Raw genomic sequence first — 57,671 nt, forward strand, 5'->3', positions numbered from 1 at the left:
GAGGGTCCGGTTCGGGTTGACGGTGATCTCGAGCTCGTAGAGCCCGGCCGCCACGCCGGTCACGTCGAGGGCGTTGCAGGCGACGGTGCCGGGCTGCTCGACGCGGTCCCCGGGGCCGAGGCCCTGCGCATGGCAGCTGTACCGGCCGCCCCGCATCGCGACGCAGCGCGCGTCGAACTCGCCCTCGGCGACCGCCGCCTCACCCTGCTTGAGGCGCGCGCGGAAGAAGCGCGGGACGACGTAGCTGTCCTCGCAGAAATTCGGCTCGAACACGGCGCTCTCCGAGGGCACGCCGAGGTCGAGCGGCACGTCGCCGGCGTTCCTGAGCGAGACGTTGAAGCGCATGAGCGCCCGCCGGCCGCTCGCGCCGACGCAGCCGTGCATCAGCTCGCACGCGTCCTCGCCCACGCTGATCGAGGCGAAGGTGACGGGCTCTCCGCGCTGCGTGGGCTCGAGCACGAGGTCTGCCGCCGCGCAGGCGCCGTCCACGCACGCGGCGCCGGGGCTGCAGCACCCCGTGTCACCGCAGGCGCGCGCCTCCTCGCACCCGGCAGCGCAGCCCGACGGCTTGCCCTCCGTGTCGATCTGGCACCGCGACCCTTCGGGGCACACGACGTCCGAGCCAGCGCACCGGACGCCCCCGGCTCCGCCGCTCCCGCCGCCGGCGCCGCTGGCTCCTGCTCCGCTCCCGCCCTCTCCCGTGCTGCCGCCTCCTCCCGTGCCCGAGGGCGGCTCGGTCCGCCCGTCGTCGCAGGCGGCGGTCGCCAGAAGCCATGATCCCATCAACAGCGCTTTGACGAACTTCTTCATGTACACCCGGGTCGGGAGGGCCGATGAGCGGCGCGAGCCGGGCGGCGTACGCTGCTGCGGCTGGCCGCCAAGCAAGCTGCGTATCGTAGGGGTGCGCGCGGCCTGGGGCAGCAAGTTTCACCTCGCCATCCGCGGGGCGTATACTCTCGCCGACATGGCCCTTGTCGTCGTCATCACCGGTGCATCCAGCGGAATCGGTCGGTCGCTCGCGTTCTCCTGGGCGAAGCGCGGGGCGAGCGTGGTGCTGAGCGCGCGCGGGCACGAGGCGCTCGAGCGGGTCGCCGCCGAGGTGCGCGCGGCGGGCGGCGACGCCCTCGCCGTGGCCGGCGACGTGACCGTCGAGGAGGACCGCAGGGCGCTCTGCGAGCGGACGCTCGGCGCGTACGGCCGGCTGGACGTGCTGGTGAACAACGCCGGGCGCGGCTACTACGCGCCCTCGCTGGAGATCGACCCCGCCGAGCTCGAGGCGATCTACCGGCTCAACGTCGTCGCGCCCGTGCGCCTCGCGCAACTCGCGATCGAGCCCCTCTCGGCCGCGAAGGGCACGATCGTCATGGTCTCGTCGATCGCGGGGATCGTCGCCGCGCCGCGGATGGGCGCGTACGCCTCGTCGAAGTTCGCGCTGGAGGCGCTCGCGATGTCGCTCCGCGCGGAGCTCGCGTCGCGCGGCGTGCGGGTGCTCGTTGTGCGTCCGGGCCCTGTCGCGACCCCGTTCCACGCGAACGCCGTGGTGACCGACGACAACGTCGGTTACCGCCCGCCGGGCCACAAGCCGCAGAGCCCCGAGGCGGTCGCCGAGGGGATCGTGCGCGCCGTCGAGGCGGGCCGGGACGTCCTGGAGACGAGCCTCTTCGTGAAGACGGCGAGCCTCGCTGCCCGCGTGGCGCCCGGCCCCGTGCGCTGGTTCACGAAGCGGATGGCGCGCCGCTCGGGGCTCTGAGCGAGGCGCGCCCCGTCCGCACCCGGAGCGCCGTGGAGACCGTGATTCGCCGCGCTACCGCAGGATCTCCTCGAGCAGCGCGTTCGGCTCGCCGCGGCGATCCTCGCCGAACGACGAGATGCCCAGGCCGTAGTACTGGTTCATGATGGTGAACCACAGATCGCGGAGCTGGCGATCGTTGCCGAGGGCGTCGTAGGCGACGTGCGCGTCGTTCAAGAAGACGCCGTCGCCGCCGAGGAGCACGATGGGCAGGTCGTACCCGTCGTGATCGTGCGAGCGCATCTCGCTCATGTGCACCATGACGCTGTGATCGAGCACCGTGCCGTCGCCCTCGGGGATCGCGTCGAGCCGCTGCGCGAGCTGCGCGGTCTTCTGGGCGAGCCAGCAGTTGATCGCCGCGTAGTCGAGGTTGCTCTGCTGGACGATCTTGTACTGGCCGTTCTGGGTCGCGCGGTCCATGTTGCCGGCGGCGTGCTGGGAGGAGTGGAAGTGCAGGCTGCTCTCTCTCCTGTACGCGAGTCCCACCTTGGCGCGGACGTCCTCCGGGATGCACCGATACTCGAACTCGGAGCGCATGTCGTCGAGCATGTGGGTGATCACGCGCGTCACGTCGCATTGAATGGCCATGACGATGAGGTCGATCATGACGTTCGCGTGATCGTCGTGCTTGTACGGGCCGGCTCCCGTGTTGTCGTTCTCGTTGAGCCCCTCCGCCTGGCCCGGCGGCTCGGGGACCGCGCCGGGCTTGTCGATCAGGCTGCAGCTCAGGCCCGCCGGGGGGGTCATCGTCGACTGCACGCGGGTCACGTTCTTCTCGATCTCGCGCAGCGAGTCCAGGTATTGCTGGACGATCTTGCGATCCTCGGAGCCGACCCGGTTGATGAGCGAGTTCGCGTCGGCGAGCACGCCGTCGATGACGCTCTTCTCGGTCGCCGCGCGGCGCTCCGCCTCGATCCTGGTCTGCTCGTCGCTCTGCCCTGGCACGGACCCCCCTTGCGCCGCGCCCGCGCCGACGAGCGCGTCGAACACCGCCTTCGGGTTGACCGAGCGCTTCAGCGGCTCGCGCGGGCTCTTCCAGGAGAGCACCTGATTGTAGGCGTAGCTGCGCTGGTCGAAGAAGCCGGGCTTGACCCCGAGCCCCGTCTGCAGCGACGGGATGCGGGTCGCCTGCTCCGGGCCTGCCTTCTGGACGATGAGCTGGTCGACCGAGACGCCGTTGCCCACCCACTCGCCGAGGTCCTGGCGCGCCGCCCTCCCCAGCTGATCGGCGTCCACGCAGGTCGAGAGCGCCGCGCCGAGGCGCGAGTGGGAAGGCTCGATGTAGGGGTGCTGCTCCGTGCTCCACGTGTAGTTGCCGAGGCGGCTTATCATGAGCATCTTCGACTTCACCGGCGCGAAGTGCTCGAGCACCCTCGGCAGCTTGAAATCGGCGCCCTTCAGCGTCTTTCCGAACGCCGGGGCCGTCTCCCACCAGTGATGGGGCGCCCCGTTCGGGAAGGTGCAGAGCAGGAAGCGCTTCGGGGTGCCGGGCTCCCCAGCGCTCGCCCGGCGCGGCGCGAGGCTCTCGAGCCACGGCAGCGCCAGGCAGACGCCCGCGCCGCGCAACAAGTTTCTGCGTGTCATCAAGCGTTTCATGTGCGCATCGCTCCTTCGTGCCTCGTCTTGTGCAGAATCAACCCGCGCGGCCTCACGGCGCCTTGTCCTTCGCTCGAAGGCGGAACGCCTCGCTGGTCACCACCTGCTTCACCAGATCCGCGACCGTCCCGCCGCCCCAGCGCTCGGCGATCTCCGTGAGCCTGGTCCTGTCCCCGCCGTTCGGGCGCCGGCGCAGGGCGTAGCTGAAGACCTGCTCGGTGGGGCACCTCCCCGACTGGGCGGACTCCACGAGCACCGGCACGAGGCCGGAGATGTCCTCGAACACCACGCCCTCGTACACCCCCGTCGCGTCGACCGGGTCGCCGTTCGGGTACGCGGTCCGGTAGGCGCCGATCGGGTCGAAGTGCTCCAGGCTCAGCCCGATCGGATCGAGCACGTTGTGGCAGCTCGCGCAGTCGGGCGACGCGCGGTGCTTCTCGAGCGCCTGGCGCACGTTTTCGATAGGGCCCTCGCCCCCGCCCGCGTCGCCGAGCTCCGGGATGTCCACGTTGGCGGGCAGCGCCATGGGCACGCAGAAGAACTGCTCCAGGATCGTCTTCGCGCGGGACGTGGGAGAGGTCCGGTCCGCGCGGGACGACAGCGTCAGGAACGCTGGGAGCGTGAGGAACCCCTCGCGCGCGCCCTCGGGGTCGTTCGCGTAGAGCGGCTCGAGCAGCCGGCTCTCCGGGTGGGGCGCCGTGAGGAACTCGGACCAGGGCCGCCCGCCGGTCGTGAAGCTCACGAAGTAGGCGTTGACCTGGTCGAGCATCGCGCCCTTCACCTCGTCGTTCCAGATCGGGAACCGGGTCGCGTCGGCGTTGTGGCTGGGGAGCGTGCGCGTGCCGAGCCACTGCCCGAAGAAGTTCTGGAAGAAGGCGGCGCTCTTCGGGTCGGCCAGCATGCGGTCCACCTGCTGCCTGAGCTCGTCCTCGGTGGCCAGCTGATCGCCCTCCGCCGCGTCGAAGAGCGCCTCGTCCGGCAGCGAGCTCCAGAGCAGGTACGAGAGGCGCGACGCGATCGCGTGGCCGTTGAGGGCGCCCGGCGATCTCTCGGAGTCGGGTCCCTCCTCGATCCTCAGAAGGAAATTCGGCGACGTCAGCAGGGTCCGGACGACGAGCTGCACCGCCTCGACGGGAGACATCTCGAGGGTGGTCTGCGCGTCGGCGTACTGCGCCGCGTACCGGTCGACCTCCGCCGCCTCGAGCGGGCGGCGGAAGGCGCGCAGCCCGAAGCGCTCGATGATCTCGCGCGCGCACCCGTCGCCCGCGCTCTCCGCCGGGTCGCACACGAGGATCGCGGCGCGCTGCGCCTCGTCCGAGAAGGCGTCCGCGGCGAGCTCCTTGGCGGCGTCGTAATACCCCTGGACCAGGACCTGCGAGAGGTTCGAGAGCGCGTTGACGTTCGCGTCGAAGCCCTTCGCGCCGAAGGCGGGGAAGCCATCCGCGGGCCTCAGGCGCGTTCCCAGGAGGTGGGCGACGGTGTTGTTGTACTCCGACGCTGTCATGTGGTGCACGGGCATCCCGTCTGGCGCGACGGAGACGTCTTGCTCCGGATCGTCCTGGCTTCCATCGTCCTGGCTTCCGAGGCTGCCAGTGCACGAGATGCCGAGGAGACATCCCCCGGCGGCGAGCCACGGACTCGCGAACACTCGGTCAAGTCTGAACGTCATCGTCGTCTCCCGCGTGTGGATTCGGCATTTGTCCCCTCGTGACCGGAGCGTGCCGATTTCGTGATCAAATCGACCACGGGGCCGCGTTAAAATCAGGCCGTGCCCTGCGCGCAGAAAACTCCGGTGATGGTGTTGCTCCTCGGGCTGTCCGGGTGCGGGGCGGACGAGGAGATCGCGGTGGGCCGTATGAATCCGGCGTCAGCGGCGAGCGTCAGCGGTGGTCAGACGGGCAGCGGCGGTGGGGTGGGCAGCGGCGGTGAGGCGGGCAGCGGTGGTGGAGGGGGTGATGGCACGATCTCCTGTGATGTATTGCCGTCGCCGACACATCGGTACACGTTCGACGGTGTGGGGGATGTCGTCGCCGATCTCATCGGAGGTGCTGACGGCGCGATCCTCGGCGGCGCGAGCCTCGACGGCGGAGGGGGGCTCACCCTCGACGGCGAGGACGACTACGTCGATCTGCCGGCGGGGCTCCTGGCGGGATTGCGCGATGTCACCGTCATGGTCTGGGTCGCCCGCGACCGCGGAGGCGCCTACCTGCGCATCGTCGATTTCGGCCTCGCCAGCGGAGGCGAAGATCCCGTCGAAGGCGAGGGGGGTGTGGGAACGTCCTACCTGGTGATCACCCCCTCGACGGGCTTCGAGGTGCGGGGTGTCTCCGCGCTCGCGAGCGACAGCGGCGTGAGGGGCGAGGTGGCGATCCACGCCGAGCCGACGCTCGAGGACGGCGAGGTCCATCAGGTCGCCGTCGTCTTCGACGGCGCGGCGGCGACCCTGGCCCTCTACCTGGATGGCGCGCTCCTCGGCAGCGACACTGTCGACTTTCCGCTCTCGGGGATCCAGGACGTGAACAACTGGCTCGGGCGGTCCCAGTTCGATGCGGACCCGTACTTCGGTGGGCGCTACGACGAGCTGCGCATCTACGGCGAGGCGCTGGCCGGCTGCGCGGTCGAGGCCGCGTGGAATGCCGGCCCGGATCGGCCCTGAGGCTCAGAAGGCCAGCGCGAGGCCGAGGCGGGCGCTGAGACCTGCGGCCGGAGGGCGATAGACGGCCCCCTCGAGGTTCTCGACGATGAAGCGGGGCCGCCGCAGCGGGACGACGGCGTGCAGCGCCCCCTCGACCTTCAGGGGCCCGGCGATGCGCCACTCGAGCAGCGTCCCGAGCCCGGCCGCGAAGATCGGCGCCGTGTGGCTGAAGGCCTCGTCGACCTCGCGCCCCCTGGCGAGGAGCCAGTGCTGGCGGCCGAGCGCGCAGACGTACACGCCGATGGGGCGCGCGAGGGCGCGCGCGCACGCGTCGACCTCGAGGAACCAGAGCTGGAACTCGGCGCCGGCAGCCATCCCGGCGATGCGGCTCGAGCTCGACGGCACCACGCCGGCCGCCCCGTCGGCGCGGAACCAGCCGCTGCGGATCCCGCCGCCCGCGGCGAGCCCGACGCCGATCGCCGGCACGAGCGCCTGCTCGACCTGCGCGCTCAGCCAGAGCGCCCCCTCCAGGTCGCGCTCGGCAGCCGCCGGAGGCCGGGCCGCCGCGGGAGGCGCGCGGCGCGGCGCGCCGGCGACGGGGGCGGCGACCGCCGAGGGCGGCGCGGGCTGGGCGGCGGGTTGCGCGGTGGCGTTCCGCGCGACCGCGTCGGGATCGATCGACATCGCGACGATCAGCGCCGCCGCCCGCGACATGGACGCGCAGTCGTCGCCGCGGATCACGCGCTCGCCGGGCGACGGCGCGCGGATGAGCAGATCGAGCCGGAGGCGCGCGCCGCCTCCGCGGGCGACGGCGATCTCGACCTCGATCGGCTGGCGCTGCTCCGACGCTCCCAGGAGCCGGGCGATCTCGCTCCGGACCTCGTCGATCGGCGGGCACCCGTCCGGCGCTTCCCAGCGGAGATCGATGGCGCGGGGCTCTGCGGGCGCCGCGAGCGCGCGCGCGGGCAGGAGCCCCGCCGCGACGAACAGCGCCTGCAGGGCCGACGGGGCCCTGGCCCACCTTGAGACGTGCACCCGCGCACTCTACTCCTCCTGGCCGCACGCGGCGCGCACGCGCGTCGCGAGCGGCGAGCCCGGGCTCTTCGCGAGCAGCCTCGCCGCGATCGCCCTGCCGGACGCCGTGCGGCCGGAGCGGCAGAGCGCGATCGCGCGCGACGCCTCGCGCTCGGTCGAGAGCACGCCCCTCGGGTACCGGCTGGCGTGCTCGTTCAGCTTCGAGAGCGCTTGCGCGAACTGGCCCGCCTGCAGCGCCTGCTGCGCGTCGCGCAGCAGTGCGATCTCCGCATCGAGCCCGTCGGAGCCCGGCCTCGCGGCAGCGGCCGGTGGGGGCGGGCGCGGGCGCGGGGCTGGCGCGCGTGGCGCGCTGGCCTCGGCGGAGGCGCTGGCCTCGGCGGAGGCGCTGGCCCTGGCGGGGGCGCCGGCCTCGGCGGGGGCGCCGGTCTCGGCGGGGTCGCCGGCCTCGGCGAGGGCGCTGGCCTCGGCCGGAGGAGGCGCCCCGTCGCTCGACGGGCCGGAGGGGGCGGCGGCGTGCGGCGTTCGGGGCATCGGGTCCGCGATCCTCGCCGCTTCCTGCGCGCGCGGCGCATCGGGCGCCCCGCCAGACGCCGGGAGGTAGAGCGCTGCGCCCGTCGCGAGGCTCACGACCAGCGTCGCGAGCCCGATCTTCAGCGGGGCGCCGAGCAGCGTGAAGGCCGCCCCTTTCGCGACCGCCGTGCTCGCGTTCACGGCCATGCTCGCGGCGGCGGAGCCGACCGTGTGCGCCGCAGCCGCGGCGCTCGCGGAGCCGGCGGCCCCGGCCTCCGCGGCGCTCAGGGCCACGGCGGTGGCCGCCGTCCCGGCCAGGCCGAGCCTCGCCCACACGGCCGCGCGCATCCGCCGCCGGTCGTCGTCGGTCGGCTCGTCCGCATTATGAAGGGCGTCCAGGAACGCCCGTTCGCCAGTCCCCAGCTCATCCATTGCGGCCTCCTCGGATCCTGGCGTGGTGGCGTTGCACCGCGTCGGAAAATGCCTGTCGAGCGGCCCTCAGCCGCGCATACACGGTGTTGATGTTCACCCCGATACCCTGCGCGATCTCCGTCACCGACATCTCTTCCAGCTCGGCGAGGAGGAGCACCACGCGCTTCTCCTCGTCGAGCGACGCCAGGAGGTCGTGCGCCACGCGCGCGGCCTCCGCCCTTGTCATGGCCTCGTAGGGGCTGAGGTTGCTCGGCCCTGCGAGCAGCTCCGGATCCACGGTCTCTCCCGTCCCGCGGTGGGCCGGGCTCTTGCGGCGCAGCGACCTCCGGTACGCCTGCACGACGTTGACCACGATCCCGAAGATCCACGTCTTCAGCGACGAGCGGCCCTGGAACTCCGGCAGCCGCCGGTGCACGACGACGAACACCTCCTGGCACACATCCTCGTGCGCGGAGGCGTCCACGCCGAGGCGGCGCACGGTTCGCCAGACGAAGGGAAAGATCTCCTCGTACACCTCGGCGAAGTCGCGCGGCGCGGCCTGGAGGCCGGTCGCGGGGAGGGCGGCGACCGCGCCGGCGGGTGGGGGCGTCGCCGGAGCGACCGCCGCGCGGGCGGTCATGGGCTGCACCTCTCCGCGTGGGGCAGCGAGACGTAGAGCTCGCCGAGCGCGGTGAGCTCTCCGCTCGCGCCGAGCAGGTCCACGTTGGGGATCGCCTCGGTGCGCCCGGAGAACCAGGCGTAGCGGAAGACGTCGGGGTCCGATTCGAGGAGGGGCACCGCTTCTCGCATGTAGGCTGCCTGCGCTTCGGGCGATCGATCCGCGCCGTCTCCGCACGAGAACTCGGTCAGCCAGATCGGGCGCCGGTAGCGTCTGAGCTCGCCGAGGTACCACTCGAGCGCCGGCCTGTCGCAAGCATACCAATGCGCCGCGATGAAATCGACGCGGCAGCCTTCGCAGGCGGCGAAGAAGGCGTCGAGGTAGGCGAATGGATCTGTCTCGTGGCAGCCGTCGCCGCAGAAGTTCACGGCCGGCGAGACGAGCTGGAGCCCCTTCTCGTCGGCGATCTCCTCGAGCTGCGGCCACAGCGCGGCGGCCTCCGCGGCGGAGAGGTTGGCTTGAGCGAAGAAGTTCGGCTCGTTGAACGCGAGCAGGTACTTCGCCCCGCTCGGGATGGCCGCCTTGACCTTGTCGGCGTCGAAGCGGCCGCCCCAGACCATCGGTACGAACTCGACGCCCAGCTCGACGTAGTCGCCTCCCCGGAGCTCCTCGTCGGGGACGTTCGCCCAGTTGTACCACCAGCCGACGCTGGCCGAGAGGGCCGAGAGGTCGGCGACCGAGTGGTGGCCGTACGCGACGCCGCGCTTGCACGGGCGCCCCGCGGCTGCGCTGCCGCTGCCGCCGTCGCCGCCGTCGCTGCCGCCGTCGCCGTCGCTGCCGCCGTCGCCGTCGCTGCCGCCGTTGCCGTCGCTGCCGTCGCTGCCGTCGCCGCCGCTGCCGCCGTCTGCCGTGCCGGCGCCATGCCCTGCCTCGCCGCCGGTGCCGCCTGGGGCCATGAGGCCCGTGCCCCCATCGCCCGCGCTGGTCGTCCCATGGACATTTCCACCACCGCCGTCCGCGATCGCATCTTGGTGGAAGCCTTCCCCCACGCAGGCGACGGACAGGAAGATCCCGAGCAGGGGGCTGATGCCGCAGAGAAGGGCTTCGGGGTCTCGACGCATGGCTCGAGGGGTCTGGTGACCGGAGCCACCTCGTTCCGTGAAAGAAAGTGGAGGGATGGGCTGCGGGGCTCCTCGGGGGTCACCGGTGGGCTGGCGTTCCGCGGCTTGCGGGCGGATCGTCTGCTGCTGCGCACCACGGCCGACACCTCGCACTTTCGCGCGCTTGACGGCCGCGAGGAGCGCGTTGAGAAAAAACGGATGACACCCCTTCGCTGGCTTGCCGCGCTTGCGGCGTTCACCGTTCCGTTTGCGATCTCGGCGACGGCCCTGACCCAGGACGGCTCTCCTCTCCCGCCGCCTGCTCCGGAGCCGATCCCCTCTGCCTCCGTGCAGCCAGCGCCGCCGCCGGCGCCGACGTCGCCGCCGTCCCCGGCGCCGGCGCCGCCCGCGCCCGCGCCGCCGCCTGCACCCGCGCCGACGCCGCTCCCGCCGCCGGTGCCGCCCGCGCCGCCGCCGCCGCCTGTCGCGCCCGCGCCGCCGCCGCCGCCTGTCGCGCCCGCGCCGCCGCCGCCCGTTGCGCCTGCGCTGCCGCCGCCCGTTGCGCCTGCGCCGCCGCCGCCCGTTGCGCCTGCGCCGCCGCCGCCTGTCGCGCCCGCACTGCCGCCGCCGCCTGTCGCGCCCGCGCCGCCGTATGCGCCCGCGCCGCCGTATGCGCCCGCGCCGCCGTATGCGCCCGCGCCGCCGTATGCGCCCGCGCCGCCGTATGCGCCCGCGCCGTCGCCTCCGGTGGCGCCTGCGCCGCCTCCTCCCGTCGCGCCTGCGCCGCCGCGTCCACCGCGGAGCCAGCCGCCGGCGCGGCCGAGCGCTGCGCCGCCCCCGGTTGCGGCCCCGGTGGCCGTGGAGCCGGCGCCTTCACCGGCCGAGTCCGAGGAGAAGGACAAGGAGCCCGAGGACGAGGAGCCCGAGGACGAGGAGCGGGACGGCGTCCGGCTCCGGTATGGCAGCACCCTGGGCGGCGGGATCATCAAGGCGCCGACGGGCACCGGCGGCGTCTTCGCGTGGACGGGCCGGGTCGGCATCCAGATCAACCACCAGTTCGGGATCTACTACCAGAACACGCCCATGCTGACGCTCACCCCCGAGAGCACCGAGAACAGCGCGGGGTTCGACGCGGGGTTCATCGATTACAACTCGCTCCTTGCGAGCTTCACCGTGTTTCATGTCCTCGACTTCGGCGCAGGACCGTCCATGGACTACGTGGCCGTCGCGAGCTGCGGCGCGACGCTCGCGGGCCTCGAGTCGGGCGCCGGCTGCGCCAGCACCTCGGACTGGTACTTCGGCGCGCACGCGCGGGGCGCCCTCCTCCTCGGCGGCCTGTCCGGCGATGGACCGCGGCGCAGCGGGTTCGCCCTCGCCGCCGAGCTCCACCCGGTGTTCATGCCGGAGGGCACGACCTTCACCTTCACGCTGGGGCTCGGCGGAGAGTGGTACTGACGAGCCCGAGCCTCGCGCGCTAGCGCCCGTCTCTCAGGTTCGTCCCTGGTCCCATGATGGGAGAGAAAGTGAACCACAAGGCACAGAGGACAGCGCGTCGTTGGCTCTCTCCTCTGTGGTTCCTTTGCCGCGGAGTGAATCCCATGAAGGCGTGAGGGCTGGAAGAACATTGATCTTTTCTTCCCGCCTTCCCGCCTTCATGTTCAAATCCGGCCACCACCCGAAGGGGAGACCTCATGCCACCGACCCGACCCACCCTGGTTGACTCCACCCCGCGCTTCAGACGCTCAGCCTCGTCCAGGAGCGCCGCCGCAGGCCCGCAGCGGGGCCGGCTCATGCCCCGGACGACAGAGCCTCTCGCGACGGTGATGGCCGCGGTGTTCGCCCTCGTGTGCGGGAGCGCGGCATGCAACGCGATCTCGGGGGTCGACCAGCTCGACTTCTCGGGCGCCGCCGGCACGACGGGCGGTGACGCGGCCGGCAGCGGCGCTGGTATTGCCGGCGGCGACGCGGCCAGCGGCGGCGCTGGCGGCGCTGGCGGCGCTGGCGGCGCTGGCGGCACGGGCGGCACGGGCGGCGCCGGCGGCACGGGCGGCGCCGGCGGCACGGGCGGCGCCGGCGGCACGGGCGGCGCCGGCGGCACGGGCGGCACGCCCGTCGACATCTCTTACGATATCCCCTGTGGGAGCGGTAATGTGGCTGTCGGCATCCACGGCCGGAGCGGCGGCTCGATTGACCGTATTGGCCTGATGTGCGCGCCGCTCGCCGGCGACGGCACCCTGGGCACCGCCTTCCAGACCGTGAGCGCCGGTGGCGACGGCGGCTCGCCGGGCACCGTGATCTGCCCTGCGAGCCAGGTCCTGGTCGGGATCAACATCTGGGTCGACTCCCTGGTTTACCGGATCGAGCTGCTGTGCCAGACGATCGACGCGTGGAAGCAGAGCGACAGCAACACCAATGTCGTCCCTGGCATCGGCAACGTCCATAGCACAGCCTACGTGGTCAAATGCGCGGCGGGGTGGGCCATCGCTCAGATCCACGGCGACGCCGACCAGCTCGTGCGCTCCGTGAATCCAAAGTGTCGCATGCTGTGATGGGAGCAGGTACGAGAGCCGCGTCGCCGTCTCGTCGCCCGTCAGCCGGCGGAGCCCGGGGCGCGCGGGGTCGGGCGTGCCCCACTCGACGCGGTAGAGGAAATCCGGCGACTGGAGCAGCGCCTCGATCACCGTCGCGGCGCCGACGCCGAACGTCGCGCCCGCTCGTGCGGCGCTGTACAGCGCGAGCAGCGCGTCGGCTTCGCCGGCGGCGAGGGGCCGGCGGTAAGCGCGCGGGGCGAGGTGCTCGACGATCTCGCGCGCGCACGCGTCCTCGTTCGCCGCCGTCACGTCGCTCGCGCAGGGGTCGAGCTTCGCCAGCGCCTCCGGGGTCGCCGTCGCGCGCCGCGCGACGCCCTCCGCGACGGTGCCCCTCAACAACAGCCTTTACGAAATGACCAAGGGGATTGTCGCGCGGGGATCACCGGACAACGAAGTGTTCACCACGAGCGCGTATGCCACGGAGATAAAACTTTCTCATGCGCGCCTCTCCGGAGCAGCTCCGGCCACCAGCGTGCCTGGCGAGGATACAGGGGTCGGGGCCGCCCCGCCGCTCGAGCCGGCGCGTCGCACACGCCATCACCTTGCGCCCCCGCGCCTGGCTCCTCGGTGGTATCCACGACCGCGCACCGCTCGGGTCCCGAGGCCGCCGCCGGCCTTCGGCGAAACCTTTGCGGATCGCCCGTGTCCAAGGAGACGTGATGCGCTCGATCCCCCGCTCGATCTTCACCGCCCTCGCCGCCGCGATGGGGCTCTCCCTCGCGGCCTGCGCCGCGGCTCCTCCGCCCGCGGCGCACGCGCCCGTCCCGCCGGGCGACGCCCGCGCGGCGACCCCGCCGCCGCCTCCGCTCCCCGAGAGCGAGGCCTTCGCCGTCCACGGCACGCTCAAGGACGAGTGGCTGCCGCTCCTCAAGCCGACGCCGTTCGACCTGAAGGCCGCGCTGGTCCCCCCGGCGCCGGCCGGGGTGCCCGCCCCGCCGCGCGTCTGCGAGGCGTTCGCGCGGCGCGCCCCCGTCGCGCCGGCGCAGCCCTGCGGTGATGCCCGGGGCGCCCTCGACGCGCTCGACGCCGCGATCGCCGAGGAGGACGCCGCGAAGCGCGACGCGCGGCTCGCGGGGGTCGAGGCGTGCGCGGGCCTCGAGGCGGGCCTCGCGCGCGCGCTCCGGGCCGAGCTTGCGCCCGTCGCGTGCGGCGACTCCATCGCCGTGCCGTACCTCGAGGCGCCGCCCGCCGCGCTCAAGGGCGACCTTTACCAGGTGCTGCTCGGGCTCACGCTCTCCGCCCGGCTCGCGCGCACCGCGACCGAGCCGCCCGCGCTGCGGCCGCCCTACGATGTCCAGCGCGTGCTCGCGTTCACCAAGGGGCCGCTCTTCACGTGGGTGACGGACCAGGCCCGGGCGATCGAGGATCTCGGGCGCCGCGGGGTCGAGCTGCCGTTCTACGCGAAGGGCATCGTCGCCGTGGAGTCCGGGCGGGCCGACATGCGGCTCGTCGAGGCGGTCCGGTCGGCGCCGCTGCCCGACGCCATGCGGAAGGACGCGGAGCTCAGCAACGTCTACTACGCCGAGCTCGATCAGCTGCTGGAGCCCTGGAAGAGCCGTGGCCGCGACGCCGCGCTCGTCGGCCTGCGCGAGCTCTCGTCGGTCGGCGTGCTCCGCGACGCCCGCGTCGAGGGCGCGCGCGCGATGCTCTCGCGCCTCTACGGCGGCCGGCCCGTCGACGCGCTCGACGCGCTGGAGCTGCCGCCGCCCCCGGAGGTCGCGCCCGCGTCGGGCGTCGAGCGGCTCGCGGCCGGGCTGCCGACGTACTACGCGGGCCGCCTGATCCCGTCCGAGATGGCGGCGCGGCCGGAGCTCCTCGGCATCTTCCTTGGCCGGGGCGTCCCGCTGCAGCACCGCGCGGCGCTGCGCTCGGCCGAGCTCTCGCCCGACGCGCGGCTGCTCTATGCGCGGGCGCGGATCGAGCTCGGCCGGCTGTACTGGCGCGCCGTGGACTTCGACCAGGCGACGGCGCTGCTCGCGGCGTGGCCCGAGGGCACCCCGCGCCCGCCCGAGGCGACGACGCTGCTCGCGGTCGCCCTCGGCCTGCGCAACGGCCCCGAGGACGCGGCGCTCATGATGCGGCGGGCGCCGCTCACCGGGCTCGGCCTGGGCGATCTCGCGGCGCTCGACTGGGTGGCCCGCGCGAAGCCGGCCTCGCCGTACGCGGGCATCGCGGCGTACGACGCGGCGCTGATCAAGCAGCTCGCCGCCCCGCAGGGCGCGGATCCGAGCTACTGGGCCGACGTGGCCGCGCGCTTCCGCGAGGCGCAGGCGCTCCTGACGGGGCCGCTCGCGAAGGCGGCGGAGGAGCGGGCGCGGGCGGCGGAGGAGATCGGGCGGACGGCGCGCTGAGGCGCGGGCGCTGAGAGCGCGGAGGCGCGGGCGCTGAGCGCGCTGAGGCGCGGGCGCTGCGCCGCGGGGTGGAGGACCCGGGAGGCTGGGTCGAGTACGGGCCCCCTCCCGGACCCTGCGAACCCTGGCGAAATTTCTGACGCGCGGAGCTAGACGACAGGCGGCGCGCCGTTGGGCGCAGCGCCGGGCGCCACCGTGCCCGGCGCTGCAGCGCCGGGCGCCGCCGTGTCCGCCGGAACCACCGGAGGCGCGGCGCCGGGCGATGCCGGCGCCGTCGGGCCAGCCGGGGCGGCGTCCTGCGGCGCCGCGGCGGTGTCGCTCGACGACGCCGTGCGACCGCCGCGGCCCTTGTACAGCGACGGCGCGATCGTGTCGGCATCCCCCTCGTTCCATCGGAGGTAGGTGACGGCGCGGCGGGTCTGATCGTAGGCGTGCACGAGCAGCGCGAACGCACGCGCCCTCTTGTCGGCGGCCTCGGTCGGTCCGGGCCCCTTGCCGTGCTCCCTCACGCCGAGGGCGGCGAGGAGCAGCGGCCCGATCTCCCCGGCGCGGTTCACCTCCTTCTCGGTCGCCGCCGTCTTGCCGGTGATCTCCGACCAGCTTCCGCTGAACAGCGCCGAGAGCGCGACGAGGTCGTTTGCCGTGTCGATGTGCCCTTGTCCTGCGCGGATCTCGGCGACCGCCTCCGCGTCGAGCAGGCCACGGCGGGCGAGCGCCTCGGCGTCGCTCAGCAGGTTCTCGCGGAGCGGCACCGCCTCTTCGACGAGCGGCTTCAGCGCGTTCTCGGCGCCTCCGCTGGACAGCCACACGAGGTGCGCGTACCACGCGGCGAGCGCGTATGTCTCGAGCCGATCGAGCAGGGCGACATCGTGCTTCTGCAGTCGCTCGGCGATCTCCGAGCGGAGCATGACGAGGCCAGGCAGCACGCCAAGCACCTGGGAGACCATGCGCGGAATGTCGAGATTGATGGCGATGAGCCGATCCGGGCTCAGCGCCTCGATCTCGGGGAGGGTCTTGTCGAACGCCGCCGCCGCCTGGGGCGTGGCCCCGGGCTTCTTGGGAGCCGGCTTCTTCTTGTTCGAGAACGGTCTGGCCATGAGGGGATTACCTCTCGTTGATCTCGGTCGCAGAGAGGCACAAGAACATGAGCATCATGCTCCCTCCCCCCCGCGCTGAACATGATAGGAGCGCCCGGCGCGCGCCGGACGTTCCGGGGAGGGATAATCATCCGCGCCTCACTGTCAATTCATCTATCGATGATTTTCCGGAGGCGTGCCCCCTCTATCAACGTCGGAATGTTACGTCGGAATGTTACGTCGGAATGTTGCGCATGGCTGGCGTGCCTGCGCGCGTCGATCGATAGAGAGGAGCCGCCCTGTCGCCCTCGCGCGCGCCTGGCCTCCTGCGGGGCGGGCGCCGTGCGGGGCCTGGAAGGTGGAGGAGCGGGCAGCCCGGTTCGGCGAGGCTGCTCAGCTGCCTGCCGGCAACCGGTCCCGGTTAGGCGAGGCTGCCCAGCTGCCTGCCGGTAACCGGTCCCGGTTCGGCGGGGCTGCCCAGCTGTCCGCCCGCAACCGATCGCGGTTCGGCGGGGCTGCTCAGCTGCCTGCCGGTAACCGGTCCCGGTTCGGCGGGGCTGCCCAGCTGTCCGCCCGCAACCGATCGCGGTTCGGCGGGGCTGCTCAGCTGCCTGCCGGTAACCGGTCCCGGTTAGGCGGGGCTGCCCAGCTGTCCGCCCGCAACCGATCGCGGTTCGGCGGGGCTGCTCAGCTGCCTGCCGTCAACCGGTCCCGGTTCGGCGAGGCTGCCCAGCTGCCTGCCGGTAACCGGTCCCGGTTCGGCGGGGCTGCCCAGCTGCCTGCCGGCAACCGGTCCCGGTTCGGCGGGGCTGCCCAGGTGGTGCTGCACTTTGCCTCGAAGTGCAGCACTCGCGCTCAAAGTACAGCACCCTGCGCGAGCAAAGTGCAGCACTCACGACCCCTCCGGGGGATCGAACAGGGACAGCTGGACTGGACCGGGCGGCGGTTCGGGAGGAGGAGGCGGGACGACCTGGACCTGCGGGACAGGTGCGGGCGGAGGCTCGCTCCGGCGGCGCTGCTTCAGCGCGGGCGTCGGCTCGGTCACGAGGCGCAGGAAGCCCCGGTTGTTCGGGAGCGCCCTCGCAGGCGTGGGAGGCTCGCGACGAGTGAGAGGCTTCGCCTCGGGGACGGCGGCCTCCTCCTCGGTCATGAGCGTCTCCAGGAGCTCGTTCACGAAGCCGAAGAACAATCTCCCCATCGGCCTCTCCTCCTCGTGGTGGGTTCGTTCACAGCGGCCACGAGCGCACGGAGAGATCGACCTGCAAGCTTTCCGTTCAAGTACTTGGAATTGCTGGCGTTCCCGATCAGGATCGGCTGTTTGGCTCCATCGCGGAGAGTGCGGGACCATGCGCGTGCCGTGAACACGACGAGAGTCCAGGCATCTCAGGGCGCAGCGCCCCACCCCGGAGCTGCCGTGATGCGGTTCGGTGAAAGTAACCAATCCAGGACGCCGTGTACGTCGATTAGGCCATTCACCACGTCATGGACCAGTTTGGCCGCTTCCTCCTGCTGCGCCACGAGATGGATGCCGTTCGCGTCGAGAACACGGATGGCCGAACTCCATGCGACGCGCTTGTTGCCGTCAACGAAGCAGTGGTTCTTCGCGAGGTATACGAGAAGATAGGCTACGGCCACTAACAGGTCTGGCTCTTCCTCTTCTGCTTCGTACATGGAAGCGCTGACGGCGCCCCCGATGCTTCCTTCGACGCAGCCGTCCTTGGGGACCGGTGACGGATTGCCGCCATACAGCTGAATAGCAGAGTCATGTAGGTGCATGACTTCTTCGGCATCGACGAAGATCCATTGTAGCTCCTCGTTCATTGAGCCAGGATCCTCATGGTCTCAGCCCAGTCCGTGCGCAGTAGATCCACCGTGCTCTCGAGGGGCACGTTTGGCGGCGGCGCCGCCGCATCTAGAACCCAGATCAAGGTCGGCTTCTGCCCGTTGAGTACGGCGGCAATCACATCCTTGTGACGCAGCGGGATGGCGCGCTCGACCTGCTCGGACGAGGCAGCGCACCGCACGACACCTCTGCTCGTCTTTAGAGCGATGTAGTTCGAACCCGGATCGAACCCCACGCTGGTGATCCGACCACGAAGTCTAACCAGGCGAGCGGCTTGAACTGGGTCCGCCGCCAGCGACAGCTCGCCGAACTGCACCTCAGCGAGCAACTTTCCGTCAGCGTACGCGGCGTAGCGCTGGACGAGCACACCTGCCGGCAGTGACCGGAGGTACTTGCGCGCGGAGCCGTTGACCGACTTTCCTTGGCGTTCAGCGTCCAGATCCTGGACTAGACGCTGGACGGCTTGTTCGCCGAGCATATCGAAGCTTCGGAGGTCTAGCTGCGTTCCAGGATGCGCCGTGCAGACGAAGGTCGGCGCAGCGGACCCTCGTTCGACCGAGGCGAGTTCTAGGTCCAGCAGCTTCGCGTCCGAAGCCAGTCTGCCACCTCGGGTACCGTAGTCCGGATCTTCCAGCGCCGACGCAAGGATCCCCGAAGCGGTGCGCTGCAGGGCGGATAGGAGGAGCTTGAGCGGCTCCCCGAAAGACGACAGGCTCAGGCGATGCTGTGCGAGCCCCGGTTCGTCCCCGTCGAAGGTGATCTTCAGCTCCACGGCCATAGGAGCACGCTGGTGGAACATGCAGCCGGCGTCAAGCCGGGCGGTCGCTCGGGCGGGTGTCCTAGGCGCCCCTACTCGCCGTCCGCATTTGCGCGAGCACGGCGATCTCGCGCAGGATCTCGCCGGGCGTGACCTACTCGTCGCGGCGCACGAAGTGGCGCTCGATGGCGTCGAGGATCTGCAAGGCGCCGCGCGCGTCGGCGACGGCCTCGCGTTCGGCGCGGGTCCTCGCCTCCATCTGAGCGGCGAGCGATGTAGTGCCCCGTCTTGCGCCATGCGATGCCGTAGAGCCACTTCCGGAGCGCCTTGTGGGCGTCGTCTGCGGGGTCCGGCCGGTACATGCCCGGCGCACGGAGTTCCACGCGCCCATGAGCACCTGCTGCTCCACGTCGGCACGGTCGCGCGACGGGACGCCGCTCGCGATGAGCACGGCGACGATGACCGAGCGCTCCGCAAGGATCGCCCCGATCGTCGGTCGCTTTCTGGGGTGTGTCGCGGCAGGCGGGCTCGTCGCCCCCTTCCGCGGGCGGGTCACCCAGACCTCCCGCAGGTGGGGGCAGCTTGGTCGGTTGGCCACGACGCGGGCTGCACTCCCGCTGCCCAGCTGCCCGCCCGCAACCGGTCCCGGTTCCGCGGGACCGCTCAGCCGCCCGCCGGCGAGGCAGGCTTCAGCGGCCTCCCCCGCGGGGGCGAGCGTGGGGCTCCTCCTCCGCAGCGAGGCGCCTCGCGAGCCCTTCCTGCGCGCGATGGAGCGCTCTGGCGCGCCATTTGTACACCGTGCTGATTTGTACACCGTGCTGACGGGTATCCCTCTCGTCGCGGCGATGTCTCTCATGGAGATCTCGTAGAGGTCGTGCTGGAACAGCACCGAGCGCAGCTCGAACGGCAACTCCAGGACGACTGATCTCAGCAGGCGCCGCCGCTCCGCCGCGAGCAGGCGCTCGATGGCCGTCGCGCGCGTCGACAGCAGCGTCCACCTCACGGAGAGCGCGACCTCGGCCTGGGGAGAAGCCGGCGCTGGTGGGCTCGGCGGCGCAGGCGATCCGGGCGATGCGATAGCCAATGGAGAGCGCGGCCGGACCGCGCCCCTCTGGGATTTCCCCGAGCTGGTTGTGCCGCCCCGATGACGGATTCCACAAGGGGATGACCAGGGAGAGAGGATCATGAAGATCACAACCGCTGCATGGGTCCTTCTGCTGTCCTCTCCGGCCGCCCTGGGGTGCGGAACGGAGCCGTCCACCACCCCGCCGTGCGCGGAGGGGGGCACCCGCGACGCCGAGCCCGCGGCCGAGCCCTCGGAGGAGGCGTGTCTCGAGGGCCTCGCCGCGCTGCGCGTGCAGGCCGGCTGCGGGGTGTTCGCGAGCACGACGCAAGGGGACGACAGCAATCCCGGCACGATGGAGAAACCGGTGAGGACGCTCGCCCGTGCGGCCGAGCTCGCGCCGCGCGTACGGGGGCGAATCTTCGCCTGCAGCGAGCCTTTCCTCGCGGGCTTTACGTTGCCCTCCGGCATCGATCTGTGGGGCGGTTTCCAGTGCTGGGGGCAGTGGAGGCACACGACGGACAATCTGGGCGGCTTGCTGGCAACCATCGGAGGCGCACGGCGCCGCGACGCTCTGATCACCGTGGTCGCAGCGCAGGGCGACGGCGAGGTGGTCGGCGACGGCGTATCCACGATCGTGGAGGTGCACCTGTTCGCCGAGGTCCCACCGGACACGAGCCTCGATGTCGTCGCGATGAGGCTAGAGCCGGGTGCGGTCGTGGAGGTGCTTCGGAGCAAGATCGAGACGGGCCATGCCCAGAGAGGCGCGGACGGCGTGGACTGGGGCCTCATCAATCCGCAGGCGCCGCACGGGGAGACCGGCGCGATCGGGAAGGACGCCTGCTCGGCAGCCACCGTGGCCGGCGCCCCCGCCATGAGGAGCGTGTGTGGCGACCTGGTCTCGACCGGCGGCAAAGGGGGCGACGGGACTCCGGACCGCGGCGGCGATGGCGACGACGGGAAGCCGCTGCCGATCCCGAACCCCGGCAACGCGGGCGCGGGTAGCGTAGGCGCGAAGGACGGCGCCGGGTGCAAGGACGGCCTCGATGGGGAGCGCGGCGCGCCGGGCGCGCCAGGCGCCGGTGGCCAGGGTGGACGCCTCACCGCGGCCGGGTGGGAGGGCGTGCCTGGCGAGCAAGGCGGCGCGGGAGCGCCCGGCCAGGGGGGGCGGCGCGCGGGGCGGCCGGAGCGCCTGCGGCAACGCGGCGCTGGGCGGTGCGTCGGGCGGCTCGGGCGGCGGCGGCGGTTGTGGCGGCCAGGGCGGCTACGGCGGCGGGGGCTCCGGCGGGCCCTCGATCGGCATCGCCCATGCCGACGACGAGCAGCTCACCCTGGATCGCGTCACGTTCGAGATCGGCCCAGGGGGCCGGGGCGGCATCGCGGATGTATTCGACGAGACGCTCGAAAAGGCGAACCGAGGCGGCGACGGCTTCTCCGCCGAGACGATGCGCTTCGCGCCGTGAGTCCGCGCGCGGGGTCGCCGCCCGCGACCGGCGCAAGCTTACCCCAGGACCTCGAAGCCAAGCTTCGCGCCCGCGACGAGAAGGCGACCAAGCTCGCCGAGGCGCTCGTGGCGGAGGTCCTGGGGTAGGCTTGCGCCTTCAGCCGGGCGCACCGCGCGCAACACCCCCGCGTCCGTTGCGCTAGGATGCCGCCGTGTACCTCCGCGAGATCCACATCCGGAACCTCAAGCTGCTCCGCGATCTGCGGCTGTCGTTCACCACCTCCTCCGGCGAGCCGCGGATGTGGACCGTCATCGTCGGCGAGAACGGCCTCTGCAAGACCTCCATCCTGCAGGCCATCGCCCTCGCGGCCAGCGGCCCCGACCGGGCCAACCAGCTCGCCGACATCCCGTCGCTGCCGGATCGGCGGCACCCGGACGAGCCCCTCGACATCGCGGCCAGCTTCGCCTTCGGCCCCCTGCCCGAAGGGCGCTCCCGCGTGTATCCGCGCTGGGGCGGCAAGCCGGGCCAGCCGCCGAAATTCCTGCGGAGCCAGCTGTTCCTGGAGCCGGGCTGGAAGGTCTTCGTGGGCTCGTCCGACTACGGGGAACCCTCGGCGCATCCCCAGGAACACCTCGATCCGGCGCGCAGCGCCGACCCGGGCCCCTTGCGCGAAGCCCGCGCCGTCGGTGCGCCGTGGTGGTTCGTGGCCGGGTACGGCGTCAACCGGCGCCTGCCCAAGCCGTACGGCGCCGCGCGCCCGGACGATCCGACGTTGAGCCGGCTCGACTCGCTGTTCGACGGCGCCCCCATCCTGGGTACCGGGTTCGCCGACATCCTCCAGGACCTCGGCATCGACCCGACCCGCTATGCCGAGATGCTGTCCGACGCCCTCTTTCGCCGCTCCCGCCTCCTCCCGCGTGTGCGCGGGCTGGAGCTCCGGCGCCGCGGCGGGGTCAAGAGCGCCGCCGACCTCGTGGAAGCGCACCGCTTTGAGCTGCGATCAGGCTCCTCCACATTCAAGCTGCCCGCGACGTGGCTGTCCCATGGCTACCAGGGGCTGATCTCCTGGATCGCGGACCTCATCGGTCAGATCGTGGCCGATACTCAGATCCTGGTCGATAAGTCGATGTCCGGTACCCTCGTGGATCCCTCGGAGAAGAGCGGCCTCGTGCTCATCGACGAGATCGACCTCCACCTGCACCCGAGCTGGCAGGCCGAGCTCGTGCCGAAGCTGAAGAAGGTGTTCCCGCGGATGCAGTTCGTGGTGACCACCCACTCGCCCATGGTCCTCCCCGGCTTCGCGAAGGACGAGATCGTCCGGCTCGGCCGGAACCGGGACGGCGACGTGATCGCCCGGAAGACCGGCGAATCGCCCGCGCTCATGACCGGGAGCGAGCTGTACGAGGAGTTCTTCGGGATCGATCGCCTTTACCCGACCGACCTCGGCGAGGCCGCGCAGCGTTACGGTCTGCTCGCGAACGACCCCGGTCGCTCGGACGCGGAGGAGCAGGAGATGCTCGCGCTGCGAAAGAGGCTCCGCGCCGCCGAGGTCGAGCCCGAGTGGGAACCCGTGCCCCGGACCAGGACGCGCGAGGGGCGGCCAGCGAAGAAGGTGCGGGGCCGGTGATCCGCGTGGACCGAGGCCCGAAGCCGGAAGGGCTGGAGGCCATCCGCAAGGTGGAGGTGAAGAGGCTCGCGGCCATCGTCCGGAGCGCGCCACCGAAGGCGAAAAACTTCGGCAACAAGTACAACGTCGCTCGCCGCGATCTCTGGAAAGCGCAGGGACGGACGTGCTGCTACTGCGAGCGCCGTATCGACCGCCTCTACAACGACGTCGAGCACTTCCGGCCGAAGACCCGCGCCTACCGCGGCGGGGGCCGCCCCACGCACGGCTACTGGTGGCTGGCATGGACGTGGGAAAATCTCCTGTTCGCCTGCCCTCGCTGCAATCGAGGGCACAAGAGGAACAAGTTCCCGCTCGCTCGGGGCAGCCGCATCCTCCCGACGCGCCACAGTCCACCGGGGCCGGAGCGACCCCTCCTCGTTGATCCTTCAGGCAAGGATGACCCGATCGATCACATCCAGTTCGTGCCGTTCCACCAGGCCGGAAAGAAGGAGAAGTGGATCCCAGTGGCTCGTGGCGGGAGCCGCAGGGGCAAGCGGACGATCCAAGTCCTCAAGCTCGATCGTCCTGCGCTCGTGACCGATTACGGAGATCACGTGTCCGATCTCGTCAACCATCACGTGAAGAAGATCCGCGAGGCGATCCACGCGAGAGACGGCCGCGCCACCGCGAAGGCCTGGCGGTCCGTCCTGAAAATTCTGTTTCATCCGCGTCAGGCGTTCAAGGCGCTCTCCTATGACGTCCTAGATCATCACTTTCCGCTGGTGATCCGGCAGCAGTGGGGCCTCGATCTCTACCGACCGTGATCAAGGGTGTGGAGCTCTCCTGGCGACCCGCCGGACGGGCGGGCGCGTTGTGCTCCGGGTGATGCAGAGCGGTCGACATCGCCGGGGGGCACCGGGCGCGGAGCGCGGACCGGATGTCTCAGGCGCACGACGTCCCGAGCGTGATGCGGGCGAATGCCACGACACCCTGCCGGCGTGTGCCAGCGGTGCCCACGTCCAGCCGGCCCGGCGAGTGCTGCGCGGAGGGAGAGGTAGCGCAATGAGCGGCACGAGTGACGTGGTTCGCCTGGAACATGCGACGCGCAGGCGCGGCGGCGACCCGCCGGTGTCGGAGGTCTCCGGCGTGGTGCTCGTCGACAACATCGCCCCCGAGAAGCAGGTGCTCATCCATTACCGGGACGCCGGCGGCGCATGGCGCGTTGCTCCGGCCAGGTACGATTCCGCGCCGCCGTGGGGCTCCCCGGAGCGGTGGGTGTTCTCCGGGATCGTCTATCCTGCCGACTACGCGGAGCCGGCGCGGTTCGCGATTCAGTACATCGTCGCCGGGCGCGAGTACTGGGACAACAACGGGCAGCACGACTACCTGCTGGATCCCGAGGGGATCCTGTTCGGCGATGCGCCGCTCTTCGGGGTCGATCGTCTGCAGCGTATCGTCGAGTTCGTGAGCTGGCGATACCACATGGATGTGATACGGATCGAGGAGGTCATGCCGATCTACGGGCGCGGCCACGTCTTGCGATACAAGGTCACGATCGGGCGAAGCGTGGGACCCGGCCGTTACGCCTATGCCCGCTGCGTGGGCATCGCCGTTCGTGGCTCGGACGTCAGCGTCCTGAGCCACACGGCGTGCGAGTCCGTTCCTCCGGTCGAGCTGGTCACCCCTTGATCAGGGCGCCTCGCGGGCTCACGGGCCGCCCCCCGAACCGCCTGCTCCGCCGGTTGCTCCCCCGCCGCCCGCGCCAGGATCGCCGCCTGCGCCGCCGCTGCCAGGATCGCCGCCTGCGCCGCCGCTGCCAGGATCGCCGCCTGCGCCGCCGCTGCCAGGATCGCCGCCTGCGCCGCCGGCGCCCGCTTCCCCGCCGGTGCCGCCTGCGCCGCCGGCGCCCGCTTCCCCGCCGGTGCCTCCCGTGCCGCCGGCGCCCGCTTCCCCGCCGGTGTCGCCCCCGCCGGCGCCGCCCGCGCCGTCCGTGGGAGGACCCAGGATCGGGCCCGGGTTGATCACTCCTCCGCCCATCGCGGCAAAGTCATAGACGCGGTTCGTCGCAAAATAGACACCAATTGGCTTGAGCACGACGCCGGAGCCGACGACGATGCCCCCTGCCGGGCCGCCTCCCCAGTTCCAGCCGCCGGTGTTGACGATCTGCCAGGTGATCTTCTGGAAGACGGGATAGGCCGAGATGCGCGCATACGCCGCCGTGGGGACGAAGTAGGCCGAGCTGGCCTGAAGCGTGATGGTCTCGCTCACGCTGAATCCAACGGCATCGGAGATGTCCGAGAGCGATAGCGTGCAGCTGCCTGGGATGCCCAGCCCAGCGCTACTCGAGGGCGCGCCGTTGCCCGACATGCTCCACGGGGGTTGGCCGTTCGAGGGCGCGCCGTTGCCCGACATGCTCCACGGGGGTTGGCCGTTCGAGGGCGCGCTGTCGCCCGGCATGCTCCACGGGGGTTGGCCGTTCGAGGGCGCGCCGTTGCCCGGCATGCTCCACGGGGGTTGGCCGTTCGAGGGCGCGCCGTTGCCCGGCATGCTCCACGGGGGTTGGCCGTTCGAGGGCATGCAGTCGCCCGGCATGCTCCACGGGGGCTGGCAGTCTGCGGGGGCGCGGGTGCCCGGCGCACCCGGCGCACCCGGCGCACCCGGCGTGAAGGGGGTGCCAGGGGTGAAGGGGGTGCCAGGGGTGAAGGGTGTGCCAGGCGTGAAGGGTGCGCCAGGAGTGAAGGGGAAGCCAGGTACGCCCGGGAACCCGTTGAAGGGGGGCATTCCCGGAATGCCCAGCGTGCCCGTTGCGGGCTGGGTGCCCGCGGGCGTCACGGTGCCCGTGACGGCCCTGTCAATGGTCACGGCGGGCTGGACGCTCGCCGCCACGCTGACATCGAGCGTCCGCGGGCCGAACCCCTCCGCGACGCTGAGCAGGTGGGCGGCATCCTCCCAGTGATACGTCTCCGGGAGGGCGATCACATTCGTGATCATCTGACCGTGACAGAGAGTCTGGCGCGCCTCGCCGATCTCGGCGTACTCGCCGCCGCTCTCCGCAGGCACGGGCGCCTCCCGCGGGCCCAGGCAGCCGAGGGATGGAACGAGCGTCATCGCCATGCCGAGTGTGATCTTTACGTCGGGTGCAAACATCGTTGAACCTCGAGGTGCGGTCAGAACCACAATGATCCGAGCTGCCGAGGCGTGGAGAGCTCCGGGGAACGAGCGTCTCCCGCGGCGCCCCTGCGCCCCCCGAGGCCGCTCCTCCCAGAGACCGGAGATCAGGGCTCATGTGCCAGCGCATGAAGCGCGGCATGCGTCCGGATTTCTGGTGAGCGAACCGCTCGATGAGCACAGAAGGCCTATGCGACGACCCGCCATGCAAGAAGCGGGGAATGCCCGGTTTGGCTCGCATGTGGGCGCTGCGCCGAGAACCGCCGCATGACGGGAATTCGATGGACCGGCCTTTGCCGCTACCCCCGCGCGCGTGATCGGCGCGCTCACGGGCCGGATCGTCGCCGCCGGAGCCCCCATCCATCACCGCGCGCGAGGCGCGAACGAGGCGAGCATGAGAAAGCCTGCTGCTGTCGTGAGGGCCGCGAGCGCGGCCTGTGCGCTCCTCACCCCCATCGCCTGCGCGCAAGGCGTGGATCCAGAGCGCGAGGTGCTGCCTGCCGGGCTCCCGGGGCGGTCCGCCGGCGCCGCGGGGCAGCGGAGCAACGAGTACGGCTGGGAGATCACCCAGGCGAGCGACTTCAACGGTGACGGCATGGCGGACGTGCTCTGGAACAACACCGAGCAGAACCTCATCGCCGTGTGGTTGATGGAGGGAAATCGGCTGCTTGCGCCGGGGTCGTTCATCCCGGGGCCGGTCGGCGACCGCTGGTTCGCCAAGGCGAGCGATTTCAACGCCGACGGCATGGCCGACCTGCTCTGGCGCCATGAAGAGCTGGGGGTGATGGCGATCTGGCCGATGGACGGAAGCCAGCTGCTCGTGCCGGGGCCCATCCTCCCGGGGCCGGGCGGCAGCGGCTGGCTCGCCAGGGGGATCGACTTCAACGCAGACAACCTTGCGGACGTGCTCTGGAGCCATGGGGAGCGGAGCGTGATGACGGTGTGGCTGACGGACGGCACCCGCCCGCTCGCGCCGGGGCCGCTCATTCCGGGGCCGCTCGGCGATGGCTGGGACGTCGGCGCCGTGGGGGACTTCAACGCCGACGGCATGTCGGATGCGGTCTGGTACCATCCCGAGCAGAACCTGATGGCGGTGTGGCTGATGGAGGGCACCGGCCTGCTCGCGCCGGGTCCGCTGATCCCGGGGCCACTCGGCGACGGCTGGGACATCGTCTGGAGCGCCGACTTCAACGGCGACGGCATGGCGGACGTGCTCTGGAACAACACGGAGCAGAACCTGCTGGCGGTGTGGCTGATGGAAGGGAGCCAGCTGCTCGCGCCGGGGCCGTTCATCCCGGGGCCGCTCGGCGATGGCTGGGAGGCGCGCACCGCGGGCGACGTCAACCTCGACGCCATGGCGGACGTGGTCTGGCAACGGGCCGGGACGAGCGAGATGACGGTGTGGCTGATGGAGGGGAGCCGGCTGCTCGCGCCAGGGCCGGTGATCCCGGGACCCTACGACGGCGGCTGACCGCGGCCCCTGCGCCGGAGACAGGAGAGGGCGTATGAGAGGGCTCATGGTGGTGTTGAAGCGCCTGTGTGCGGTCGCTGTGGGGCACGCCGCGTCGTCGGGCTGCACGCCTGATGCTGAGCTGCGAGAGCAAGGAGGGCCCATGCTGGAGTCTCCGGCGGGATCGCTCGGCGCCGCGATCCGCCCACGTCGCGCAGCCGGTACGTGGGGACGACGAAGAGTGGTGGCCTGTTCAGCGTGACGAGCGCAAAGCTAGGGCCGCCGGCGTCAAGAAGCCGTCAAGAGGCGGTCGGGCGCCGTCAAGAGATCGTCAATGCAGAGGGCGCTCGCGGCTCGGCGGCCACGGCAGGGCGGGCGCGGCGCCCGCGAGGGCCGCGCGCCGACGCCGGCTGGGCGGCCTTGCCGCGGCCGGGAGGCGTGATCGATGCGGTCTTTACGCCGGGAGGGCGCACCTTGAGGCGACCTTGACGAGGCGAGAGCTACCTTGTCGCAGCAGTCGTTGGACAGCCAGCCACGGAGCGCCGTCATGAAGCCGCCGAGCACCCCCGCCGCCGCCTACAGGGTGCGTACAGGACACGACCCCTCGACCTCCGAGGAGAGCCCCCGGACCGACGGGGACCTCGTCGCCGTCTTCGCGCTCGCGTGGCTCGCCTGCCTGCTCACGACCCTCTCGGCGATCTCGAGCGGCGAGGCGTTCGGGGGCGCGACCACGCTGGCCGCGCTCGTCGTGATCCTCGTCCCCTACCTGCTCGGAGGCTGGCTGAGGTCGCTGAGCCCGCCGGGAGCCCGGCGTCGGCGGCGCCGGTGAGCGCGCCCGGGCGCAAGGCGGGGGCCGGCGGGACGCTGGCGCGCTGCCTCGTCGCCCCCGCGCTCTCCGTTGCTCGGGCGAGCGAGGCAAAGGCGCGAGACGCGCGGTCTTCTTGATACTTTCTTGACGTCGCGCCTCCCGGGTTTGATGACCCCTTGACCCGCGGCGGACTACGTTCAGTCCCGCTCGGTCGGCGCGGGCGAAAGAGCGCGCGATCGCGGCCGATTGCGCCCGATGAGGTCGCCATGGACATGATCTACCTGGGGCTGACGGTCCTCTGTTTCTCGCTATTTGCAGGGCTCATCAAGCTCTGTGAAAGGGTCTGAGCGCCATGATCGCGTTCACCTGGATCTCGGGCGTGCTCGCCCTGGGGCTCCTCTTTTATCTGATCTTCGCCCTCCTCAAGCCGGAGAGCCTGTCATGACCGCCAGCAGCGCGCTTCAACCAGCGCTCTACCTGGCCGTCGTCCTCGGCCTCTCCGTCCCGCTCGGCGCCTACATGGCGCGGGTCTACCAGGGCGAGCGCGGCCTCGTGGCCCGCGTCCTCGTGCCGGTCGAGCGGCTCGTCTACCGCGCCGCGGGCGTGCGCCCGGATCAGGAGATGCGGTGGAAGGACTACGCCTTCGCGGTGCTCGCGTTCAACCTGGCCGGGCTCCTCGTCGTCTATGCGCTCCAGCGGCTGCAAGGCGTCCTGCCCCTGAACCCCGAGGGCATGGCCGCCGTCCCGCCCGATCTCGCGTTCAACACCGCCGCGAGCTTCGCCTCCAACACGAACTGGCAGGCGTACGGCGGAGAGTCGACGCTCAGCTACCTGACGCAGATGGCCGGGCTCGGGGTGCAGAACTTCGTGTCCGCCGCCACCGGCATGGCCGTGCTCGTCGCGCTGATCCGCGGGATCACGCGGAAGACGACGGACACCGTCGGGAGCTTCTGGGTCGATCTCGTCCGGAGCACGCTCTACATCCTCCTGCCGCTCTCGCTCGTGCTCGCCGTCCTCCTCGTGTCCCAGGGGGTGGTGCAGGGGTTCGGCGGATACCAGAGCGCGTCGCTGCTCCAGGCCGTCAAGGACCAGAGCGGCAACGCGGTCGTTCATCAGGTGATCCCGATGGGGCCCGCGGCCTCGCAGATCGCGATCAAGCAGCTCGGGACCAACGGCGGCGGGTTCTTCAACGTGAACTCGGCGCACCCGTTCGAGAACCCGACGGCCCTGTCGAACTTCCTCGAGATGCTCGCGCTGCTCCTCATCCCCGCCGCGCTCTGTCACACGTTCGGCCGGATGGTCGGCGACAGGCGCCAGGGGTGGGCCCTGCTCGCCGCGATGACGCTCCTCTTCGTGATCCTCCTCGTCCCCTGCATCGCCTCGGAGCAGGCGGGCAACCCCGCGCTCTCCGGGCTGGGCGTCGATCAGGCGGCGAGCGCGCTCCAGGCCGGCGGCAACATGGAAGGGAAGGAGACGCGCTTCGGTATCACGAGCTCCGCCCTCTGGGCGACCGCCACCACGGCGGCCTCGAACGGCTCGGTGAACGCGATGCACGACTCCTTCACGCCCCTCGGCGGGCTCGTGCCCCTCTGGCTCATGCAGCTCGGCGAGGTCGTCTTCGGCGGGGTGGGCTCCGGCCTCTACGGCATGCTGATGTTCGTCGTCATCGCCGTCTTCGTGGCCGGCCTGATGGTGGGGCGCACGCCGGAGTACCTCGGCAAGAAGGTCGAGGCGTTCGAGATGAAGATGGCGTCCCTGGTCGTGCTCTTCCCGGCGATCACGGTCCTCGTCGGCACCGCCGTCGCCGTGATGACCGAGGGAGGGCAGAAGGGCGTCTTCAACCCAGGGCCGCACGGGTTCAGCGAGGTGCTCTATGCGTTCTCGTCCGGCGCGAACAACAACGGCAGCGCCTTCGGCGGCCTCGGCGCGAACAGCCCTTTCTACAACACCGCCATCGGCGTCGCGATGCTCATCGGCCGCTACGCGGTGATCGTCCCCGTGCTCGCGCTCGCGGGCTCGCTCGCGAGGAAGAAGCTCGTCCCGGCCGGCCTGGGCACGCTGCGCACGCACACGCCGCTGTTCGTCGCGCTCCTGACAGGCACCGTGCTGCTCGTCGGAGCGCTCACCTTCGTCCCCGCGCTCGCGCTGGGTCCGATCGTCGAGCACCTGGAGATGACGCGATGACCATGAATCCTCACTCCTCCGCCGAGGTGATCGCCAAGCGCGGCGCGCCCGCTCCTCCTCCGCCCCCCGCGCTGTCGCCGCCGCCGAGGCCGCGTCACCCGTCCCGCGACGTGGAGGGGAAGAAGACCGCGGTGAGGCCGCTCCTCGACCCCGCGATCCTCCGGCCGGCGATCGCCGCCGCGTTCTGCAAGCTCGACCCGCGCCATCAGGCGCGCAACCCGGTGATGTTCGTGGTCCTCGCCGGGAGCGCCCTCACCATGGCCATGTTCGTGCACGCGCTCGTCGGCCAGGGCGGCGAGGGTGAAGAACCGGCCGGGTTCATCCTCGCCGTCTCCCTCTGGCTCTGGTTCACCGTGCTCTTCGCGAACTTCGCGGAGGCCGTGGCCGAGGGGCGCGGCAAGGCGCAGGCGAGCACGCTCCGCAAGGCGCGGCGCGACGTCGAGGCCGTGAAGCTCTCCGCCCCGGCGCGCGACGCAGCGCGGACCACCGTGCCGGCGTCGAGCCTCCGGCGGGGAGACCTCGTGCTCGTCGAGGCAGGCGCGATCATCCCCGGCGACGGCGACATCGTCGTCGGCGTCGCGTCGGTCGACGAGAGCGCCGTCACCGGCGAGAGCGCCCCGGTCGTGCGGGAGAGCGGCGGCGACAGGAGCGCCGTCACCGGCGGGACGCGCGTCCTGTCCGACTGGCTCATCTTCCGCGTCTCCCGGAACCCCGGCGAGGCGTTCCTCGACCGGATGATCGCGATGGTGGAGGGGGCGAAGCGGAAGAAGACGCCGAACGAGATCGCGCTCGACATCCTGCTCGCCGCGCTCACGATCGTGTTCCTCCTCGCGACCGTGACGCTGCTGCCCTACGCGATCTTCGGCGTCCGGCAGACGGGGCAGGGGACCCCGATCAGCATCACCGTGCTCACGGCGCTGCTCGTGTGCCTGATCCCGACCACGATCGGCGGGCTGCTCTCGGCGATCGGCATCGCCGGCATGGACCGGATGATCCAGGCGAACGTCATCGCCACGTCGGGCCGCGCCGTCGAGGCCGCCGGCGACGTGGACGTGCTGCTGCTCGACAAGACCGGCACGATCACGCTGGGCAACCGGCAGGCCACGGAGCTCATCCCGGCGGACGGGGTCGAGGCGAGGGCGCTCGCCGACGCCGCGCAGCTCGCGTCGCTCGCCGACGAGACCCCCGAGGGGCGCAGCATCGTCGTGCTCGCGAAGGAGAAGCACGGCCTGCGAGAGCGCGACCTCGCGGCCCTCGGGGCTCGCTTCGTCCCCTTCACCGCGCAGACCCGGATGAGCGGCGTCGACTACGGCGCGCGCGAGATCAGGAAGGGCGCCTTCGCGGCGATCGAGGCCTACGTCGAGGAGAAGGGTGGCGCGGTCCCGGCCGCGGTGCGCGCGGTGACGGAGGCCATCTGCCGGAAGGGCGGCACGCCGCTCGTGGTCGCCGAGGGCGGCGCGGTGCTCGGCGTCATCCACCTCAAGGACGTCGTGAAGGGCGGCATCCAGGAGCGCTTCGGCGACCTCCGGCGCATGGGCATCAAGACGGTGATGATCACCGGCGACAACCCGCTCACCGCCGCGGCCATCGCCGCCGAGGCCGGCGTCGACGACTTCCTCGCGCAGGCCACGCCCGAGGCCAAGCTCTCGCTGATCCGCGAGTACCAGGCGGGCGGGCGGCTCGTCGCCATGACCGGCGACGGGACGAACGACGCCCCCGCGCTGGCGCAGGCGGACGTCGCGGTCGCCATGAACACGGGCACCCAGGCAGCGAAGGAGGCCGGGAACATGGTGGACCTCGACTCGAACCCGACCAAGCTCATCGAGATCGTCGAGATCGGCAAGCAGCTCCTGATGACGCGGGGCGCGCTGACGACCTTCAGCCTGGCGAACGACGTGGCCAAGTACTTCGCCATCATCCCGGCGGCGTTCGTATCGACGTACCCCTCGCTCGGACGGCTCAACGTGATGGGGCTCGCCACCCCGCGGAGCGCGGTGCTCTCCGCGGTCATCTTCAACGCGCTCGTCATCGTCGCGCTGATCCCGCTCGCGCTCCGGGGCATCCGCTACCGGTCCGTCGGGGCGGAGCGCATGCTCCGCAGGAACTTGCTCGTCTACGGCCTCGGCGGGCTCCTCGTGCCGTTCGTGGGGATCAAATGCATCGATCTCCTCCTCTCCGCGCTCGGCCTCGCCTGATCACCAAGGAAAGAACGCTATGCTCGCGCACCTGCGACCCGCCCTCGTCCTCGTCCTCGTCCTCACCGGCGTCACGGGGTTCGTCTACCCGCTGCTCTCGACCGCGATCGCGCAGGCCGCCTTCCCCGAGCACGCGAACGGCAGCCTCGTGCGGAAGGACGGCCGCGTGGTCGGATCGACCCTGCTCGGCCAGCCGTTCGACGATCCTCGCTATTTCTGGGGACGCCCCTCGGCGACGAGCCCCGTGCCCTACGCCGGGCAGGCCTCCGCCGGGAGCCACCTCGGGCCCACGAACCCCGCCCTGGTCGAGGCGGTCAAGGCCAGGATCGACGCGCTCCGCGCCGCGGATCCGGAGAGCGCCGCGCCGGTGCCGGTCGACCTCGTGACCGCCTCCGGCAGCGGCCTCGATCCGCACATCAGCCCCGCGGCGGCGGAGCACCAGGCGCGGCGCGTGGCGCGCGCGCGCGGCCTCCCCGAGGACGAGGTGCGCCGGCTCGTCGCGCGGCACACCGAGGAGCGGCTGCTCGGGCTGCTCGGCGAGCCTCACGTCAACGTGCTCCTCCTGAACCTCGCCCTCGACGGCGCCCGCTGAGGGGAGGCGCCGGCCGTGGACGCACGCGACGATCGGCCGGATCCCGAGGCGCTGCTCGCCGCCGCCCGCGAGGAGGAGGAGCGCGAGCGGCAGGGCAAGCTCAAGATCTTCTTCGGCGCCGCGCCCGGGGTCGGCAAGACATTTGCGATGCTGAAGGCGGCGCGTTCGCTCCGCGAGGAAGGGCTCGACGTCGTCGTCGGGTGGGTCGAGACGCACGGGCGCGCCGAGACGGAGGCGCTCCTCGATGAGCACCCACAGCTGCCACGCCTGCAGGCGATCGAGGTCGAGCACCGCGGCAGGACGATGCGGGACTTCGACCTCGAGGCCGCGCTGAAGCGCCGTCCGAAGCTCCTCGTCGTCGACGAGCTCGCGCACACGAACGCGCCCGGGCTGCGGCACCCGAAGCGCTGGCAGGACGTCCTGGACCTCCTCGACGCCGGGATCGACGTCCACACCACCGTCAACGTCCAGCACATCGAGAGCCTGAACGACGTGGTGGCGCAGGTGACCGGCGTCGTGGTCCGGGAGACGGTGCCCGACTCGATGATCGAGCGCGCCGACGAGATCGAGCTCATCGACCTGCCCCCGGACGACCTCCTCGAGCGGCTGCGCGAGGGCAAGGTCTACCTCTCGGAGCAGATCGAGCGGGCGGCGAGCAGCTTCTTCCGCAAGGGCAACCTCATCGCCCTGCGCGAGCTCGCGCTGCGTCGCACCGCCGAGTGCGTCGACGGCCAGATGCGCGGCTACATGCGCGCCCACGGGATCCATCAGACGTGGGCCGTCGCCGAGCGGATCGTCGTCTGCGTGGGGCCGAGCCCCATGTCGGCGCGGCTGATCCGGGCGACGCGGCGGATGGCCGGCAGCCTGAAGGCGGAGTGGCACGCGGTCTACGTACAGACGCCGGCGCAGGCGCGGCTCTCCCAGGCGGATCGCGGGCGGGTCGACCGGAACCTCGCGCTCGCCGAGCGCCTCGGCGCCAGCACGGTCCAGCTCCACGGCGCGGAGGTCGCCGGGGAGGTCCTGCGGTACGCCAGGCGCCACAACGTCAGCAAGATCGTCGTCGGCAAGCCGACCCACCCCCGCTGGAAAGATCTCGTCTACGGCTCGCTGCTCGACGATCTCGTGCGCCAGAGCGGCGGTATCGACGTCTACGTCATCCAGGGGACGGCGGGGCCTCGCCAGCCTGAGCCCGGGCCGCCGGAGCGGCGCCCGGTCAGGCCGCTGGCCTACGCCTGGAGCGCGTGCGTCGTGGCGCTCTGCACGCTGGTCTCGCGGCTCATGCACCCGTTCTCCGACCTGGCGAACCTCATCATGGTGTACCTGCTCGGGGTCGTCTTCGTCGCGAGCCGCTTCGGGCGGGGTCCCGCGGTGCTCGCGTCGGTGCTCGGCATCGCGGCCTTCGATTTCTTCTTCGTACGGCCGTACCTGACCTTCGCGGTCGGCGATCTCCGGTACCTCCTCACGTTCGCGATCATGCTGATCGTGGCGCTCGCCATCGCCGGCCTCACCGCGCGCATCCGCCGGCAGGCCGCGAGCGCCGGCGAGCGCGAGCAGCGCACGGCGGCGCTCTACGCGATGAGCAGGGAGCTGACCGCGCTGCGCGGGATCGACAAGCTCAGCCTGGCGGCCGCGCGCCACGTGCGCGACGTCTTCGAGGCCGACGCGGCCGTCCTCCTGCCCGGCCCCGACGGCCGCCTCGCCGTCCGGGCGGGGACGGCCGAGGATCTGGCCTCCAGCGAGGAGGAGCGGGCGGTCGCGGAGTGGGCGTATGCGCGCGGCAAGTCGGCGGGGGCCGGGACCGACACCCTCCCGAGCGCGGGCGCGATGCACCTGCCGCTGGAGGGCTCCTCCGGGCCGATCGGCGTCCTCAGCGTCCGCCCGCGCCTGCCGTCGTCGTTCCTCGACCTGAGCCGGCGCGAGCTGCTCGGCGCCTTCGCCACGCAGACGGCGCTCGCGCTGGAGCGCGCCCTGCTCGCGCGGGAGGCCCAGGGCGCCCAGCTCCGCGCGCAGGCGGAGGAGCTCCGCAACGCCCTCCTTAGCTCCGTCTCGCACGATCTGCGCACGCCGCTCGCCACGATCACCGGCGCCGCGGGCGCGCTGCTCGACGATGGCGACGAGGGGGCGGCGCTCGGCCCGGCGGCCCGGCGCGATCTGACGCAGACGGTGCTGGAGGAGGCACAGCGGCTCGAGCGCCTCGTCCGCAACCTGCTGGACATGACGCGGCTGGACTCCGGGGCGCTCGCGGTCAAGAAGGAGTGGCTGCCGCTCGAGGAGGTCGTCGGGGCCGCGCTGAACCGGGTCGAGGAGCGCCTCGAGGGAAGGGAGGTCTCGATCGAGCTGGACCGGGCGACTGGGCTCGTCCCGATGGATGGCGTGCTGATCGAGCAGGTGCTCATCAACCTGCTCGAGAACGCGCTCAAGTACTCGCCCGCCGGCAGTCCGATCGCGATCCGGGGGTTCACGGAGGGGGACGTGGCGGTGCTGGAGGTCAAGGATCGCGGTCAGGGCATCGCGCCGGGCGAGGAAGAGGCCCTCTTCGAGAAGTTCTACCGGGGGCGCGGCCACGGCCGCCAGGGCCTCGGCCTCGGCCTCACGATCTGCCGCGGCATCGTGGCCGCGCACGGCGGGCGGATCACGGCGGAGAACCGGCCTCACGGGGGCGCGATCTTCCGCGTTGTGTTGCCCATCGAGGGCCGCCCGCCGGACCTCGCCGGCCCGGAGCTGCCCGCAATGGCGGGCGATTCATAGCGTGGCCGGGCGAATGTCGGACGCGTCCCTCCTCGTGCTCCTGATCGAGGATGACCCGCAGATGCGGCGGTTCCTCCGCGCGATGCTGGCGGCCCGAGACTACCGGCTCGTGGAGGCGGAGACGGGCGGCGAGGGGATCGCCCAGGCGACGACGCGCAATCCGGATCTCGTGCTCCTCGATCTGGGGCTCCCCGATATGGATGGCCTGGAGGTGACCCGGCGGCTCCGGGAGTGGAGCGCTGTCCCGATCATCGTGCTGTCGGCCCGGGGCCAGGAGCAGGACAAGATCGACGCGCTGGACGGCGGCGCCGACGATTACCTGACGAAGCCCTTCAGCGCGGGCGAGCTCCTGGCGCGGCTGCGCGTGGCGCTGCGCCACGCCGCCCGCGCGGCGCGCGGGGCGAACGCGGAGAGCTCGAGCTTCCAGGTGCAGGACGTCGAGGTCGATCTCGCGCGGCGGGTCGTGCTGCGGGCGGGCGAGGAGATCCACCTGACGCCGATCGAGTACAAGCTGCTCACGACGTTGATCCGGCACGCGGGGAAGGTGCTGACGCATCGCCAGCTCCTCGGCGAGGTGTGGGGCCCTGCGTACGCGGGGCAGACGCACTACCTGCGCGTCTACATGGCGCAGCTCCGGCACAAGCTGGAGCGCGATCCCGCGCGGCCGCAGATGCTGATCACCGAGCCCGGCGTGGGCTACCGGCTGAAGGGGGCTTGAGCAAATACCGATCTCGGTGGGTCAAGGGCGCCGGCAGAATTCCGACGGCAGGCGACAGACGTCGTGATCTTGCGCCTGGGCAGCTCAGCTGCCCCGAGGAGACCGTTTCCGGTGCCGGAGGGGCAGCTCAGCAGCAGGCGGTCCCCGGCGATCCGGCGGAAAAGGTGGTCCAACCGGCGTGCCGTGGCGCGCCCGGCCTCCTCGGCGGCGAGGCGTGCGCCGGAGCACATGGATGCCGCTCCTCGTCCGGGACACGTTCTGCGGCAGCGTGGCCCGGTCGTCGAGCGCTGCGACAACAGGTCGCATTTCCAACGGATGGCGGCCCCACTAGAGTGCTGGAGCTTTCCCTGGTGGAGGTCTTGAGATGAAGAGGGCGTTGCAGAGTTGCCTGATTGTTGCAGGCTCGTTGTTCACCGTGGCCGCCGCACAGGCGCACATCTCCGTGTCGGGCCCAGCGTTCGCCGGCGACACCCATGAGGCCATCTTCGGTGTCGGCCACGGATGCGACGGCGCGGATACCTACCGGGTGAGGGTCCAGATCCCGGCGGGCGTGACGGCGGTGCGCCCGATGGACAGCACGTTCGGCAAGGCCGCCCTGGAGAAGGACACCGAGGGCAATGTCACGGCCGTCGTCTGGACCAAGCCCGTCGCCGACGTGCTCCCTGCGGACACAAACTATTACAAGCTGGCCGTGCGGTTCAAGGTCCCGGACGCGCCGTTCCAGATGCTGTACTTCCCCACCTTCCAGACCTGTCGCACCGCGGACGGCACCGAGACGATCACCGAATGGGTGGACACCGCCGGCGAGCACGGCAGCCACGACGCAGACGCGGGCACCCCGGCCACGAGCCCAGCGCCGTCGCTGGCGGTCCTGCCGCCGCGCTCGCCCGGGTGGAACAAGTACACCGTGAACGAGCATGTCCACGACCTCTCGGTCTTCCAGGACGCGCTCATCGTCTGGGCGGGGAAGGCGGCGTACAGCCCCAACCCGAACACCCAGAGCCTGATCATGACCGAGCCGGATACCGAGGTGCTGACGATGATCCATCCAGGCACCGAGATCTGGGTCAAGTACTGAGCGGGGGAGGCAGACCATGCGACCGTGGCTCCTCCTGATCGCCGCCTGCGCGCTCTGCGCCTGCTCCGACGACACGCGCCCGCCCCCGCGCGATCCAGGAAACGACGCCGGGGACAGCGGTACATCCGGCGCCGGCCCCCAGCCCGACGCCGGTGACCAGACCGACGCCGGTGGCCAGACCGACGCCGGGCCGGACGCGGCGTCACCGACGTCGCCGCTCGAGCGCTTCCCCGAGCTGCCGCGGCCGCCCGCCGGGAGGTTGCCGGACGACCTGAAGCCGCCGGTGCGCTGACGCGGGGAACGCCCCGCGACGGCCCAGGGGCGAACTGGCGGTGCCGAACCGCAGCGGCGGCAGCGGTGCTGCGCGAGGCGATCGCGATCGGCATCGACCACGTCGACACGAGCGACGCCTACGGGCCACACGTCACGAACCAGCTCATTCGCGCCACGCTGCATCCGTATCCCAGGAACGTCGTGATCGTGTCGAAGCTCGGTGGGCGGCGTGGCGCGGACAAGTCGTGGCTCCCGGCGCTGTCGCCCGCCGAGATCCGCGCCGACCTCCAGGACAACCTGCGCCACCTCGGGCTCGACGCGATCGACGTCGTGAACTTGCGCATGATGAGCATGACGCCGACGGAAGGCCCGCTCGACAAGGAGCTCGCCGTCCTCATCGAGCTCAAGCGCGAGGGGCTCGTTCGCCATATCGGCCTCAGCAACGTGACGGCACGTCAGGTCGAGCAGGCGCAAGCGCTCACCGAGATCGTGTGCGTGCAGAACCACTACAACCTGGCGCATCGCGGAGACGACGCGCTCATCGACGCGCTGGCGAAGCAGGGCATCGCCTACGTGCCGTTCTTCCCGCTCGGCGGCTTCACGCCGCTCCAGTCCTCGACGCTGTCGGAGGTCGCGAACGAGATGGGCGCGACGCCGATGCAGGTCGCGCTCGCGTGGCTGCTGCACCGCGCGCCGAACATCCTGCTCATCCCGGGCACGTCGTCGGTCGCGCACCTGCGCGAGAACGTGGCCGCGGCGTCGCTCGTGCTGCCGGCAAAGAGCATCGCCGCGCTCGACGGAATCGCGCGTTGAAATAGATGGTCTAACCAGCAAGATTCGTGGTTCATGATCTCGTGAACGTGCGTGGACATGGCCAATCCATCAACAAGATTCATTGACGAGATTCATTGACAAGATCCATGCCGGAGACGGACGGCTGAGGTGCGCGTCCACGGGCGCCTGGGCAACCTCGACCGTCGGGATCGGGCCAGGAGAGCCCGGGCCGCCTCCTGGAACACCCTCCTCGAGCCAGGTCGGCGCGTCTCCGACCTCGTCGAGCTCGGATGCGCGCCAGGCCTGCCCGCTCGGCGGCGCGGCACTTGACGAGCGCTGTCGTGGCCGCAGGGTCTCTCGCATCGGGAGGGATGAACCCATGGCACACCCCGTCGGAGAGAAGCTGCACTGCGACGACTGCGGCGCGCAGATCGTGTACCTCGCAGCGTGCGACTGTCCCCCGCAGGAGCAGAGCAAGCACTTCAACGTTTGCTGCGGCAAGGAGATGCGCAGCCTTGGCGTCGTATCCGAGGCCGAGCGGCACGCGATCGCCGCGATCGCGCCGAAAAAGTCCGCCGCCTGAGAGGTACTGAGCACGTACCGAGCACCCGGGGGTAATGCTCAGATTTCAACATGAAGGCGGGAAGGCGGGAAGAAAAGATCAATGATCTTCCCGCCTTCCCGCCTTCATGTGAACTCTCTCCGGGCAAATGTGAGCACTACCCACCCGGGTGGGGGCGCTTGTACGCGCCTCCCCTCCATGGATCTCTCGTTCAGCGCTCGGCGGCCCCCGCGGTCCGGGGCGGCGCGCGCGCGGGCACGGTCGCGCGATCGCGATCGCGCCGGGCAGCGCCGGGCGCGATCGCGATCGGACTTCCGGGCTGAATCGCGGCCCTAAGTCCACGAATTCACGTCAGATCTCGCCGGCACACGGGCTGCAACAGGCGGCGCTCGGAGAGGAGCCCGATGTCGATGATGCCCCGAAATACCTCCGATACGTCCGTCACATTCTCGCTTGCCGAGCTCGCGGAGCTCGAGGAGGCGCGCGTGCGGGAGGAGCACCTCCAGCGCGCCAGGGCGCGCGAGCAGGAAGCCCGCGAGCAGCGCGAGGCGGAGGCGCGCCGGCGCGCAGCGGAGGCGGCGCGGGCCGCCGCCGAGGCAGAGGCGCGGGCGCGGCGCGAGCGGGAGCAGGCCGAAGCGGAGGCGCGCGCCGAAGCGCGGGCGCGGGCGGCGCTCGAGGTCGCGCGCATCGAGGCCGAGGCGAAGGCGCGCCTCGAGGCCGACAGCGCGGCGCGCGCGCACGAGCTGGCCGTCGTCCGCGCGCGCGCCGAGGGCCGGCGCCGCAGCCTTGTGCACGCGCTCGCCGCCGCGCTCGGCGTCGTGCTGTGCGGCGGCGCAGCGGCCGCGTACGGGGGCGCGCAGCACGTGGCGAGCCTCCAGCAGGAAGCCCGGCGGCTCCGCGACGCACAGGCGGCGCTGGCGGAGGAGCGCGCGAGCGCGAGGGCCGCCGAGCTCGCGGCCCTCGACCGGCGCCACGCGGCGCTGCGCGGCCGGCCCCTCGCCGACGACGCCGAGGAGGCGCGCGCGACCGCCGAGGCGGCGCGGAATGCCCTCGATCCGCGGGCGCTGGACCACGACCGGCTGCGGGCGTTCGGGGACGCGCTCGACGCGCTGGAGGCGCGGCTCGACGCGCTCGAGAGGATCGCGGCGCTCGATCGGCGCCACGCCGATCTCGCCGCCTGGGCCGCCGAGGGGCGGCGGACCGAGGCCACGACGGCGGCCCGGGTCGCCGCGGCGCGCGCGAGGGCGGCGGGCGCCGACGAGGGCGCGCTCCGCGCCTATGAGAGCGCGCTCGTCCGCCTGCGGGAGGCGCTCGCCCGGCCCGCGGCGCCGGGCCCGCAGCCGCAGGTCCGGCCCCCGCAGCCCGAGTGCACGAACCCGGGCGACCCGATCTGCGGGCTCGATGGGCGGCGTCTCTGAGGCGCTGACGCCGCGCTCCTCTCCGGGCGAACGACCGCGCCGCCGCCCCCCGGCGCGGCGCTTCCACGCTCCGGGCGTGCATGGCACCCTGCGAGGAGAATGGCCAAGGACGTGCCGAGCACCAGCGAGCACCGGAGCCCGGTGCGGCCCGAGGCCGGGCGGCGGCGGCCGGCGCTCGTGTGCGCCTTCCCGCGGCCCATGGCGTTCGCGCTGCCCGACTCCGGGTCCGTCATCGGCCGCGTCTGGCTCGCCGAGCGCGGCCTCGCCGACACGGAGGTGTCCGGCAGGCACCTGCGGATCGATCGCGCCGGCGGCGCGCTGCGCGTCGCGGACGTCGGGTCGCGCAACGGCACGTGGGTGAACGGATCGAGGCTCGCGCCGCGCGACCTCACGCCGCTCGATGACGGCGCGGTGCTGAGGCTCGGGCGCATCCTCTTCGTCTTCCGCGAGGAGCTCCACGGCCCCCTCGAGCCGGCGCCGCCCGTGGGCGGGCTCGTCGGTCCGTACGGCCTGCGCGCGGTCGCGCAGCCCCTCGCGGGCCTGCCGCGGAGCCGCCCCGGCAACGTGCTCATCGAGGGGGAGACCGGCGTGGGCAAGGAGCTCGTCGCGCGCGCCGCGGCGGCGGCGCTCGGGCGCGCGGCGCCGTTCGCGGCGGTGAACGTGGCCGGCGTCGCCCGCGGCGTCTTCGAGTCGCAGATGTTCGGTCACGTGGCGGGCGCGTTCTCGGACGCGCGCAGCGCCGCGCCCGGGATCGTCGTGGCCCACGACGGCGGGACGCTGTTCCTCGACGAGATCGGCGAGCTCGACCTCGATCTGCAGGCGAAGCTCCTGCGGCTCCTGGAGAACCGCGAGGTGCTGCCGGTCGGGGCGCAGCGGCCGGTCCACGTGAACGTGCTGGTCGTCGCCGCGACCCACCGGGACCTCGAGGACATGGTCGCGCGCGGGGCGTTCCGGCGCGACCTGTTCGCGCGGCTCGCGATGGCGCGCATCCACGTGCCGGCGCTCCGCGAGCGGCGCGAGGACCTCTTCAGCGTGGCGTGCGAGCTCGCGCGGCGCGCGGGCGTCGCGCTCCCGGCGGAGGCGGTCGAGGTCGAGGCCGTGGAGCGGCTGCTGCTCGATCCCTGGCCGAGCAACGTGCGCGGGCTCGACGCGGCCCTCGCGGCGGTGCGCCGCCTCGATCACGAGCCCGGGCTGCGGCTGTGGGCGCTCGAGGAGGCGCTGGGGAAGGCGCCGGACGACCAGAAGACCGCGCTCACGCAGGAGCGCGTCGAGTCCGCCCTCGCCGCCGCCGGGGGCAACGTGACGTCGGCCGCGGAGCGGCTCGGCGTCTCGCGCGGGAAGCTGCTGCGCTTCCGAAAGCGCACACAGCAAGGGGAGTGATCGCGCCACGTTCCCTCCACGAGGATTCCCGCCAGGGATCCGGAGAGAGCTTTCAACGCAAAGCCGCAAAACATCGGCGCTCTCGCTTCTGGGTCCTTGTCTGCCTGATCGCGGGATCAGCGGGCCCGGAGAGGCGATGCGTGAGGCGGCGACGCGAGCAAGCTGGCTGGAGCGCCATCCAGCGGCGCACCGGGTGCTGGGCGAGCGGCTCTCCGAGCAGCTGGACGCGGCGGTGACGGCAAACGAGCCGGCTGAGGCGTGGTTGCTGTCGGAGGCTCACAAGCTACGAAGTTGGCCCGGTTGATGACCGTGCCAAGGCTGGGACCGCCCGCGCGGCACAGGCGGTCGCCGCCGACGTAGCGCCGTAGCGGTTCCGCCCAAGGCAGAAGTTGTGAAGTTACCGCGGTCTGGGTTTTTGGTCACCAGTTTTTTGGTGGGACCCGCTGGCTGAACTAGATCCGTCCTGCACGAAGGATCCCGACCCGTCTGTACGGGCGAGCCGCACAAGCGCGTCGTCGCAAATCTGCGTGCGAGCGTCCGGGACACGCACCGCCAAAGACATTCAGGTCGCCCGCGTCGCCCCTATCGACGTCGCGCGAGAGAAGTCAGCGAACATGCAACCTTTCAAGCTGCCCGACTTCTACATGCCGCATCCGGCGCGCATCAATCCGCACCTCGAAGGCGCGCGCGCGCACACCAAGGCCTGGTCGTACGAGATGGGTATCCTGGAGGAGAACCCGCAGGGAAAACCCATCTGGACCGAGAGCGACCTCGACGCGCACGACTACGCGCTGCTCTGCGCGTACACCCACCCCGACGCGCCCGCGCCCAAGCTCGATCTGATCACGGATTGGTATGTCTGGGTGTTCTTCTTCGACGACCATTTTCTCGAAATCTACAAGCGCACCAAGGACATGCGCGGCGCGAAGGCGTACCTCGACCGCCTGCCGCTCTTCATGCCCGTCGTGCGCACGGGGACGCCGCCGGAGCCGACGAACGTGGTCGAGCGCGCGCTCGCGGACCTCTGGGCGCGAACCGTCCCGCTCACCTCGGTCCAATGGCGCGAGCGTTTCCTCGAGGCGACGAAGAACCTGCTGCTCGAATGCATGTGGGAGCTCGCCAATATCCAGGAGAACCGCGTCGCGAACCCGGTCGAATACATCGAGATGCGCCGCAAGGTCGGCGGCGCGCCCTGGTCGGCGGGCCTCATCGAGATCGCCGTGGGCGCCGAGGTCCCGGCCGCCATCGCCGCGACGCGCCCCCTCGAGGTCCTGCGCGACACGTTCTCGGACGGCGTTCACCTGCGAAATGACCTGTTCTCGTACCAGCGGGAGGTCGAGGACGAAGGGGAAAACGCCAACTGCGTGCTCGTCTTCGAGCGTTTCCTCCGCGTCCCCACGCAAAAAGCGGCCGATTTGACGAACGAGATCCTGACGTCGCGGCTCCAGCAATTCGAGAACACGGCGCTCGTCGAGGTGCCGGCGCTCTGCGTGGAGCACGGGCTGACGCCGGCGCAAGCCCTCGACGTCGCCAGGTACCTGAAGGGGCTGCAGGATTGGCAGTCCGGCGGCCACGAATGGCACATGCGGTCGAGCCGCTACATGAACGAAAACGCGGACAAATCGGCGAGCGTCCCCGATCTCCTCGAGGCGCCGACGGGGCTCGGCACCTCGGCGTTCCGGATCAGGCTCACGCCCGGCGCCCTGGGTTTGCAGCGGATCAAGACCCTCACCCACGCTCCGTTCCAGCCCGTGGGCAGGTCGCCGCTCCCGAAGATTTACATGCCGTTCAAGCTCAGCTTGAGCCCGCATCTGCCCGCGGCGCGCCGGAACATCGTCGCGTGGGCCCGTAAGTTCGCGATGCTCGACGTCGTGCCGGGCGTCTTCGGCTCCGGGATCTGGGACGAGCGCAGGCTCATCGGCTTCGATCTCCCCATCTGCGCCGCGGGCATTCACCCGGACGCGTCCCCGCACGAGCTCGACCTGAGCTCGGCTTGGCTGACGTGGGGGACGTACGGCGACGATTATTTCCCGCTCGTGTTCGGCGCGACCCGAGACATGGCGGGCGCGAAACGGTTCAATGCCCGGCTCTCGATGTTCATGCCCCTCGACTGCGCGGGCGCCCCGGTGCCCGAGAACCCGGTGGAGAGCGGCCTCCTGGATCTCTGGATCCGTACAGCTTCCCCCATGTCGATGAACTCGCGGCAGTCGCTCCGCCGCAGCATCGAGACCATGACCGAGAGCTGGCTCTGGGAGCTCCTGAACCAGACCCAGAACCGGATCCCGGATCCGGTCGATTACGTCGAGATGCGCCGCAAGACGTTCGGCGCCGCTCTCACGATGGGCCTGCCCAAGCTCGCGCTCGGCGATGTGGTCCCGGCCGCGGTCTTCCGCACGCGGACGATGCGAGGGCTCGACAACACCACGGCCGACGTGGGCGGGTGGATCAACGATCTCTATTCGTACCGCAAGGAGATCGAGTTCGAGGGCGAGCTCAGTAACCTCGTGCTGGTCGTCGAGCGGTTCCTCGAGTGCGACGCGCTGCGGGCCAAGGAGGTCGTCAATGACCTGATCACGGCGCGCGTGCTGGAGTTCGAGCACATCGTCGCGACCGAGCTGCCCCGCATCCTCGACGAATTCGACCTCGACAAGGCGGCCCGCGAGGCCGTGCTCGGATATGTCGAGAATCAGCGATCGTACATGGCTGGCGTCCTCAACTGGCACGTCGCGACGAGCCGGTACGTGGACGCGGAGCTCGAGCGCCACCCGATCGAACGGGCGATCGAGGGCGCGCGTGGGTTTGGCGCCTCTGCGGCGCGTATCAGCAGTTTCTTCGGCGCCGGAAGAGCCGGCGCCGCGGCGCCTGCTGCGAAGGTGGATCTTTCGATGGGTACGGCGCGGTCCGTGCCGGTGAAGCACGGGCGGTCCTAGCCGTCCGGGAAAGAGGAACTCATGTCTATCTCAGGGAAGTTGGGTTCGATCGATCAGCTGCCGACCAGCCTCGCGACGGCGGCCGCGAGGCAGCTCGCGACGACGACCAAGTCGGCGCCGCAGATGCAGGGCATCTCGTCGCGGTGGCTGCTCAAGCTCCTGCCGTGGGTGCACGTCAACGGCGTGTACCGCGTGAACCGCCGCCTGAGCTATGCGGTGGGCGACGGGCGCGTGACGTTCACGAACACCGGCGCGAAGATCCAGGTCATCCCGCAGGAGCTCTGCGAGCTGCCGCTCCTCCGCGGTTACGAGGACGTCGAGGTCCTCACCGCGCTGGCGAACCGCTTCGTGCAGCGTGAATACAAGCCCGGCGACATCATCACCGAGCGCGGCAAGGAGGCCGATCACATCTGCCTCATCGCGCACGGCAAGGTCAACAAGATCGGCACGGGCAAGTACGGCGATCAGACGGTGCTCGCGGTCCTCGCGGACGGCGACCAATACAGCTACAAGGCGCTCCTGGAGACGCAGGATTACTGGACGTTCACGGCCAAGGCCGTCACGGCGGTCACGGTGCTGACGCTCCAGCAGAACGTCTTCGAGGAGCTGGTCGCCCAGTACCCGTCGCTGAAGAAGCACCTCGACAACTTCAAGGCGCTCGCCGCGAAGAAGCAGGACGACACGGGCGAGGCGGCGATCGAGATCTCGGCGGGCCACTCCGGCGAGCCCGTCCTCCCCGGCACGTTCGTCGATTACGAGACCTCGCCCCGCGAGTACGAGCTCAGCGTGGCGCAGACCGTGCTCCAGATCCACTCGCGCGTCGCGGATCTGTTCAACGAGCCGATGAACCAGACGGAGCAGCAGCTCCGCCTGACCATCGAGGCCCTGAAGGAGACCCAGGAGCACGAGCTCATCAACAACCGCGAGTTCGGCCTCCTGCACAACGCCGACCTGAAGCAGCGCATCCACACCCGCAGCGGCCCCCCGACGCCGGACGACATGGACGAGCTCCTCGCCACGGTCTGGAGGGAGCCGTCGTTCTTCCTCGCGCCCCCGCGCGCCATCGCGGCGTTCGGCCAGGAGTGCAGCCGCCTCGGCATCTATCCGCAGAGCACCGAGGTGAACGGCAATCACGTCCCGGCGTGGCGCGGCGTGCCGATCTTCCCGTGCAACAAGATCCCGGTCTCGGAGACGCGGACGACCTCGATCCTGCTCGTGCGCGCGGGCGAGAAGAACCAGGGCGTCATCGGCCTGCACCACGCCGGCATTCCGGACGAGGTCGAGCCGAGCCTCAACGTGCGCTTCATGGGGATCAACGAGAAGGCCATCATCTCGTACCTCGTCAGCCTCTATTACTCGGCGGCTGTGCTGGTCCCCGACGCGCTCGGCGTCCTGGAGAGCGTCGAGATCGGACGCGCCCACGAATGAGCCGCGAGCGGTAGCCGCTCCGCGTGTGCCCCGTGCAAACGCGGGGGACACGCGGAGCGCTCTGCTCTCCGAAGCGCGCAGAAGGAAAGGTACGTCATGGCAAACGCCGATAAAGCTGGGATCGGGAACGAGGTGGAGCGTTCGAGCCTCGGGACGCTGGGGGCGCGAAAGCTCGCGACGACGACCAAGTCGCACCCGCAAATGCAGGGGATCACGCCCCGGTGGCTCTTGCGGGCCTTGCCCTGGGTCGAGGTCACGGGCGGCACGTATCGCGTGAACCGCCGCCTGAGTTATGCCGTCGGCGACGGGCGGTTGAGCTTCGGCAACGTCGGGGCGAAGGTGCACGTGATCCCGCAGGAGCTCTGCGAGCTGCCGCTCCTGCAAGGTTTCTCGGACGACGCCGTGCTCGACACCCTGGCGAGCCGGTTCATCCAGCGGGAGTACAAGCCCGGCGCGCTGATCGCCGAGCGCGGAAAGCCCGCGGAGACGATCTTCCTGCTCGCGCACGGAAAGGCCCAGAAGCTCGGCGTAGGCAAGTACGGCGCCGACACGATCCTCGACGTCCTCGCGGATGGGGACCATTTCGGGGATCAATCCGTCATCGATTCGAACGACGTCTGGACGTATTCGGTCAGGGCCGTCACGCCGTGCATCGTGCTCGAGCTCCCGCAGCGCGTCTTCGAGGAGCTCATCTCGCGATCCCCGGCGCTCCACGCGCACGTCGAGTCGCTCAAGGAGCGGCTGAAGAAGCCGCAGGACAAGCTCGGACAGGCGGCGATCGCGATCACCGCCGGTCACAAGGGCGAGCGCGCGCTCCCGGGGATGTTCGTCGATTATGAGACCGCGCCGCGTGAATACGAGCTCAGCGTCGCGCAGACGGTCCTCCGGCTCCACACGCGCGTCTCGGATCTCTTCAATGATCCGATGGATCAGCTCCAGGAGCAGCTCCGCCTGACCGTCGAGGCCCTGCGCGAGCGGCAGGAGTACGAGCTCATCAACAACCGTGATTTCGGCCTCCTGCACAACGCCGACCTGAAGCAGCGCCTCCATCCCCGGAGCGGCCGCCCGACGCCCGACGACATGGACGAGATCCTCTGTCGGCGCCGCAAGTCGCAGTTTTTCCTGGCGCACCCGCGCGCGATCGCCGCCTTCCACCGGGAGTGCAGTCGCCGCGGCATCTACCCGGCCATCGTCGAGCTCTCCGGCGCGAAGGTCGCGGCGTGGCGCGGCGTCCCGATCCTGCCCTGCGACAAGATCCCGATCAACAAGGACGAGACGAGCTCCATTCTCGTCATGCGGACCGGGCGGGAGCATCAGGGCGTCATCGGCCTCCACCGCACGGGCCTCCCCGATGAGATCGAGCCCGGCGTCTCGGCCCGCAGGATGGAGACCGACGGGAAGGCCATTACCTCGCACCTTGTGAGCACCTATTACTCCGCCGCGGTGCTGGTGCCCGACGCTCTCGGCGTGCTTGAGAACGTCCAGATCGGGCGGTAGTCTCGACGGCCTCGACGACTCTGCATCTCGACCTGCTCCTCCACAACCTCGTCGCGCTGTGCGGCGCGATCGTGGTGCTCCTGCTCCTCTCGGAGCTCGTGGTCCGGCTGATCCATCGGGGCTACGCCTTCGTCTTGCGCTCGCCGACGCTGGAGTAGGCTCGCCAGCTACACGCGGGGCGCATTTTACGTGAGCCGCCTCGCGACGGGGTTCGGATACCTCCTGAAATTTCAAGAGGACCACAGGTGAGCTTCATTACGCTGCCATATTCATCGGGCAACCGTCCGCCTCTTTATATTCGGCCTCGCGCCATCGAATTTTTGTTGCAGGAGGAGAAGGGGACGCTCCTCAATGACCTCCATGGACGACGTTACCTGGAAAGTCGCTCGATCGAATCCTTGTTGAGCGTCATCCAAGGGGATGAGCCATTCGTGGAAGTTCCATTCTTGAAGAGCTCGATGCGTGTGTGTGGATACATTCGCCTCGGCGCGATTGAGTACATTACGGCTGTTGGCGGCGCGACGAGGGTGCACACTTCAAGCGATCGGGATTACATGGCCGCAGAGTCGCCGAGCGAGTTGGTGGCCAGATTTCCCGACGAGATGTTCGATTGCATGCGCGGCGGCGAGGAACAGGTCGTTTATTTTCGGCGCGATCGATTGCTTGGAGTATCTCCCCTTGAATGTTCGTCCACCTATGTCTACACATTCGACAGCCGGGAGCATGTGTACAGCGACCAGTTCGATCCGAATTGGGTAATGGGCATGACGGTCGCTCAGATCGAAGACGAACGAGCGTTTTTCCGGGCGAACCGGATAAAAGGCTTCCGGGTGGACCAGGGTGGAAATGTTGAATTGCACGGGGCAGTCAAGCTTGCAGGCCTGTCGGCTGAGGCTGTGCTGAAAGTGTGTCCGATCGCGCGTCCGGTGTCTTTTGCGCAATGCGCCGCCGGGCAAGGCGGGGCGGAATATAGATACGATTGGGTGTTGGATCGGGACGCAATCGATGCGATCGTTCCGAGAAACCCTGGGTTGGGCTTGGACACCCGTGTCGGTACCCCATTTTTAGGTCTCGACACGGTCGATCCGATCGACGAGCTTATAGCTCAGCTTGACTTGACGTCGTTTATTCGATTGGCCCGAAGCTCGGACGGGCGCGGCCCGAACGTTCCATCGGACTACAACAGACGGCATCCGTGGGCCTACTATCGTCCGGAATCTGTTCTGGCCATGGAAGCGGGAGTCCATGGGACAGCAATCGCGACGAGGACCAGTTCGCATATCGTCGATGAAGCACCGGAAGAAATTCTGCGTTCTTGTGTTGAGCCAGGGGTGCGATAGGGTGCTCTGCTCTTGGTGAAGGCAATGGGGGGGTGTCGATTGGATTCACTGCTTCGGCCGAGCCTGCGGGCCTGATTCAAGGGCCGCTATCGCAAGCTGCTCAATCCTTGTAGCACTGGCCAGGTGGGTGCAGCCTGCCGCAGATGTCCTGGCAGGATCTCTGACCCGCAGAACTAAGGGGCCTTGGCGCAGCGGAAGCCGATGCTCCAGCCGCGCGCCGTGGGAGCGCTCGGGCGGCGGTGGGCGGAGCGCACGTACTGGCTCTCGACCGTGTCCCACCCGCCGCCGCGGAGCACGCGGCGGGAGTCGTCGCAGTCGTCCCTGTCGTAGGGGCAATAATGGCTGTCGGTCCACTCCCAGACGTTGCCGGCCAGGTCCAGGACGCCGGCGGGCGATCTCCCTGCCGGCGATCGTCCGACGGGGGCCGTCGCCGGGGCCGCGTCGCCGTCGTTGTACATGCGAGGCCACGGGCCCTTGCCCACCTTCTCTAGCCGCTCCGTCAGCATCCCGCTGCACTCCGGCCCGCAGGCGTTGAGGCGCTCGCCCGAGGGAGGCGAGTCGCCCCAGGGGTAGGTCCATGCGTCGTTGCCGCGCGCCGCGAGCTCCCACTCTGCCTCGGTGGGCAGCCGCTTGCCGGAGGCGGCGCAGTACGCCTTCGCCTGGTACCAGTCGACGCAGTTGATGGGGTGGTCCGGCGCGTCGGGGCCGTTGCAGAACTGGCTCCAGAAGGCGCGGCCGTTCGGCGTGAGCCCCTCCGACTCGACGGTTCGCCGCGGGCGCTCACAGGCCTCGCAGTCCGAGTAGGCCTTCACCGTGACCTCGGTGACGTCGAGACAGAACGCCTTCACGGTCACGCCGTGCCGCGGCGTCTCGTCGCTCGGCGTCTCCGCGTCGGCGACGGAGCCCATCTGGAGCTCGGCGTCCTCGATGAGGACCATGCCGCCCGGGCAGCCGCCCGACGCGGCCGGCGGCGGGCGCAGGAAGAGGTACACCCCCGCGCCCGCCGCGCACGCGGCGGCGAGCGGCACGGCGCGCCGGAGGCGGGGCGCGCGCGCGCCCGAGGGGCCCCGCGCCGCGGGCCGCTTCGCGCCGGGCGGGTGGAGCGCGGTGTGACCGGCCGCGGAGTCGGCGGCGGAGCCCGCCGTCGCAGGGGCGCCCGCAGGCGCGCCCGATGCAGCGAGCGCGCCCGATGCAGCGAGCGCGCCCGAGGTCGCGGGCTCTCTCGCGAGCTCACCCGCGCCGTGGGGGGCGCCCCGGAGATCGACCGGCGCGGCCATCGTCGTGGCGAACGCTGCGGGGTGATGGCGGTCAGCGGGCGCGTCGACCTCCACGAACGGCGCCTCCAGGGCGAGGAAGGCCTCGACCATCTCGCGCGCCGACTTGAAGCGGCTGCTCGGATCGACGGAGAGCGCCTTGGCGAACCAGTCGTCGATCGACGCCGGCAGGTCCGGCCTCTGCTCGGTGACGGGGCGGAACTTCCCCTTCAGGACCGCCGCGCCCACGGCGACGAACGAGCTGCCCTGGAACGGCTGCGCGCCGGTCAACGTCTCGTAGAGGACGACGCCGAGCGACCAGAGATCCGAGCGGAGATCGACGTCCTTGCTCCCCTCGAGCTGCTCGGGGCTCATGTAAGGGGCCGATCCGATCACCATCCCGGTCTCGGTGAGCGCGGGGTTCGCCGCCGGCGCCGCCGCGTCGCCCGCCATCTTCGCGACGCCGAAGTCGAGCACCTTGACGAAGAGCGGGTATCCTTTGCCCCCCTCCGTGATGAAGACGTTGTGGGGCTTGATGTCGCGGTGCACGATGCCGCGCTCGTGGGCGCTCTCGAGCGCGCTCCCCACCTGCCGCGCGAGCGACCTCGCGGTGGCGAAGCTGAGGCGGCCGCCGCGCTCGAGGAGCTCGGCGAGCGAGAACCCGCGCAGGAGCTCCATCACGAGGTACGGCACGGCGCCGTCGACGGCCCCGTAATCCATGACCTGCACGACGTGCGGGTGCGCGATCCGCGCCGTGGCCCTCGCCTCCCGGTGGAAACGCGCGACGAGGGCAGGGCTCTCCGCAACCCGCTCGGGGCGGATGAACTTCACCGCGACGTCGGTGTCGAGGGCGAGGTGCCGCGCCGCCCACACGACCCCCATCCCGCCCTGCCCGAGAGGCCTCAGCAGGTGCAGCTTGTCCGCGATGACGGCGTCGGGTCGGAGCTCCACGATGACCGGGCGATGGTACCACCGGCGCGCCGGCGGCTGCACCGCGGCCGGCGGGAGCCTGCCGTCACCTGGGGATCAGCGCACATGGCGGTCGAGGGGCGTGTCTACTCGCAGCCACCGGGGTAGATTCGCAGCTGGGAGCGGCGTCGGTCGGAGCGCCGCCTCAGTTCGTGTCCAGCTCGCAGACCGGGAAGCCGCCCTCCTCCAGCTCGCAGCTCGTGCCGACCGCGCACGGAAAGATCTCGATCCCCATCCGCGGCGAACAGACCCGCTCGGCGGACACGCCTTCCTCGGTGACGACGCAGTCGCCGGCCTCGGGCACGGACGAGCAGTCGTACGGCGTGGAGTTCGGCCGGAACCAGCAGCGCGGACGCGCGCCGGGGCCCTCCGCGCAGGCGGCGTACGCGGCGTCCGCCTCGACCGTGGGATCGATCTCGACAAGGCGCGCGTACGGCGGGACGAGACCGGGGATGTCGGCGCCGGGGTTTCGCACCGGGCACAGGGCGCCGGCGAAGATGGTGTCCACGCGGCACTGAGCCGCCATGTTGTTGACGTTGGTGCCCGTCAGGACCCTCGTCGACGGCGTGTCGGTCGATGCCGGCGTCCGGCCGAGCCAGACGCCGAAGTCGTTGGCGACCGCCGCGAGGCGGTAGCAGAGATCGCGCTCCGCGTCGCTCGCCCATACGCCGTCGCAGCGGGCTTTGGTCGCCGGCGACACCCGCGTCCGGTACGTGCTGTTCTCGTCGATGTCATCGCCCCAGATCCGGGCAAGGCAGTCCTTCGATGCGAAGTAGTCGGCCTGGCCCTCGGATGCGCTCACCGTGCCGAACTGGCCTTCCGCGAGCCCGTCCACCTGGGTGCGCTGCGGCGGACCGTCCTTGAACGGGAAGCCGCCAAGCGCGTGGCCCACCTCGTGGCAGCCGATGAATGTCGCGAGGTCGCGCGTGAGGCCGGCCCGGAAGAAGTCGGTCCCCACGACGATGTTCCAGGTGCGATCCGCGGCGATATCGATGTGCGTTGACGAGCCCATGACGCGTACGGTGAACTGCGCCGCGTGGGCCTGCGCGTCAGCGGCATAAGCTGCCGCGACGCCTTCGACGATGAGCTTCACCTCCGACTCTGACACAGGCTCATCACCGGCCAGCGCCATGACCGGCGCCTCGACCCCATCCAGATCCTCTCCCAGGCCTTCCGCAGGGGGGCTCGAGCACCCCATGATTGCGCTCGTGGCGATCGCCACGGCGAGGAAGGTTTCTGCACTCCGCATACCAACAACGACCATGATGCTCCTTTCGCCGCGCATGCTGCGCGGAACGGTGCGCGCCAACTGCAGCTCGCATGACGAGCGCCGCACCCGCTGCGGGACCACGACACAGGACAACTCCGTCAGAGCCAGATACGACTTTCTCATGGAGTCATCCCCCCTGCGTGCGAGGCACGGAGCGCCTCGACAGGAATGGCCGACGGCGGGCTCGACCCTCGAGGCCCGGCTGGGCCCTGCGTCGCTGCTCGGTTGCCTTGTGGATGCCGGCGCCCCCGGTCGTCCTTCGCTCGAATCGCGCGGGACGGCGTCGTTTTCTTGCTGCGTCGACCGGGATCTCGAGAAGCGGCGCGGTGCGCGCGCGGACGCTGCTGCGGAGGCGGCGCGGCGCGCCGTGAGGGATCAGGCGGCGGCTGGCCGTCGGGGCGGTTGATCCCGGCGCGCTCCCGGGGTGCGATCGCTCCCCCGCGATGCGCCAGATCCTCCACATCGACATGGACGCGTTCTTCGCGTCGGTCGAGCAGCTCGACGACCCGTCGCTGCGGGGCCGCCCGGTCCTCGTCGGCGGCGCCTCGCGGCGCGGCGTCGTCGCGGCCGCCTCGTACGAGGCGCGCCCCTCCGGCGCCCGCTCGGCGATGCCGATGGCCGAGGCGATCCGCCGCTGCCCGCAGGCGGTCGTCGTGCCCGTGCGGCACGCCCGCTACGCCGAGGTGAGCGCGCAGGTCTTCGGGATCTTCCGCCGCTTCACGCCGCTCGTCGAGGGGCTGTCGCTCGACGAGGCGTTCCTCGACGTGACCGCGAGCCGCGCGCTCTTCGGCGAGGGCGCGGCGATCGCGGCGCAGATCAAGCGCGCGATCCAGGGCGAGCTCGGGCTCACGGCCTCGGCCGGGGTCGCGTCGTGCAAGTTCGCCGCGAAGATCGCGAGCGATCTGCAGAAGCCCGACGGCCTCGTCGTGGTCCCCGAGGACGTCGCCGCCTTCCTCGCGCCGCTGCCGCTCGAGCGCATGTGGGGCGTGGGCCCGCGCGCGGCCGAGCGCCTCCGCGCGGCGGGGCTCGCGACCGTCGGCGACCTCGCGCGCTGCCCGGCGCCGCGCCTGCACGAGCTCCTCGGCCCGGCGTGGGGCGAGCACGTCCGGCTCCTCGCGGCCGGCGTCGACGACCGCGCGGTCGTCCCGGGCCGCGAGGCGGAGTCGATCGGCGCGGAGGAGACGGTCGAGGAGGACCTCCTGGGCAGGGAGGCGATCGAGCGCTGGCTGCTCGAGCTGTCGGGCCGCGTGGCGCGGCGGCTGCTCAAGGCGGGCCTGTCCTGCCGCGCGGTGGCGGTGAAGCTCAAGTACTCGGACTTCACGCTGCGGACGCGCCAGACCCGGCTGTCCGAGCCGGTCGGGGACACCGACTCGATCTACGCGTGCGCGCGGGGGCTGCTCTCGAGGTTCGACCTCTCGCGACCGGTGCGGCTCGTCGGCATCGCCGCGGGCGACCTGACGCGCCAGACCGGCGGCCCGACCCTGAGCCTGTTCCCCGTCGCCTCCGAGCGCCGCCGTCGGCTAGAGGGCGTCGTGGCGGAGGTGGCCGAGCGCTTCGGCGGGAAGGGGCTGACCCGCGCGGCCCTCCTGGATCGTGCGCCCGCCGACCCGCGCGGCGCGGTCCCCGGCGGGCGCAGGATCGCGCGAGAGAAGAAATAGACGGCGGAGCTCGTGTAGAGTTGGACGATGGCAAGGATCGTCGACACCCGATGCCCGCGATGCGGCGCCCCGCTGCCGGTTCAGCCGGCGATGGACGCCGCCACCTGCCAGTACTGCGGCGCGCGGTCGCTGATCGATCGCGGCAGGAAGCCGACCACCGCGCCGGTCCCGCAGGGCATGCACGTCGTCCGGATCGCCCCGCCATCCGGCAACGTCGCGGCGTTCACCGTGATGGGGACCGTCGTCTCCATGGTCGTGGCCGGCGTGGTCGCCGGCGTCGTCGCGTTGCGCACGCCGGGGGCGTCCGGCGCCGGGGCGCGGCCTCTGAGCGGCATCGGGCCCAAAACGCACTTCAAGGACCGGCCGATGCTCGCCGACGTCAACGGCGACGGGGCGCCGGACGTGATCGGCAAGAGCGCCATTCCCGGCGGGGAGGAGTGGATCGCGGCCTACGACGGGCGCGACGGGAAGCAGGTGTGGAAGACGGCGGTCCTCACCAAGGACGCGACCGGCCACGAGGCGCGGCGCGCGGTCGTCCTCGATCGGGTGATCTCGATCGACGGGCTGGGCAAGGCGCAAGCCTACGATCTGCGCACCGGGACGCCGTCGTGGTCGGCGTCGCTCGGCGAGAAGCCGAGGCGGGTGTGCGAGGGCAACGGCGTGATCGTCGTCGAGACGGTCGACGACGCGAAGCACGGGCTGGAGCCGGCGAGCGGAAAGCGGCGCGAGCTCGCGAAGGACGCGGCCTGCAAGCCGGTCCCGAGCTCGAACGCCGGCGAGGCGCCCGGCTATCGGCTCGTCAGCTGGTCCGATTTCGACAAGCTCGGGCTGCCCCGGCTGCACGACGTCGAGGGGATGTCGGCGCATAGCGCGCTCGTCCCGAGCGGGCCCGGGCCGCGGTTCCTGCTCGGCCGCCGCAGCAAGGGCAGCCAGGTCAAGATGGTGGCCGCGGTCGACAAGAAGAAGGTCCTCTGGAAGGACGTGGTGCCCGGCGTCGATCCGCTCACCACGAAGGCGTCGGGGACCGAGGAGGCGGCCTACGAGGGCGGGCTCCTCGTCGTCCCTTACGACATGAACGATCACAGCCAGGGGACGCGCCTCGCCTGCTTCGACGGCGCCGCCGGCAAGCGGCTGTGGGACGTGCAGGTCCACAAGAAGTCGCAGGTCTCGTCGGGGATCTCGGTCTCGGCGAACGACGTCTTCTTCGCCAGCTGGACGGCGGTCTACGTGATCTCGCTGAAGACAGGGCAGCTCAGGTACATGATCGGGACCGAGTTCTAGCGGGAGCGAGGCTGGTTTCGAGGACGAGAGGATTCGAGTGAGAAAGATCATATACGACGTCGCGGTGACGCTCGACGGTTTCGTGTCGCACGAGGACGGCTCGGTCGACGGTTTCCTGATGGAGGGGGAGCACGCTGCCGAGTACGCCGAGCGCCTGAAGGGCTACGGCACCGTCTTGATGGGGAGAAAGACGTACGAGTGGGGCTATCCCTTCGGGCTCGTCCCGGGGAAGCGGGCCTACCCGCACATGGAACACCACATCTTCTCGAAGACGCTGCGCTTCGACGAGAATGCGGAGGTCCGGGTCGTCGATCGCGACGAGGTCGCGGTCGTCGAGGGGCTGAAGGCGGTCGACGGCGCGGACATCTATCTCTGCGGCGGCGGCGCCTTCGCCGGCTTTCTCCTGGATCGCGGGCTCATCGACCGGCTGATCCTCAAGGTGAATCCCATCCTCTTCGGCCATGGGGTCAGGCTCTTTGGCGGCAGCACCAGGAAGGTCGAGCTGGCGCTCGTCGGCTCGAAGCCGTACGCGAACGGCGTCCAGCTCCTGAAGTACGACGTGAAATACGGGCGCGCGGCATAAGGAACGCCCGCGACGCCGAAGCGGGTCGGGAGCTCCGCGCCATCCCCGCGTCACCCCGGTGCTTCCCTCGTCTCGCGATCACGGTAGGCCCGAGGAGAGGCTGTTCGTCGCGCGGCGCGGGGCCCCGCCGCTCGAGCACGCGGCGCCCTCGACGGCGTAAGCTCGCGCCCTCCTGTCATGTCGCCCGTCCAGCGGAACCCCTGGCTCATCTGCGCCTACTACGGCGTGCATTCGTTGATGTTCCCGGCGGCCATCTTTCCGCTGTTCTGGACCAAGGACATCGGCATGAGCGTGGCCACGATGATGAGCGTGCAGGCCTCGTTCAGCCTGAGCATCGCGCTCTTCGAGTTCCCCTCCGGCTACATCGCCGACCGCCTCGGCCATCGCCGCGCGCTCGTGCTCGGCTCGTGCAGCATCTTGCTCGGCTGGCTGGTCTACGCGCTCGCGCACGCGCTCTGGTCGGTGCTGCTCGCCGAGCTCGTGCTCGGCGTCGGGTTCTCGCTCGTCTCGGGGGCGGACTCCGCGCTGCTCTACGACTCGCTCCGCGAGCAGGGCAGGGAGCACGAGTTCGCCCGCTGGTACGGCCGCATGCGCTCGATCGCGCAGATCGCCTCGGGGAGCTCCGCCCTCATCGCGGGCTTCCTGTACGCGCGCTGGTCTCGCCTGCCGTTCCTGCTCGAGGTCGTGGCCTGGGTGCTCGCCCTCGGGATCGCCCTCCGGTTCGGCGAGACCCAGCGCGCGCAGCCGAAGGTCGAGGACCACCTCGGCCGCATGCGCGCGATCGTGCGCGACGCGCTGTTCGAGCGCGCCGACTTCCGCGCGGTGCTGCTGCTCGGGGTCGTGTTCGCGCTCGCGTCGTATCTGCCCACCTGGCTCATGGCCCTGTACGCCACCGAGGCCGGCGCCGAGGTCACGTGGATAGGCCCCATGTGGGCCATCGCGAGCTTCACCACAGCGATCGGCGCGATGCTGAGCGAGCGCGCCGGCCGCCGCCTCGGCATGACGGGGACGCTGCTCGTGTGCGTCGCCCTTGTGGCGGCCGGGTACCTCGGCCTGGCGCTCTCCCATCACGCGCTCGGGTTCGCGTTCTACTTCCTGCTCACGTTCATGCGCGGCCTCCACATGCCGCTGCTCCACCACGCAGAGCAGCGGCTCGCGCCCGACAGCGATCGCGCGAGCTGCGTGTCGCTCCGCAGCTTCCTGTTCCGCCTCGCCTTCGTGCTGCTCGCGCCCGTCGTGGGAATGGGCGTCGATCGCTATGGGCACCGCCCCGTGCTGTGGGTCGCCGGCGCGCTCATGGCGGCGCTCACCCTCGCGGCGTTCTGCCTGTTCCTCGCCCGTGCGGCGCGCCGCGGCGACGGGTGAGCCGGGCGCTGCCCGAGCCGAGCCGCGCCCGGGCGCGAGGCGGGCGGACGCGCGAGGGGCATGAGGCGCGGGCGCCGGAGTGCTACGGCGTCGGTCATGAAGAGCGTTGCGCGAGAGGAAGAGGTGGACCGGTTCATCAAGCTCGTCGGGGCCGAGTCCTGGGAGGTCGCGCACAGGATCGTGGAGGGGCAGTTCGCCGTCCTCCACAACCGCGCCCAGGTGCTCATCGGCCTGTGCGGCATCGTCATCACCACGACCGGCTTCTCGGGCCGCCTCATCGCCGGCACGAGCCGCGCCGCGCAGGGGCTGATCATCGCCGGCG

At 71.0% G+C, this 57,671-nt stretch carries 47 protein-coding genes and 2 pseudogenes (2 of these 49 cut by a window edge); 33 read left to right on the forward strand and 16 right to left on the reverse strand.

The features are described from left to right. Positions 1–783, reverse strand: the 5' end (the start) of a protein-coding gene (locus WMF28_RS06600) for a lysyl oxidase family protein (RefSeq protein ID WP_437601217.1). Its footprint begins 1,635 nt before the window's first position; the window shows 783 of its 2,418 coding nt (coding positions 1–783); the start codon lies at positions 781–783; its stop codon lies off the left edge, out of view. Between the two features lie 181 nt (positions 784–964). Between WMF28_RS06600 and WMF28_RS06605 the strand changes: the two genes are divergently transcribed. Then, the gene (locus WMF28_RS06605; RefSeq protein ID WP_437601218.1) at positions 965–1,750 is read left to right on the forward strand and encodes an SDR family NAD(P)-dependent oxidoreductase; all 786 of its coding nucleotides are present in this window, start codon (positions 965–967) and stop codon (positions 1,748–1,750) included. A gap of 54 nt (positions 1,751–1,804) precedes the next feature. On the opposite strand, the gene WMF28_RS06610 is transcribed toward WMF28_RS06605, so the two are convergent. Together WMF28_RS06610 and WMF28_RS06615 are read right to left on the reverse strand one after the other, a co-directional pair. Further along, positions 1,805–3,373, reverse strand: a complete 1,569-nt coding sequence (locus WMF28_RS06610; protein WP_437601219.1) for a DUF1552 domain-containing protein — start codon at positions 3,371–3,373, stop codon at positions 1,805–1,807. A 64-nt stretch (positions 3,374–3,437) separates the two neighbouring features. Next, a complete protein-coding gene (locus WMF28_RS06615) occupies positions 3,438–5,054 on the reverse strand; it encodes a DUF1592 domain-containing protein (protein ID WP_437601220.1) in 1,617 nt (538 codons plus the stop codon). 126 nt (positions 5,055–5,180) lie between these two features. On the opposite strand from WMF28_RS06615, the gene WMF28_RS06620 reads away from it, so the two are divergent. Next, the gene (locus tag WMF28_RS06620) at positions 5,181–6,041 is read left to right on the forward strand and encodes a LamG domain-containing protein (protein ID WP_437604220.1); all 861 of its coding nucleotides are present in this window, start codon (positions 5,181–5,183) and stop codon (positions 6,039–6,041) included. 3 nt (positions 6,042–6,044) lie between these two features. On the opposite strand, the gene WMF28_RS06625 is transcribed toward WMF28_RS06620, so the two are convergent. From WMF28_RS06625 to WMF28_RS06640, 4 genes are read right to left on the reverse strand one after another with little or no spacing between them, the layout of a single operon-like run. Continuing rightward, positions 6,045–7,055 (reverse strand): hypothetical protein, encoded by a 1,011-nt coding sequence (locus WMF28_RS06625; RefSeq protein ID WP_437601221.1) that lies wholly within the window; start codon positions 7,053–7,055, stop codon positions 6,045–6,047. A gap of 9 nt (positions 7,056–7,064) precedes the next feature. After that, positions 7,065–7,997, reverse strand: coding sequence for a hypothetical protein (locus tag WMF28_RS06630; RefSeq protein WP_437601222.1), 933 nt, complete (start codon positions 7,995–7,997; stop codon positions 7,065–7,067). After that, entirely contained in the window at positions 7,990–8,616 is a 627-nt protein-coding gene (locus WMF28_RS06635; RefSeq protein ID WP_437601223.1) for an RNA polymerase sigma factor, read from the reverse strand. Before WMF28_RS06635 ends, WMF28_RS06630 begins: the two co-directional genes overlap by 8 nt. Then, on the reverse strand, positions 8,613–9,716 hold the full coding sequence (locus tag WMF28_RS06640) for a glycoside hydrolase family protein (protein ID WP_437601224.1): 1,104 nt from the start codon (positions 9,714–9,716) through the stop codon (positions 8,613–8,615). Before WMF28_RS06640 ends, WMF28_RS06635 begins: the two co-directional genes overlap by 4 nt. A 198-nt stretch (positions 9,717–9,914) precedes the next feature. Between WMF28_RS06640 and WMF28_RS06645 the strand changes: the two genes are divergently transcribed. Both WMF28_RS06645 and WMF28_RS06650 read left to right on the forward strand, forming a co-directional pair. Continuing rightward, a complete protein-coding gene (locus WMF28_RS06645; protein ID WP_437601225.1) occupies positions 9,915–11,150 on the forward strand; it encodes a hypothetical protein in 1,236 nt (411 codons plus the stop codon). Between the two features lie 335 nt (positions 11,151–11,485). After that, entirely contained in the window at positions 11,486–12,244 is a 759-nt protein-coding gene (locus WMF28_RS06650; RefSeq protein WP_437604396.1) for a hypothetical protein, read from the forward strand. Positions 12,245–12,340: 96 nt separating this feature from the next. On the opposite strand, the pseudogene WMF28_RS06655 reads toward WMF28_RS06650, so the two are convergent. Beyond that, positions 12,341–12,535 (reverse strand): annotated as a pseudogene (locus WMF28_RS06655) (DUF1595 domain-containing protein); the annotation flags it as partial. Between the two features lie 410 nt (positions 12,536–12,945). Between WMF28_RS06655 and WMF28_RS06660 the strand changes: the two are divergent. Further along, on the forward strand, positions 12,946–14,637 hold the full coding sequence (locus WMF28_RS06660; protein ID WP_437601226.1) for a hypothetical protein: 1,692 nt from the start codon (positions 12,946–12,948) through the stop codon (positions 14,635–14,637). Between the two features lie 149 nt (positions 14,638–14,786). Here the strand turns inward: WMF28_RS06660 and WMF28_RS06665 are convergent, their stop codons facing one another. From WMF28_RS06665 to WMF28_RS06685, 5 genes are all read right to left on the reverse strand, one after another. Continuing rightward, positions 14,787–15,734 carry a hypothetical protein gene (locus WMF28_RS06665; protein ID WP_437601227.1) on the reverse strand — a complete coding sequence of 316 codons (948 nt, stop codon included), beginning with the start codon at positions 15,732–15,734 and terminating at the stop codon, positions 14,787–14,789. Between the two features lie 871 nt (positions 15,735–16,605). Beyond that, the gene (locus WMF28_RS06670; RefSeq protein WP_437601228.1) at positions 16,606–16,911 is read right to left on the reverse strand and encodes a hypothetical protein; all 306 of its coding nucleotides are present in this window, start codon (positions 16,909–16,911) and stop codon (positions 16,606–16,608) included. 185 nt (positions 16,912–17,096) lie between these two features. Then, positions 17,097–17,534 (reverse strand): type II toxin-antitoxin system death-on-curing family toxin, encoded by a 438-nt coding sequence (locus tag WMF28_RS06675; protein ID WP_437601229.1) that lies wholly within the window; start codon positions 17,532–17,534, stop codon positions 17,097–17,099. Continuing rightward, complete coding sequence (locus WMF28_RS06680) at positions 17,531–18,328, reverse strand: hypothetical protein (RefSeq protein ID WP_437601230.1); 798 nt, start codon at positions 18,326–18,328, stop codon at positions 17,531–17,533. The genes WMF28_RS06675 and WMF28_RS06680 overlap by 4 nt, the downstream gene beginning before the upstream one ends. Positions 18,329–18,467: 139 nt before the next feature. Beyond that, positions 18,468–19,316, reverse strand: coding sequence for an RNA polymerase sigma factor (locus WMF28_RS06685; RefSeq protein ID WP_437601231.1), 849 nt, complete (start codon positions 19,314–19,316; stop codon positions 18,468–18,470). A 1,106-nt stretch (positions 19,317–20,422) separates the two neighbouring features. On the opposite strand from WMF28_RS06685, the gene WMF28_RS06690 reads away from it, so the two are divergent. From WMF28_RS06690 to WMF28_RS06710, 5 genes are all read left to right on the forward strand, one after another. Further along, the gene (locus tag WMF28_RS06690; protein WP_437601232.1) at positions 20,423–20,839 is read left to right on the forward strand and encodes a hypothetical protein; all 417 of its coding nucleotides are present in this window, start codon (positions 20,423–20,425) and stop codon (positions 20,837–20,839) included. Then, positions 20,836–20,967 (forward strand): hypothetical protein, encoded by a 132-nt coding sequence (locus tag WMF28_RS06695; protein ID WP_437601233.1) that lies wholly within the window; start codon positions 20,836–20,838, stop codon positions 20,965–20,967. The genes WMF28_RS06690 and WMF28_RS06695 overlap by 4 nt, the downstream gene beginning before the upstream one ends. Positions 20,968–21,032: 65 nt before the next feature. Continuing rightward, on the forward strand, positions 21,033–22,448 hold the full coding sequence (locus WMF28_RS06700) for an AAA family ATPase (protein ID WP_437601234.1): 1,416 nt from the start codon (positions 21,033–21,035) through the stop codon (positions 22,446–22,448). Next, positions 22,445–23,251, forward strand: coding sequence for a hypothetical protein (locus WMF28_RS06705; RefSeq protein WP_437601235.1), 807 nt, complete (start codon positions 22,445–22,447; stop codon positions 23,249–23,251). Before WMF28_RS06700 ends, WMF28_RS06705 begins: the two co-directional genes overlap by 4 nt. Before the next feature lie 238 nt (positions 23,252–23,489). After that, positions 23,490–24,116 carry a hypothetical protein gene (locus WMF28_RS06710; RefSeq protein ID WP_437601236.1) on the forward strand — a complete coding sequence of 209 codons (627 nt, stop codon included), beginning with the start codon at positions 23,490–23,492 and terminating at the stop codon, positions 24,114–24,116. A gap of 18 nt (positions 24,117–24,134) precedes the next feature. On the opposite strand, the gene WMF28_RS06715 is transcribed toward WMF28_RS06710, so the two are convergent. Beyond that, entirely contained in the window at positions 24,135–25,574 is a 1,440-nt protein-coding gene (locus WMF28_RS06715) for a hypothetical protein (RefSeq protein WP_437601237.1), read from the reverse strand. A gap of 415 nt (positions 25,575–25,989) precedes the next feature. On the opposite strand from WMF28_RS06715, the gene WMF28_RS06720 reads away from it, so the two are divergent. The 18 genes and pseudogenes from WMF28_RS06720 to WMF28_RS06805 all read left to right on the forward strand — a co-directional run bounded on the left by WMF28_RS06720 (position 25,990) and on the right by WMF28_RS06805 (position 48,970). Then, positions 25,990–27,066 carry an FG-GAP repeat domain-containing protein gene (locus tag WMF28_RS06720; protein WP_437601238.1) on the forward strand — a complete coding sequence of 359 codons (1,077 nt, stop codon included), beginning with the start codon at positions 25,990–25,992 and terminating at the stop codon, positions 27,064–27,066. 526 nt (positions 27,067–27,592) lie between these two features. Beyond that, positions 27,593–27,874, forward strand: coding sequence for a hypothetical protein (locus tag WMF28_RS06725; RefSeq protein WP_437601239.1), 282 nt, complete (start codon positions 27,593–27,595; stop codon positions 27,872–27,874). A gap of 331 nt (positions 27,875–28,205) precedes the next feature. Next, entirely contained in the window at positions 28,206–28,298 is a 93-nt protein-coding gene (gene kdpF / locus WMF28_RS06730) for a K(+)-transporting ATPase subunit F (protein ID WP_437308836.1), read from the forward strand. Beyond that, on the forward strand, positions 28,295–30,037 hold the full coding sequence (gene kdpA / locus WMF28_RS06735; RefSeq protein ID WP_437601240.1) for a potassium-transporting ATPase subunit KdpA: 1,743 nt from the start codon (positions 28,295–28,297) through the stop codon (positions 30,035–30,037). Before kdpF ends, kdpA begins: the two co-directional genes overlap by 4 nt. Continuing rightward, positions 30,034–32,232 (forward strand): potassium-transporting ATPase subunit KdpB, encoded by a 2,199-nt coding sequence (gene kdpB / locus WMF28_RS06740; protein ID WP_437601241.1) that lies wholly within the window; start codon positions 30,034–30,036, stop codon positions 32,230–32,232. Before kdpA ends, kdpB begins: the two co-directional genes overlap by 4 nt. A 19-nt stretch (positions 32,233–32,251) precedes the next feature. After that, positions 32,252–32,824, forward strand: a complete 573-nt coding sequence (kdpC, locus tag WMF28_RS06745) for a potassium-transporting ATPase subunit KdpC (RefSeq protein ID WP_437601242.1) — start codon at positions 32,252–32,254, stop codon at positions 32,822–32,824. Positions 32,825–32,839: 15 nt separating this feature from the next. Beyond that, positions 32,840–35,572, forward strand: coding sequence for a DUF4118 domain-containing protein (locus WMF28_RS06750; RefSeq protein ID WP_437601243.1), 2,733 nt, complete (start codon positions 32,840–32,842; stop codon positions 35,570–35,572). Between the two features lie 13 nt (positions 35,573–35,585). After that, positions 35,586–36,290: a response regulator gene (locus WMF28_RS06755; protein WP_437601244.1), complete on the forward strand. Its 705-nt coding sequence runs from the start codon at positions 35,586–35,588 to the stop codon at positions 36,288–36,290. A gap of 364 nt (positions 36,291–36,654) precedes the next feature. Continuing rightward, positions 36,655–37,368: a YcnI family copper-binding membrane protein gene (locus tag WMF28_RS06760; protein WP_437601245.1), complete on the forward strand. Its 714-nt coding sequence runs from the start codon at positions 36,655–36,657 to the stop codon at positions 37,366–37,368. Positions 37,369–37,384: 16 nt separating this feature from the next. Further along, a complete protein-coding gene (locus WMF28_RS06765; RefSeq protein ID WP_437601246.1) occupies positions 37,385–37,660 on the forward strand; it encodes a hypothetical protein in 276 nt (91 codons plus the stop codon). Further along, positions 37,633–38,454: pseudogene (locus WMF28_RS06770) on the forward strand (oxidoreductase); the annotation flags it as partial. The gene WMF28_RS06765 and the pseudogene WMF28_RS06770, both read left to right, overlap by 28 nt. A 340-nt stretch (positions 38,455–38,794) precedes the next feature. Beyond that, complete coding sequence (locus WMF28_RS06775) at positions 38,795–38,998, forward strand: hypothetical protein (RefSeq protein ID WP_437601247.1); 204 nt, start codon at positions 38,795–38,797, stop codon at positions 38,996–38,998. A 389-nt stretch (positions 38,999–39,387) separates the two neighbouring features. Beyond that, a complete protein-coding gene (locus WMF28_RS06780; protein ID WP_437601248.1) occupies positions 39,388–40,395 on the forward strand; it encodes a hypothetical protein in 1,008 nt (335 codons plus the stop codon). 111 nt (positions 40,396–40,506) lie between these two features. Beyond that, positions 40,507–41,775 (forward strand): sigma 54-interacting transcriptional regulator, encoded by a 1,269-nt coding sequence (locus WMF28_RS06785; RefSeq protein WP_437601249.1) that lies wholly within the window; start codon positions 40,507–40,509, stop codon positions 41,773–41,775. 614 nt (positions 41,776–42,389) lie between these two features. Continuing rightward, complete coding sequence (locus WMF28_RS06790) at positions 42,390–44,705, forward strand: family 2 encapsulin nanocompartment cargo protein terpene cyclase (protein WP_437601250.1); 2,316 nt, start codon at positions 42,390–42,392, stop codon at positions 44,703–44,705. 21 nt (positions 44,706–44,726) lie between these two features. Next, complete coding sequence (locus WMF28_RS06795; RefSeq protein WP_437601251.1) at positions 44,727–46,133, forward strand: family 2B encapsulin nanocompartment shell protein; 1,407 nt, start codon at positions 44,727–44,729, stop codon at positions 46,131–46,133. Between the two features lie 96 nt (positions 46,134–46,229). Continuing rightward, complete coding sequence (locus WMF28_RS06800) at positions 46,230–47,630, forward strand: family 2B encapsulin nanocompartment shell protein (protein ID WP_437601252.1); 1,401 nt, start codon at positions 46,230–46,232, stop codon at positions 47,628–47,630. A gap of 245 nt (positions 47,631–47,875) precedes the next feature. Further along, complete coding sequence (locus tag WMF28_RS06805; RefSeq protein ID WP_437601253.1) at positions 47,876–48,970, forward strand: hypothetical protein; 1,095 nt, start codon at positions 47,876–47,878, stop codon at positions 48,968–48,970. Between the two features lie 173 nt (positions 48,971–49,143). Here WMF28_RS06805 and WMF28_RS06810 read toward each other — a convergent pair whose 3' ends face one another. Together WMF28_RS06810 and WMF28_RS06815 are read right to left on the reverse strand one after the other, a co-directional pair. Then, complete coding sequence (locus WMF28_RS06810) at positions 49,144–51,174, reverse strand: bifunctional serine/threonine-protein kinase/formylglycine-generating enzyme family protein (protein WP_437601254.1); 2,031 nt, start codon at positions 51,172–51,174, stop codon at positions 49,144–49,146. Between the two features lie 163 nt (positions 51,175–51,337). Beyond that, the gene (locus tag WMF28_RS06815) at positions 51,338–52,456 is read right to left on the reverse strand and encodes a hypothetical protein (RefSeq protein ID WP_437601255.1); all 1,119 of its coding nucleotides are present in this window, start codon (positions 52,454–52,456) and stop codon (positions 51,338–51,340) included. Between the two features lie 449 nt (positions 52,457–52,905). Here WMF28_RS06815 and WMF28_RS06820 point away from each other — a divergent pair, with 449 nt between their 5' ends. The 5 genes from WMF28_RS06820 to WMF28_RS06840 all read left to right on the forward strand — a co-directional run. Continuing rightward, positions 52,906–54,120, forward strand: coding sequence for a DNA polymerase IV (locus WMF28_RS06820; RefSeq protein WP_437601256.1), 1,215 nt, complete (start codon positions 52,906–52,908; stop codon positions 54,118–54,120). Positions 54,121–54,147: 27 nt separating this feature from the next. Next, on the forward strand, positions 54,148–55,401 hold the full coding sequence (locus WMF28_RS06825) for an outer membrane protein assembly factor BamB family protein (RefSeq protein WP_437601258.1): 1,254 nt from the start codon (positions 54,148–54,150) through the stop codon (positions 55,399–55,401). A gap of 37 nt (positions 55,402–55,438) precedes the next feature. After that, positions 55,439–55,984: a dihydrofolate reductase family protein gene (locus WMF28_RS06830; protein WP_437601260.1), complete on the forward strand. Its 546-nt coding sequence runs from the start codon at positions 55,439–55,441 to the stop codon at positions 55,982–55,984. Positions 55,985–56,161: 177 nt separating this feature from the next. Continuing rightward, positions 56,162–57,349, forward strand: coding sequence for an MFS transporter (locus WMF28_RS06835; protein WP_437601262.1), 1,188 nt, complete (start codon positions 56,162–56,164; stop codon positions 57,347–57,349). Between the two features lie 96 nt (positions 57,350–57,445). Further along, positions 57,446–57,671 carry the beginning of a hypothetical protein gene (locus tag WMF28_RS06840; RefSeq protein ID WP_437601263.1) on the forward strand. Its footprint extends 245 nt past the window's final position, so only the first 226 of its 471 coding nucleotides appear in the window; it begins with the start codon at positions 57,446–57,448; its stop codon lies beyond the right edge, outside the window.

The sequence above is a fragment of the Sorangium sp. So ce590 genome (assembly GCF_051521365.1).
GTDB lineage: Bacteria > Myxococcota_A > Polyangia > Polyangiales > Polyangiaceae > Sorangium.

Bases quoted from the DNA above. Each gene is read 5' to 3' on its own strand.
- WMF28_RS06835 (WP_437601262.1), top strand. From the start codon at position 56,162: ATGTCGCCCGTCCAGCGGAACCCCTGGCTCATCTGCGCCTACTACGGC.
- WMF28_RS06660 (WP_437601226.1), top strand. From the start codon at position 12,946: ATGCGCTCGATCCCCCGCTCGATCTTCACCGCCCTCGCCGCCGCGATG.
- WMF28_RS06800 (WP_437601252.1), top strand. From the start codon at position 46,230: ATGGCAAACGCCGATAAAGCTGGGATCGGGAACGAGGTGGAGCGTTCG.
- kdpF (WP_437308836.1), top strand. From the start codon at position 28,206: ATGATCGCGTTCACCTGGATCTCGGGCGTGCTCGCCCTGGGGCTCCTC.
- WMF28_RS06640 (WP_437601224.1), bottom strand. From the start codon at position 9,716: ATGCGTCGAGACCCCGAAGCCCTTCTCTGCGGCATCAGCCCCCTGCTC.
- kdpA (WP_437601240.1), top strand. From the start codon at position 28,295: ATGACCGCCAGCAGCGCGCTTCAACCAGCGCTCTACCTGGCCGTCGTC.
- WMF28_RS06615 (WP_437601220.1), bottom strand. From the start codon at position 5,054: ATGACGTTCAGACTTGACCGAGTGTTCGCGAGTCCGTGGCTCGCCGCC.
- WMF28_RS06760 (WP_437601245.1), top strand. From the start codon at position 36,655: ATGAAGAGGGCGTTGCAGAGTTGCCTGATTGTTGCAGGCTCGTTGTTC.
- WMF28_RS06765 (WP_437601246.1), top strand. From the start codon at position 37,385: ATGCGACCGTGGCTCCTCCTGATCGCCGCCTGCGCGCTCTGCGCCTGC.
- kdpC (WP_437601242.1), top strand. From the start codon at position 32,252: ATGCTCGCGCACCTGCGACCCGCCCTCGTCCTCGTCCTCGTCCTCACC.
- WMF28_RS06795 (WP_437601251.1), top strand. From the start codon at position 44,727: ATGTCTATCTCAGGGAAGTTGGGTTCGATCGATCAGCTGCCGACCAGC.
- WMF28_RS06815 (WP_437601255.1), bottom strand. From the start codon at position 52,456: ATGGTCGTTGTTGGTATGCGGAGTGCAGAAACCTTCCTCGCCGTGGCG.
- WMF28_RS06630 (WP_437601222.1), bottom strand. From the start codon at position 7,997: ATGGATGAGCTGGGGACTGGCGAACGGGCGTTCCTGGACGCCCTTCAT.
- WMF28_RS06650 (WP_437604396.1), top strand. From the start codon at position 11,486: ATGCCCCGGACGACAGAGCCTCTCGCGACGGTGATGGCCGCGGTGTTC.
- WMF28_RS06605 (WP_437601218.1), top strand. From the start codon at position 965: ATGGCCCTTGTCGTCGTCATCACCGGTGCATCCAGCGGAATCGGTCGG.
- WMF28_RS06645 (WP_437601225.1), top strand. From the start codon at position 9,915: ATGACACCCCTTCGCTGGCTTGCCGCGCTTGCGGCGTTCACCGTTCCG.
- WMF28_RS06755 (WP_437601244.1), top strand. From the start codon at position 35,586: ATGTCGGACGCGTCCCTCCTCGTGCTCCTGATCGAGGATGACCCGCAG.
- WMF28_RS06825 (WP_437601258.1), top strand. From the start codon at position 54,148: ATGGCAAGGATCGTCGACACCCGATGCCCGCGATGCGGCGCCCCGCTG.
- WMF28_RS06675 (WP_437601229.1), bottom strand. From the start codon at position 17,534: ATGAACGAGGAGCTACAATGGATCTTCGTCGATGCCGAAGAAGTCATG.
- WMF28_RS06780 (WP_437601248.1), top strand. From the start codon at position 39,388: ATGATGCCCCGAAATACCTCCGATACGTCCGTCACATTCTCGCTTGCC.
- WMF28_RS06610 (WP_437601219.1), bottom strand. From the start codon at position 3,373: ATGACACGCAGAAACTTGTTGCGCGGCGCGGGCGTCTGCCTGGCGCTG.
- WMF28_RS06690 (WP_437601232.1), top strand. From the start codon at position 20,423: ATGGGGAGCGCGGCGCGCCGGGCGCGCCAGGCGCCGGTGGCCAGGGTG.
- WMF28_RS06715 (WP_437601237.1), bottom strand. From the start codon at position 25,574: ATGTTTGCACCCGACGTAAAGATCACACTCGGCATGGCGATGACGCTC.
- WMF28_RS06820 (WP_437601256.1), top strand. From the start codon at position 52,906: ATGCGCCAGATCCTCCACATCGACATGGACGCGTTCTTCGCGTCGGTC.
- WMF28_RS06790 (WP_437601250.1), top strand. From the start codon at position 42,390: ATGCAACCTTTCAAGCTGCCCGACTTCTACATGCCGCATCCGGCGCGC.
- WMF28_RS06665 (WP_437601227.1), bottom strand. From the start codon at position 15,734: ATGGCCAGACCGTTCTCGAACAAGAAGAAGCCGGCTCCCAAGAAGCCC.
- WMF28_RS06710 (WP_437601236.1), top strand. From the start codon at position 23,490: ATGAGCGGCACGAGTGACGTGGTTCGCCTGGAACATGCGACGCGCAGG.
- WMF28_RS06725 (WP_437601239.1), top strand. From the start codon at position 27,593: ATGAAGCCGCCGAGCACCCCCGCCGCCGCCTACAGGGTGCGTACAGGA.
- WMF28_RS06635 (WP_437601223.1), bottom strand. From the start codon at position 8,616: ATGACCGCCCGCGCGGCGGTCGCTCCGGCGACGCCCCCACCCGCCGGC.
- kdpB (WP_437601241.1), top strand. From the start codon at position 30,034: ATGACCATGAATCCTCACTCCTCCGCCGAGGTGATCGCCAAGCGCGGC.
- WMF28_RS06670 (WP_437601228.1), bottom strand. From the start codon at position 16,911: ATGGGGAGATTGTTCTTCGGCTTCGTGAACGAGCTCCTGGAGACGCTC.
- WMF28_RS06720 (WP_437601238.1), top strand. From the start codon at position 25,990: ATGAGAAAGCCTGCTGCTGTCGTGAGGGCCGCGAGCGCGGCCTGTGCG.
- WMF28_RS06620 (WP_437604220.1), top strand. From the start codon at position 5,181: ATGGTGTTGCTCCTCGGGCTGTCCGGGTGCGGGGCGGACGAGGAGATC.
- WMF28_RS06775 (WP_437601247.1), top strand. From the start codon at position 38,795: ATGGCACACCCCGTCGGAGAGAAGCTGCACTGCGACGACTGCGGCGCG.